Consider the following 57,671-nt stretch of genomic DNA (forward strand, 5'->3'; position numbering starts at 1 on the left):
TTCGTAAACCCCACTTTTACTAACTCCTAACAGCTTAGTCACTTCTTGAACAGATAAAGTCAATTTTTCATCCTGAACTTCTAATGGTTTGCATATCAAACTTAGCTTATTACTTGCTTGCGCTGTCTTAGTTTCCGAGACAAATTTTTTAACAATCATACTGACTAATCATCCTATTGCCTTCTATTCTTTTTCAAAACCTTGACTGGTAAATTTCAGAGTGCGGCTATTCTCGGTAACTGTACGAACAACATTGTCTGGGGCTCCGGAAGGTATATTTGCTTCTATTTCAAGAGTTACTTTTACATCAGCTCCTTCTAAAGAAATGAGATGTGCGACTACTTCCTCGGCGATTTTACCAGCATCTCTTCCTACGCGAACTGGATCCAAACTAACTGTCCCGTAAAAACGCTTTGGAGCCTTTGGTTTTCCTAGTATAGTAGTTCCCGTATCCGGAGAGTAACCAGCGGTCACAGGAGCGGTGCCAGTTCCCTCCGGAGTAAAACCCCCGTTTGTGCCCAATTTCGGAGTTGTTTCAGCTGCAATTTGCTTTCCCGCTATCTCGGAGTTAACAACTACTCCAGAGACATTGCTACCAAGAGCATTCATCTGTTGCCCACAGCATAGACCACGATAACGTTTAGCATTTTCATCATAACTATCAGCATAAGCAAAAGTATCCTGTCTCCATAATAAAGACCTGACTCCTTGTTGAATTGCCAATATAAGTACTGAAGTATCTTTAAGACGTGGAAGATAGCAATACTGAGCAAAATCATCTGCAAGTTGCTTGACTTCAACATGATCCCCACGCCAAAGTGGAATTTTATCCAATTCGAGGCGTAGGTTTGTGCCAGCTAACCTGGTTAGCAATAACTCCTCATTTTTCATTCTCTTACTGGCGCGTATTGCCAAACTATCTTGACCTGTTAAGCGATAAGCCTTCCATTCCATGGATTTCTTATAGTCTGGTTGTACCGGCACTAGAAGCCACTGGTAAGCTTCAGGTATTCTTGCTACCACTACACCATCAGCACTGGTACGCTGAGTTTCCGCTCCTCTCACCTGATTCGCTGTGAGGTCGAGACGTTCACGGTCACCGATGATTGATTCCCATGCCAGGAAAATTCTCACTGCCTCATCCAAATCTTGTAATCTAGTTTTATCTACAGCTAAAAACACTAGAGTATTTCGATAATACCGTTGAGAACTGCCTCGAGTTTCCAGCATAGTTTTTGCTGCCGCTTCTGCCATATTTTCAGCATCTTTTACATATGGATATTCAATTCCTAAAACAACTAGCCTAGCATCCGTATCATCTGGTATATCTTGGCCAGAATGCGGGAAAGGATGAACTCGACTAAATTCTCCAGTGCTCCTTACGTCTACACGCACACGTTTTTCAATCTCAGCGGCGACTGCTTCGGGATTACGTTTCAAATCCTCAGCTCGTTCTGCTGCCATTTGTGTGAGAGTCGGCTGAGTGGAATACCAATACCTCGGGCCATCCTGATATAGATATGTGGCAGAGCTAGCTAGGCGTCGCATTGCATCTCCAAAAATTGCAGCGGATTCGCCAGGCATAACGCAACCTAATTTTATACGGCGATCTTCGATACCACGATGGGCAGCAGTGGCGGTTGGAGCGGACCCTAGATAAATTGTTCTTGTTACTCTGCGGCAGGCTGATAACTTCCCCAGGTTGGGAATCTCATTATCCATCCTCAACGGAAGAGAACTCGGCCCATCTACATCCTTTTCAATAACCGGAGTCCAGTTATCAGAGAGGTAACGAGTAAGTTCAAATTGAACGTATGAATCAGAGATGGGTATACTGCAAGGCATAATTAAAGGATTTTGGTCACCTTTTTCCCAAAGATTATGTATCACAGCAGCCATAAGCCTTAAAACACCACGTGTGCGTTGAAACTTTACTAGAGTTGACCAGTCAGAGTAGAGGCGATCAAAAACCTCAGGATGTATTGGGTAAGCTGCTTTTAAACGTGATTCGTATTCAGCATTGCGGCTTTCATTGGGGAATTCTTGCTGCTGAGTATTATATAAATCGTGAAAAGCACGTGCCACTGTATCTCTAGCGACGAATTGACTTTGTTCCGTTAGCGGTTCAAACAATCTACGACGGACAATTTCAAAACCTTCTTCTGCGCTGGCTGGTTTCCACGAAGATTCTATTCTACCGATAACATTGTGCAAACGTTCCAGCGCTTCTCTACCACGCTGTCCTCCTACCTCAGTATCGTCCGCTTGGGTATGGGGAGAGCCAGTAGTATCTGAGGCTGGTAAACTTATGACCAATAAACAGTTTTTCGCGAGTTTAGCAGACTCAGTTAGTGTTTGGGCAAAAGTAAACTGGGTTTCGAAGTTGCCGGCCGGGAGTTGAATACCATCTTTATCATGCAGTTGGCGGGCATAAGCTACCCATTCGTCTATCAGTATTATGCAAGGACCATATTGGATTAATAACTCCCGTAACCTATCACCTGGATTGGTAGCTTTTTCATCATCGGCACGGATTGTATCGTATGCCTTTTTACCACCTAACTGCCATGCGATCTCTCCCCAAAGAGTGTGTATAATCGTACCATCAGTTTTCTTGACGGGATTGCCTGGCGAAATGCGGTTCCCTACTAAAACTACTCTCTTAACAATTGGCAGTTTTTCAACTTTCGCCTCTTTCATTATGGCTTCCACACCAGGAAGATCAGTGGGTGGGGTACCGGAAAATAAATGATAAAGCGCTAACATCGAGTGGGTTTTACCGCCACCGAAATTGGTTTGAAGTTGTACTACTGGATCGCCGCCTTTACGGCTAACTCGTTGGATAGCTGAAATTAATAATTTTTTCAAACTATCTGTTAAAAAGGTCCGGCGGAAAAACTCTACTGGTTTCCGGTATTCATCGGAGCCTTCTCCAAGATGCACCTGCCATAAATCGGCAGCGAACTCTGCTTGTTGGTAAGTACCACTTGCTACGTCCTGATGGGGACTTACCACACTACGCCAAGGTTTGAGATTCCCCGCTACTTGACTTTCGAATAAACCATCTGATGCTTTACGTTTCTCATTTCGTACCTGTTCGTCAAAATTAAGACGCAGGAGCTCCTTTTTCATTTTATCGATGTCTTCTGCTTGGGGAGATGAAATTGCAGACAATAAACGATTGGCTGTATCCATTGTTCGATATGTATCATCTGATGAGAAAGCTTCCTGATGTGCCCATTTGTTGCGATAACCACGCAGCTCTCCCACAAAACCACGTTCCGCAGGTCCAAGAGTATTCTTAAATACTTCGTTCCAACTATCCCACATCAGGTGTAGCAAGCCAGCTACATCCCATTCTTTTATGGGTTTATTAGCATAAAGCCGGTCTTCCTGCATAATTCTATTGATTGCCATAGTCAGCCCGGTACCAAAGGCAGTTTTTGCTTCCCTCTCCACAAATGGACTCAAACCCTCTTTGAGCAAGTCCATTGCTTTAGTGACTCGTTCGTAATTCGTAATTGCCATACGCTTTCTCCTATTAAATCATCTGCCCTTGTCGTGGCTTTAGTTTGTCTTGTTCTTGAGCAAGACGAAGTATTTCAGGCCAGCTCTTTACGAGACTATTATAAAGCCCAGCTTCCGCTGAACGTTTTTTACGGACGCTGACAGTATATAGGCGGTACGCCAACTCGCGGGCAATTTCGGCTTTACTGCCCAGTTTGGTGACCAATTCTGCCGCCGGACCTTCACCGCCAGCTTCCAAGGCACGGATCAACTGATGTGTCATTTCCCAAACAGTCAATCTCTTGTCTTGTTCTGGTTCCCAGTCGGCCGGTAGCTCCGATGGTTTGAAAAGTCGGACTCTGCCACTACCGGAAGTGAGAATGCCAGCGCTTACCAATCCGCCTACACTAGTGTTTTTAGATTTGGATAACTGCTCCGCGATGCCGTAATCACCTTCGATGAAACCGAATTGGTCAAACCATACCAAAGCCCAACGAGTATCCGAATCAAAATCGCCTTCCTGTTCGGTAAGAACCTCGTAGAGAGTTTGGTTAATAAGGCGCAATGCATCTCGTACAGAGAGGGCATTCCCTTCAGCATCAATCACCTTTTCATAACTCGTATAAATTGCCATGCCAGGACCGATTGCAGCCTGTTCCAAATCCACCGGGGCAATATTCCCGCGTTGCAGATTGATCAAAGCAGGTGGTAATTCTGACTTTAGCCTCGCGACAAATTCCCGGCGGGTAGTTATTTTCGCTTCTGACGACCGAGGCCGGCAGACCATTACTATGCTCGATGCAAGTGCGTTTGTATCAATACTAATTGTTCTCCCTTGTTTTTCTGTTCGCATAGGCCAGGTTCCGGTAAGAACAAAACCTGCGTCAATTACTGCATTCAAAAATGTTTCCCATCCAGTACTTGATATCCCCTCTAAGTTCTCATCTTCGAATTGTTTGAAAGCATAATATATGGTAACAGGAAAGGACTGATGTGCCTGTTCTGCTAAACGCCGCATTGCTCTGGTCATGCCTCCAAGGAAGAATTCTTCAGCTTCTTGCTTGCTTCCATGACGAAAAGGCGAAGCTATTAACTCTTCAGCTTTAGGGGTGGTTAATGTTGAAAATAAGGTGGGAAAAACCGATTTAATCGATCGCCTAAGCCAAATGTAGAAGAAATCTGATAGATCAGCATAGCCTATGTTGTCATAGTACGGGGGATCAGTAGAAACTATCTTCGCCCTCGTTATCGTTTGACTATTCGCATCTGCTTGTGTTGCAAAACCTATCACCTTACTGCCAAGACTTTCAAAACTCTTCACTTGCCTTTCAAAAAGGTTGTTGAAGCTACCTGACGAATCACAAAAGGGGTTGCTTTCTGCAAAATCCCAGACCATAGGAATTGCTTGCCGCGCAAATACACTTCGCATCTGCTCGTTCGGAGAGTTCCATCCACAGAAAGAAGATGAATGGTTTGCCACTTGATTTACCAAGAACGCCAAGTACACTGCTACTGCATCCGCGTAAGCGTCAGCGCCGTTACCCCCAGTATCAATTCTCTTGCCGCCAATGGTTAACCCAGATGCAATAGCGTCTTTTACTATGTTGTTTCGCGCCTCTTCCACTAAACTAGAAAAAGTGGTCAAGGCGGTGAGTTGACGAAGTGTAAAAAGATCTCGCCAATGAGTCATTCCATATGCTTGGATACGGAACCCTAGTGCCTTCCTGGGTAATTCCGCTTCAGGCACTTCATTAGGATCTGCCTCCTTTGCAATAGACTCCATCTCGTCTGTAGGTGGCAAATAGATCCGTCCATGTTCTCCTTCCGCTACGATAGCCATGAGACGTGAACCCATTCTTCCTGCTTTTGCCTCATCTCGTAAGTATTCAAATGACATTGGAGCTTGAGACATCAGGCAAAAAAAACTGCTCCCGCTACTTCCGGTTTTAGTTCCTCGCAGTGTGCTAGTGTCCCTCGGCTTGCCAACTTTCACCGTGAAGCGATAATTGTTTCCTTCAATCATTGGCTGTACATAGGCTTCCTTGCCCGGTTTAGTCGAAACCATGAAGTTAGTCGCGAGCGGCACGTCTACATTCCTAAAAGCCGGATTTGGACTTTTCGCAGTGCGTGCCCACAGCCAGGCAATCACGGTCAGCTTTTGTCCAACTAATGGCCTCAAATCAGGCCTCTCTTTAGCCATTGCAGCAGTGACTTCGACTTTAGGGTATAAGCGGCCAATGCGCTTTTCGGCTTCATCACGCATCCACTTACCATAATAGCGCACATCTTCGGCTAATCCAGAGGCTCCATTCCAGGACCCGGAGTGCCCCATATTTCTTCTAGCTTCTGGATTCACCGGTGGTTTACCGGCAAATCTGGAAGGTATCTCAATCATCGCTTTATTTATAAGTACTGCCACAGGATTGAGGTCGCTAGCGTAGGCTTCTAATCCTAATCGTTGCGCTTCCAATGGTAAGGCACCACCTCCAGCAAAAGGATCATGAAACGCGGGTAATATGTGCCGGTTAAATAGCTCTTTTGCTTCCGGATGGTCAGCATTCTCAGCGCAGGTAGAACGCCAACTTTGCCATATTTCACTTCGCGCTGCTTCAAGAACAGTCTCGTTATTTGTATTCTCCCACTGGACCAAGTTCTCAATAATCTTAAAAAGGCGCTGTCGTTCTTTTTCCTGCTTTTCTGGGGTGGGGAAGATATCGGGGTGTGCTGAAGGATCATCCACCATCTGTGCAAAGATAACAGCACGGGCAGCCGCTAGAGGGCGTCGCGCCCACCAAAGATGTAATGTGGAAGGATGCCCGTGGCGAATAGACTTTTCTCTGGCTGAAGCTTCGTTTATTGCCTCCAACGGCAGGGCAACTTCAATCAATTTCTTGTTAGTTTTTACGCTCATCTTTTATACACCAACCTGTAAGAAGCTGAAGTTAATTCCAGTTCTTTGTTTTCACGCATGCTCATTAATCGGTACCCCGAGATTTCCTCAGGTTCATCTTGCGTATCTACTATGACTATAGAATAGAGCCTCGGAAACTTTTCACACAAACCCCAAATATCTGTGTCAATTTGCATGGGTTCGAGTTCTAAACAATGTTCTTTAACCCAGTAATACTGTGTAATTTCACCGGATTTATCGTGCATTTCCCAATGGAAGCCATTGCCATGCGATCGCTCAAGCCAACTTCCGTCAGAATGGTAATATCTATCATTTCCGTCTGTGGAAAAACCATTAATGAATGCAAATCGGTCTATCAAAGATGGTCGAATGGGCTTAATAGGCTTTGGCGGTTTAGGTTTCTCTTCGCCAGTATCCTTCAGTTCTTCGTTGGCAGGCTCAGGCTCGTGGATTTGTTCAGGAGGCTCTAAAGTAGGACCTACAACGATATCGACATTCTCATTTTTTTCGTTTTCGTCTTCTGCTGTGGATGTCTGGCCCTGTTGCACTACTTTAGGCTGAATCGATTCTATTGGCTCAGTTTCAATTTCACTCAGGGGAGCTAACTTAAAATTCTCCTCAATATATTCAATTACGAACTCAGGGGGGCGATCATAACATAGCATAATTGCGTCGTTGATTTCTTTATTCTGGAACAGTCCTCCGATTTCTTGTGGGACAGCCTTTGCAATCTTTGCCGGTGATTGTCTAGCTACATAAAGATTTGAATCTTTCCATAGAGCTGGAATGCTGCGAGCTGTGCCGGCAGGGGTTCCCGCGATATATGGAATGGTTTCGAGTGCATCGGTAATCTGCCATAACGTCTTTGAAAGCCGTCTGCCAAGCTGACGAATCCGGTTAGTTTCCTCCTCATTCGCAATAATGATACGGCTTAACCCTTTACCAAGTGCTTCTATCCATAATTTTGACTTTGGTGCATCAGAACGAAATATTGTCTCTTGAAAATGTTCTTCAATATTGTTTATCAATCTTGCGATATTAGAAAAGGGAGGTTGCTGACATTGACTTTCACTTAGAGACTGTAAATTCGCGGTCTTGTGTTTAATTACAGAGAACAAATGAGAATAAGGAACCAACGATTGCATCGTTATTACATATTCGAAATCTTCTATCGGTGTCCACTTCCCCTCAAGGTCTATCCAATGTCTGCATTCATTCCAAATACGATCAGGATAACGTGGAAGTAACGCTCTAACTCTCCTGAGATCTTCTGGAGTAAGCGATTGATTTGAAGTCAGACTTAAAAGCCAAGTGATGGCCAGGTCCGCTGTAGGCTTGGTAGCGATACCCAGTTTCTGCCATATCGCTAAATGACGAACCAAAGAATGGACGAGAGGTGCTCCTGGTACTGTTTCTTCATCTGGAGCTAAATAAACGTCTTCCAGACTTGCCCAACCAATCACACCATTCGTTTCGGTCAATACAATTTTCTCTTGTTCAAAAGTATCTTTAATATCCTGCAATTCTTCGGTGTCACATTTATTAGTTATCTGATCCAGACTTTGATACCATTTCAAGACTTCATGAAGTGGAGGCGAAGAAGCTTTCGACAATGCTCGTAAACGCTCCAACAATTTGTCGGGTCCAGTCGGTGTATCCCTTACTCCCAGCATTTGAAGTAATGGACGGTTTGTCTCCGTATCAATTTCAGCGGCAACGAATGACTCTACACCTAATAAAGCTTCTGTTTCTGGTGTTCGTCGCAGTAATTCGGCGGGTTGACGAGGTTCTCCGTGAGTATCCTCTAAGCATGCTAATTCACGAAACTTCATGATCCATTTAGGTACTATTACATCCGACGTAACTGCTGATGTGCTCCCGGTTGTAGCTACATGAAGTGCCCTGGCCGATAATGCTTTGGACCAATATGTGGAAGGTTGTTCGATTATATGATTCAGCAACTGCGACCAAAACTTCTTATCTTCTTTAGCCAATCCCTTCCAGTGTTCCCAAAAGGATTGTTCAAAATCCCAATCTAGAAAAGAAAAATGCTCTGTCTTATACCTGTAATCCAGTCTCCCATTGAATGTACGTTCACTAAGACGATTGTTCAGACTATATTTACTATAAATATTGCTTTTGGTGTTATCCAAGGGTACAAATGTTAATAAACGGCTACGGTCAGATTTTATCCACGCTGCCCAATCTTCGGTAGAGCAGCTTCCAGAAGACTTAGAATAATCCTCGTGAAGGACGTGCTCTTGGTACCATTTTTCTACAACAAACATATCTAAATCAGATGTGATATTAGCTAAAATGCCTTTCGCCGGACGCCGATAATTATCCTGAGTCACAAATTGGAATGTCTCGGAAATCTGAGCCCCTAGCTTGGCAGCAATATGAGCTAGCCTAACGCAATCAGAACGATTACAACTCTGTTGAGTAAAAAACTTTGTGCTGACCTGTTCCATCACGCTCCCCACATCAGAAGCTTGAACCAGATTCAATGCATTTAATACTTTGTACGCTGATTCTACTTGTTCAGCAAGCACTTTATCCTGCCTGTTTACAGAATTAAGGCGCTGCTCGGCCAAAAACCTGGGCCAGTTTTGATTTAATACAAGTAAATAAGCTGACAGGAATTCCCAATCTTCCTGGGATTCAAGTAACTGCTTTTCTCCCAGTCTAACTAGCTCCTGAGTAGAATAGAGGATGTCTTTACTTTGTACCGGGACTATTCGAACGCCGCGGTGGTCATTATAGTAGTACGACACAACCTGATCCGAGATGTAAGCCCATAAAATCATTAACTGACGCCAAGTACCCGGGTTAGGCACGTGTTTTGATTCCAGTACTTGCACTACTTGAGACTTGTCTATCACATCAACATATTGCCAATTGATTAGTTTTTGACAACATTTACTGCCTATACTCCTTGACAATATTGAGCGTTGCTGTTGATCAAATAGTACTGAGATTTGTTCAGGTTCCCAAATATCCAGAAGTACTTGTGGAACCGCAACGCATTCACCTTTTAAAACGATGGTCTCTTTTTCAGATATTAGGCACTTGTTTCCTTCAATATAACTCTCAAACGCGAGTTCAACCGCCGTAGCACAGGTACCTTCAAGGGTGTTTTCGTCTCTATCTACATCCGGCCACAATTCATAAGCTGCACATCGTTCGGTGACAGCCATGTCTTCCCTATTAAGCCAACCTAACATAGCTTCCGCCGCAAGTTTACCTATACGTGCCAGTAACCATCTGTTTGTAGGAGAACTGACCGGATCCTTAATCTTAAGTCTCGCTGGATCAGGCACAAAAGGAGCATTACAAGCAAACGGGAGTGTTGTCTTTACACCTGTAAAGAGTACGACAAATAGACGCCCTTCTCGGCCAAGAACGATATCTACTCGGCATGGGGGGAAAGTAGTCTCTTTATCAAGAACCATCCGTTCCTCTTTGATTTCTTGCAAAGAGTCCAGGGGAAACTCTTCCTCACCAGAAAAGATATAAAGATATTTGTTATCAGGAGCGCTAGACAGCGACATCCATTGGGAGTTTGTTACCGGTCCGTCTCCGTGAGATTGCCAGTGAATTTCCTTATTGTTTATTTTTAATCTTCTAATCGTTCTAAAAAACAACAGCGATGTGGGATTTCCTATCCACTCCTTAAAATTCTTTTCCAGATCTTCTCTGATGCGTTCATCTTTAATGGAAATGCGAATTTCAGTTTTGTTCTGATTTGAGGTTAAATCAGTGATCCAGATAGGCTCAGTAAAACGTCTTTTTCGAAAAGCGATGGCTAGACTGGGTGTGTATAGTCTTACCTCATCCCCAATACTAAAGGTGCTTTTAAATCCAATTCCTCTAAAACCGATTGTGTGGAGTGCTCGCTTGTTTGAGAATCCAAATCGGCATAGTGAGTAAAACTGCTCTTCCGTGAAATCCTCTCCATTATGCGAAAAGACGAACTCGCTATTAGCGATTTCCACTGAAGCTTCTGTCGCTCCAGCATCATCAGCATTTTGAAGTAGTTCAGAAACAACATGGCGGGGGCTCTGGGCTATTTGCTTGAATAGTTGATGCCAGGGCCCCGCGATATCAGGTTGTTTTTCAAGCAGATCCCAATTCTCAGAGGCTCTGGTTTTAATTGAGTGAAAATATCCCGGGGGATTCATCTAACTCGGTTCCTCTGCTCTATTCAATAGTTCTGCAAAATCATAGTTGACGCTGGTAACACCAAAATCGGGTTCTCTACGGAACGGTTGCCTCAGGTAGTGAATTCGATGACTAGTTTCGTTTATAAATTCAACAATAGCTAAAATGAAATCGTCCGGCTTATTCAACGAATACAATATCTCATTACGAGTGACGGTCAGTGTAATTGCGTCAGTAGTCCTGCCTTTAACTTCGAGGAAACGTAGTTTCCCAGTTCCTGGAACTCGACTTTCAATATCATAACCAACCTTTTCGGCTTCACGATCGATCGGATCAAATCCTAGTTGGCGCTCAATATTCATTACTAATTCGCGTGCTTTTACCGCAACCGCTAGCTTATCAACATCGGTTTCTAGGGTTTTCAAAGGCTGCCCTATTATCTTCGCTATCAATCCAATTGGAACTATAAGAAGACCACCAAGAATAACAGGCGGTAAAGCGGAAATTTGCTTTTCAAGAGTTAATTCAGCAAGTCGATTTTGTAACCGCTCTTGTAAGGCGTCTGCCCGCTTTCGGGCTTCTCCGGAATTTAGTTTGGCATTAACTTTACCGGCTTGTTCTTGAAATTTAAGAACTTCTGCACGATGGTCCCAATGATTGATTTCTTTTGAAAGGCGATCCTTTACTGCTCTTTCAGTTTTCGCTATTAAGTCTAACTTTCGGTCACGCACTTCTTTGAGATGATCTGGAACAACATGAGAAATCGCATACCCTTGTACCGTTTTCTCAAGTTCATGAGTGATCCAACCGCACTCAGGTAAACCTAATATGGTTTCACATTTTGGCTCGTTGTCTTTTAAGGGTCGATAGTCTAGATACGGAGCATATTGTGGGTGATACGCATTCCCATTTGAGCCTAATTCCACATAAAGCATCTGCTTGGAAATTACGCATCTATCTCCTGTTCGTGTTGTCGTACCGTCTTGAATCGCATGTTCTAGATAAAAAAGCACCCTTGGATCGGTCCCCAAATCATTATCATCTACCAAAACTGTGCCTCGGCGTAGCAAATCACGATTCCGTTCCAAAATAATGTCTGCAACGACATCAAGCAAGGGATGTCCAGGACATACAAACGTAGCTAATGGCTCGCCAGGTGGTGATATTAGTGTTTTTTCGAAAACAACCCTTTCATAACGTTGTACTATTGGATTACCTAATCCTATGATGCGATCTCGACTACGGATAATTGATGGCACGTTAGTAATTTCATAACGGCGAGGCTCACGCTGTTTGATTACGCCACCTAATTGCTCGAAAGCTTTAAGGAAAAAAGATTCAATATAGTGCGGTTGCAACCTTCGTGCTTCTGCCCTCTCCATATTCTCTCGAATTCGGTTTACGCGGCTGGAATCGATTGCATCATGAACTAGAGCTCTTTCCTCTAATAAAAGCTGAAGTTGCTTAGTATCAAAAGCATTAGCTATCACCTTTGTTAAGCGACCTTTAATCTCGGGTTGCTCTCCATATCTAATCGCCTCAATAAGTAAATCACGAAGAGGTTTGCCTTCGAATTGGACTTTTCCAAGCACGTCAAATACTCTACCGCCGAGTGCATTTCTAGCTTCTTCAAGTTTTCTTAATAGAGTTTGATATACTTCGCCCTCACGGGTCTCATTAGCAACCAAATTCCATAAATGACAAACTTCAGTTTGACCAATACGGTGAATACGCCCAAAACGCTGTTCAATACGATTAGGATTCCATGGCAGGTCGTAATTTACCATTAGATGGGCACGCTGTAAGTTAATGCCTTCCCCTGCTGCATCAGTTGCAAGTAATACTTGAACTTCGGGATCGTTGGTAAAAGACTCCTGGGATTTTTTCCTTTCCTCTCGTCCCATACTACCGTGAATACATACTATTGCCTCTGAGCGCCCTAATAAGGTACCTATCCGGTCTTGGAGGTATCGCAAAGTATCGCGATGTTCAGTAAAAATAATTAGCTTCTGCCGCGGCGAAGGAATTGGTTTTTCAATTTTTTCGTTGTTATAAGGAGCTCTTTCCTCAGCGACACCCTGTGAGATTGCTGCTGATGTAAATATTTCCTCAACTAATAGTTTGGCTAATTCCCGCCATTTTTTATCTTCGCCACTCCGGCGAACTGTATTCCCTAACGATTCTAAATGCTTAAGTGTGTCAATTTCAGCCTTAAGTTCAGCAATAGTTCCTGCGGCTGTTGCTTCATCTAAAACGGCTTCTTCAACCTCAGCGACTTCATTTTCGGGTACTTCATCAAGATCATCGATATCTTCTTCGCTATACTTATCCGCTCCAGATTCCAAAGCGTGAACAATGTCACTTCCCCGTTTTAACAATTCAATTTCACGTAATTTATTTTCAAGGCGTTCACGTCGCCGACGCAAAGACTGGTAGATCGCTTCTGGAGACGATGCTAGCCTCCGTTGGAGAATTGTAAGAGCAAACCCAACCGTACCGGCTCTTTTATCATTTTGAAGTTTTTCTGCCCTATTGAATTGTTCTCGGACATATTCAGTAACTTCTTTATAAAGTTGAGCTTCTCCATCAGATAGTCTATATGGTACGGTATATGCAATTCGTTCATGGAACAGCGGTGTCCCATCAAACTTTACTAGGCTCTCCTTAATCATGCGTCTCATTAGATCAGATGTATCAATTTGGTGAACACCGTCACGGAAGCGCCCTTCGAACCTATCTCCATCAAGTAATGCTAAAAACAGTTGAAAATCTTCCTCTTTACCGTTATGGGGTGTTGCTGTCATCAATAGTAAATGGCGTGTTAGTGTAGAGAGCAATTCTCCTAATCTGTAACGCTTTGTATATTTAACCTCTCCTCCAAAAAAGGTAGCAGACATCTTATGTGCTTCATCACAAACTACTAAGTCCCAACGACAATCTGGCATGCGTAGTTTTGCTTGGACATCTTCATTTCGAGACATTTTGTCGAGGCGAACGATAATAAGATTATGCTCACAAAACCAATTTCCAGTACGAGCTGATTCAAAATTATCGTTGGTCATAATTTCGAACGGCAGGGAGAATCTCTGGTATAATTCATCCTGCCATTGTTCCACCAGGCTACCCGGTGCAACAATCATACATCGCTGCAAATCTCCCCGGGCGATTAGTTCTTTTATTAGAAGTCCTGCCATAATGGTCTTACCAGAACCAGGATCATCTGCTAATAAAAAACGGAGGGGCTGTCGCTGAAGCATAGTTTCGTAGACACCAGTAATCTGATGTGGTAGAGGTTCTACTAGTGAAGTGTGAACAGCTAAAACTGGATCGAATAAATGAGCTAGCCGAATCCGATTGGCTTCAGAAACCAAGCGGAATAAGTTTCCATCACCGTCAAAGCTCCAAGGCCGACCTCGCTCAACGATGTTTAAACGTGACTCATCACTTCGATACAGAATCTCGCTGGCTACTTGTCCTTTAGGTGATTTGTATGTTATTTCAATTGCATCCGTGCCAAACCATTGGATATTAACAACTGTTACGAGTGAATCTGTCAAAATACCCGCGACTGATGCATTTGATTTTATTTCTTCAAGTTTACTCATAGCATTACTCCACGACCCTCTTTGTTGTCAAAGATATTGGTTCTGTATGCAACAGACAATCGACCTATTTAGCACTATTAGATTCTTACTTGGAAACACTTGCAGCGTAATAAATGCGAGCAGGTCCGACTTGACGGAAGGTAACCTCTTTCCTTTCCTCAAGCACTTTCAGAACTCCGGCCATAAATTGCCTATTTGCCTGTAGCTTCTCTGCCAATTCTTTAACACTTAACCCAAGTTCCTTAGACAATATCTTAATAACCTTATGCGTTAATTCTGGCTTATCAGTCCCGTTCGTAATCATTAGTTAATATCCTTGCCCTAACGTTAGTGATTGCATTATATTACTTGCCAGGGTCAAGATAAAGCTCACTAGGCGGCACAAAATGTCTGACGAAGCAGCTTGGATTGCAGAACAAATCAACGACTCACCCCATACTTGAATCTGTTTCGGTATGCATGATTGATTTGCTTAAAAGTCAATTGTCTGAAAGACAATTGACAACAACAGAGATTTCGGCAGCCGCTGGTTTGTTACGTACAAATATGGAATCAGTCGAGGAAGTGAGAGGAGAAGAGAAACCATGAAAATTACGGCGGTTGCTTTATCATAGTTTCGAGGTGCGGCTGATACTGCGTGTCTCTTATCGGAATGCAAATCTATGGTTGTCTGCGCCTAACCGCGTAAAATCGCCGTGGGGATCTTCTGTACAGAAATATTACTATGATAAGATACTCTATTAATCATTTTTAACTATTTATTACATCCCCCTCAAAGTAAGATTTAAAATAATTTTTCTTATCCTCATTCATTTAATTTAAAAATATCCTTAGCATATGATTCACTCTTTCTCATTTTCCAATCTGACATGAAACTGGGCTTACTTCGGGGGTCACGGCACTTTCCCGTTCGGTCCCTAATACCGTTTCTCCCCAATTCCACCAATTGGACCAATGCCTAAACCTAATCTTATTCGCAAAGATCAAAGGACCCCCAATATCCTTTCAATGGCCTCCCATTGTATACTAGCAAAGTATGTGTACATTTCCTTATTACCGTAATAAATTCATCTAAAACATTATCTTTATGAATAAACATATTCTTCAATAGTCCATTTAGTAGTAGAGTTATCTGGGCCGATTATTAATTTCTCACCTGTTAGATCCTCATCTACTTGTGCTAGAAAACTTACTAGATAGGCACAATCCTTATTTGGAGTTCGCCTAAGAGCCCTACCACATCTTTGTATCTGTTGTCTTTGACTTGTAGACCCACTCATAATCACTATTCCTGTTAAATCAGGAATATCTAAACCCTCATCAAGAGTCTGAACAGCACATAAACAATTGAATATACTCTTCTCAAATTCAACAAGTACATTTTGACGTTCTTCAGTCATCATCCCTGAATGATGTAATCTTATTTTTTCCTTACCGAGAGCACCTACGAGTAGGTTTTTAGTATTCATACATTCTTCGATTTCTTGATGGAAGAAAATCCATCTTCCATTGGTAAACTGTCTAATCCAGTATTCCTCCGAGAGGAATGATTTTAATAGCTCCCATTTATCTTGAGCCTTATTGAATAACCTTCGTCTCTTGATATAGATATTTTTTAATATATGGATTTTCTTAATTAAATCCCACACTTGTTTACATATAACAGTATTACGACGCTGTAATTCCACTAGCTCGCGTTCTAACTCCACAAGGTAGGCTATACTTCCACTATTGATTTTATTTTGATCTACCTTTATCACTCTACTATTATTTATTCTTTTCTTAATTTCTTTTATCTGCTCGCAAAAGTTTTGATGGGATTTGTTTTCATTATAATTTAGCGATACCATATAGTTCTTTTGGATCACACTAGTTAAAACTCCATCTTCTACGGCTCTGGACAGAGAATAGGAATAGATTGGACCGTCAGACGTCACACAATCAAAATCCCGGTAGACTTCGTCCATTACTCCGTCACTTCGAAGGGGTGTTGCAGTCAAGCCAAGAGTATAAACACTTTCAGGAATATGACTTACAAATCTAGATAAGGTTTGTTTAGCTCCAAGATGGTGTGCCTCATCAACTACGATTAAGTTATCTCTGCATGATTCACTTAATTGTTTTAATAATTCACAGCCATAACCAAGATCCTCTCTAAGAATCATCGCTTGCTGAGTAGCAATAACAATCTTGGTATTTCTATTCACCATGTCCGCATTACCATTCCCTATGTAGCAGTAATTATCTTCACGAATCTTGGGAAAACACTCATGAAGCCTTTCTTGCCACTGATCGAAAAGAGGTTGCCTGGGTACAATGATACAGACTATTCCATCTGGAAAATCATTATAAAATTTTTTCATACAGGCAAACGCCAATCTAGTTTTGCCAGTACCGGTTGCTGCTTCGACAATCCCTCGCTTGCCTTCACTTGTATACCATTTTTCCAATGCTTCCTCTTGCCATGGGTACAAATCATTCTCAACTCCGAGTAATCTGTTGGGTTCTATTTTAGTTTTTAATGAAAGTCCTTGAATATGGTCGTAAACTTCACTTAAAGTCGATTTGTTTAGGCGATATTTTGAATTTAGTTGCTTATTAATCTCAATCACATGGTTGAGAATATAATTTAGCTTATATCCCGATATCTTGCTTACTCTCCATTTATGTGCATGATTTGAGGGTTGAATTCTATATTCATCATATGGCTCTATCGGCAAAGACCAATAGTCCTTTAAGTCACCAACATTTTTATAAATGAGGTTAATTTTATGCTGAGAAAGGATAAATGTATGTCCATCCATGTTAAATTCGATAAATCCATCTTCTAAACCCATTATGTATCTCCCAAATAAGTTACCTTTTACTTAAGATTGGTATTTCTGCTACTGGTATCGGCAGTAATCATTTATTAAGAAGTTTTCACCAAATTATTTACACTATTTATAAATCAGAGACAATACTGATTACAGACATCTCCTCTATTTCTCAGTATAAAAGCTAATTCATTATCAGCAAGCCAATTTGGATTTTTACTTAATATATTTAGCCCTGAAGTATGAAATGGGGTATTGCATATATCCCAGCCCAATCACTTACCCAACTTTACGATATATTCATAAAGTTTATAAATAGTCTTCTCCATTTTACTAATTTTATCTATACGTGCTTAGCTGTATATATCCAGCATTCCCTGTGCAGTCTCTTTCACCTTTTCTCTCAGCTTTTCGGGTGCCAGCACTTCTACCCGTCCCCCCCAACTGAGCACCCAGGAGACAAAATCCGGCGTATCAGCCAGGCAGAATCTAACCAACACAGACTGGTCCGGCAAGATTTCGCTGCGCTGGGAGGGATGAAAAGTAGTTTCCTGCATTATCCGGCCTACCTCCGGAACGAATTTCAGCTTTATATCTTTGACTTCGCCATCTACCAGTATTCCCCAGTAAGGGGAATGGTATTTATCTATATCAAAAGCCGCAGGTATTTCATACTCTTTATCCAGCATTTTCAATGACCGGATACGTTCAAGCTTGAAGGTGCGGATTTCGTTGCTTTTACTGCAGCGGCCAATTAAGTAAGCTGAATGCCCGGCTGCCGCCGGTTCAATAAAATAAGGGGAAACCTCGCGCTCAGAATAATCCTCCTTACCCAAAGCCCGGTAGATTATGCTGACTTTTCTTTGTTCAGCCCAAGCCCGGCAAAGCAGAGCCATAGTCTGCTGGTTGTCTTCATCAGTTATTCTGTCATGCATTTTATCTAAAGTTTGGCTTATCTGCCTTTGAAAGGGGACGGGCATAATGGAATTAAGTTTGGTAAAAGTGGACTCTATATCCGGATTGTATTTATTGCAGTAATTGTAAAGCAAACGAATAGCCAGAAAGACAGATAAACCCTCGGTAAGTGTAAAGTGGATTGGCGGCAGGAAATGCCCTTCCATAACCTTCCACAAGTTTTTATCAGTTGTCAGGGGGACTTTCAGGACAGTCTCAAGGTCTCTCAAATCCCGGTAAGCAGTTCGTTTGGATACCTGGCATAACCGGGCAATATCTGTTACCGAAATACCTTGAGGGTTCTGACAGAGCAGGTGTTCAACCCTTAAAAGCCGGGCCAGCCGGTTCTGTTTCCCGTCCTTGTTGACCAAACTCATGTCCGCCTCGCATTTTTGTTGATTATATAACGCTGGCACCAGTTTTGGTAGATACATTTATCCCCATTTATTAAAACCTATAGCATTAATTGGATATTTATCCTTCCTCTCCGGCAGCTATCTTCAGGCTAAAAGAATACCTCCGCATACACAACTCGGGGCAACCGGACGCGGCGCACCGGGCAGATTCACTGAAAGAACACGCCAGCAGGATTCCTTTTATCCCTCTGAGTTTTTCGAATGAACCCGAACCGCACCAGCTGGACAAGCCAGCTAGTGTTTGTTCAGGAGGAATATTTACCAGGGTTTTATCCAGCCAACCCATATAAGCCAGCAAACGCCCTATATCTTCGGCAGTGGCTTCGGACGGAACAACTTCCAGCACATAAAGTTCAGTTTCCGGTTCATTAAGGAGTAATAAGTGGGCTTGGCCGATTGCAAGGTTGGCAAACCGAGCATGAAATTTTAAGGGTTGGTCAAAAGCAATTGCCAGCAACTCAGGTTCATTTTCCAGAAGTTCAATTACCTGTCCTGCCGGAAAACTTGTGCCCTCATTATTTTCAGTCATTTTATCCTCCTGACGGGTGGCAAATACACATACTAAAACAAATCTGTGACAACTGTCTGTCGTAAAAAATAATGGGAAATTGTGACAGCAAACCTGTCAATGCCCAAAAGTATAATCATTTTTATTTGAATTAAGGTTAGAGAAAATGAGTGAATCCGGGGTTGAAGTGGAGATGCTGGAAGCTGCTATTGACGGTGAAGACTGGCAGCTAACGTCCAGACAGGTGCACCTGAAGCGCCAGAAAAAGAACCAGACCGAGATTGACCAGTTTATAGACTCGGAAGCCCGGACTTATACCAGTGTAACCGCACCGGATTATTACGGAGACCTGCTGGCCTGGGCGCTGGAAACCTATCTGAAACGAAATAACTGGGAGATCTTGTACCGGTTGGGCTACCGGAATGACCGGCCGGATTATACCGGTATTCAGGTTTCAGCTGAAGAAACACTGGACTTGATGACTAACGGTCAGCTGCTTATCCGCCAGGGAGAAGTACGAATAGCTGCTACCCTGGATGTTACCCGCCGCGGAGCAGCTTTGCAGCTGGAATCTAAGCAAGCTGACCAGTGTCAATTGGACACCTTTAAATCGGAAATTAAACGGCTTATTAGTCAGGAAAACTTTTATAAGGGGCAGAAGATTGAATATACCGGTTTTCTGCATTTTATTAAACCGGCAGCCCAAATCTGGGATAGTGTTATTATTAACCCGGAAGATAAAGAGGAGATTTATCTTAACTCAATTCATTTTCTGAATAATCAGACCAAGTTCGTCCGGTTGGGTATACCCGGTAAGCGGGGGATTTTGCTGGTTGGCGAACCCGGAACGGGCAAAACTATTATCTGCAAAGCCCTCATGTCCAAAGCCAAAGGAATTACCTGCCTGACGACTGATTGTTATTCCCTTAGCCAATCTTTCTATGTTGACGAGTTATATAAAATTGCCAGGGAGTTAAGTCCCTCTATCGTATTCATTGAAGACCTGGATTTAATAGGTAAAAGCCGGGACGAATTCGGAGGTGAAACAGCCACTCCCCTCAGCGCTTTACTGGCTGCCCTGGACGGCCTTGAAGCAAATTACGGGGTAGTTACCATTGCAACGACTAACTTACTTGAGCAGCTGGATGATGCCCTGATTCGCCGTCCTGCCCGTTTTGACAGGGTAATAAAACTCAGCCGGCCAGACTTACCCCAGCGGCAGGAAATAATCAACCGGATTTGCCGCAAAATACGTCTCTCAGATGAGGTGCGTAAATATCTGGCCGCCAAAACTGCATACTACACCCCAGCCCAATTACAGGAGGTTATCTACAGTCTGGTCATCATCACTCAGGCAAAAAAAGAGGGAAGAAATGACCTGGGTCAGCTTACTAAATCAGATATTGATAACACCCTCCGCCGGATATATGGTATAAAAGATACCCAGATAGGATTTAATCTAGCTAGAAAGATATAGGTGACTAAATATGAGCTGGTTTAAAAAGCATCTTCACTGGACACTGGTTATCGGCTTGCTGATTATACCGAATGTTTGGTATGCATCTTTATTTATAACCGATTTTTACGGCTTTACAGGTGACACAGTACCTGATAAATATGGCTTTGTTATAATCCAAATCATAACAGGACTTGTATGCATTATCTGGCCATTTATCCTGTCCGGCTGGGTACTGAAGCAAAAAGGGCGGCATCTGGCCTGGCTTTTGCTGCTGTTTATACCTTCTGGTTGGATAAGCCTGTTTATTCTTGATAACCACCGCACAAATCCTCCTTCCAGACTACCAGATACCAAACCGGAAAACCCAATACTTCAACCCGCAACTGACGCAGACAACACAGCGGAGGGTGTGGCCTATTGCTCCCGGTGCGGAAACAAACTCTCCCCCGGGGATTTATACTGCCGGACTTGCGGCAACCGAGTGGAACAAACTAGATAGCCGGGTATTATAAATTAGATGCTTCACAACCATGCTGAAAGGGTGAGGGTGTTTAAAAGAGGGTCTGGGATTCAAATAAGTAAACGCTGATTTACACTATCTGGTCAGGTTTATTATTTAAACCATAATACCCCAGGAGTAAGATATTGAGCTATAAGAAAGGTCTAAGTAAATCTAAATACCTAATGGGTCTTCAATGCCCCCGCCTGCTTTGGAAGGCAACTAATGATGCTGCCAATATGCCGTCTGTCAGCCCGTCTACCCAGTTTGTCTTTGAGCAGGGGCATCAGGTCGGCGAACTTGCCAAGCAGCTATACCCGGGTGGACTAAACCTTAAAACCGAAAACTTCAGCCAGAACCTGAAAGATACCAAAGAGGCTCTTGGCTGTGTCTTGCCTGTCTTTGAAGCTGGGTTTGCAACTGAACGTCTGTATTCCCGGGTAGATATACTCGCCCCGGCTGAAGGAGACGGCTGGGATATCATAGAGATAAAAAGTACTACCGACATAAAAGAGGAACATTTGTATGACGTAGCCTTTCAGCGTTATTGCTGCCGGCTTGGCGGGCTGAATATCCGTAACTGTTACCTTATGCATATTAATAAAAACTATATAAAAAACGGGGGAATATACCCGGCTGAGTTTTTTACTTTAAAGGATATAACGCAAGAAACAGAAGGATACTCCGGCAATCTGGAAGGGAACATTGAAGCCATGCTGGCTATAATTGATTCAGATACCTGCCCGGAAGCCCGCCCGGGTAAACAATGCACCTCTCCCCATGACTGTCCGCTTAAAGACCAATGCTGGGCAGATTTGCCGGAACACAATATATTCACCCTGTATTACGGCAATAAAATCCTGCCGGAACTTCAGGCTCAGGGTATTTGGGATATCCGCCAGATACCGCCTGAATTTAAACTTAACCCCAAACAGCTAATCCAGAAAAATTGCGCTGTTTCCGGCCAGGTTTATACCAACCCGGCTGAGATAGGCGCGTTTCTGAATAAACTGGAATATCCCCTTCACTACCTGGATTTTGAGACTTTTGCCACGGCCATACCTGTATATGACTATACCCGTCCCTACCAGAATATTCCGTTTCAGTTTTCACTCCACATCCAGCAAAGTCCCAATTCGGAAACCAAACACTATTCGTATCTGGCTGAAGACGGGTATGACCCCCGTCCGGCTTTTCTGTCTGCCCTTAAGTCAAGTATTGCCCCGCAGGGAAGCATACTGGTTTACTCCGAGATATTTGAAAAAGCCAGACTTAAGGAACTGGCAGCCGCTTTCCCTGAATATGCAGGGTGGGTAGAAGGGATACTTGGCAGGATTTTAGACCTGATAGTCCCTTTCAGGGATTTCAGTTATTACCACCCCGGGCAGCACGGAAGTGCATCTTTAAAACATGTTATGCCCGCGCTGGCCGGGCTAGGTTATGATGAACTGGAAATAGGCGAAGGCCAGACTGCCAGCCTCAGGTTCATGGAATCTGTTTTCGGCAACCTGCCACCAGACGAAATCAGAAAAATACGGGCTGATTTAGAAATATACTGCGGCCAGGATACCGGCGGCATGGTGGAGATAGTCAGGAAACTTCGGGAAATTGGCGGCTAGTTTTAGAGCAATATCATAAATTTGATTAGTACTAAAAAGGATAATATTTATGAAAGATATATGGTACGGGGATAAACGTGACCTGGTTAAGTGGGGAGTACTGCTCACACTCTCAAAGGAATTTTCAGCCAAGCGTATATTGCAGGTTGCTTATTATAAAAAAGAGGAATTTGAGCAGCTTGAAATAGACGGCTCTAAATATAGTATCCCGGAAGAGGTAAAAAACCACTTCAGAAATATGCTGAATATACGGAATATGCCCAATACAATCCCGATAGATGTTTTCACCGATGAATTTGATAATCGGGATTCCTATTATGAAAAAGTTATCTATAACATTACGAGTGGCATACATCCCTGTCTGGTTTTTCTGGACCCGGATACCGGAATAGTCCCGGCCAGTGGTCACTATAAGGATAAACATGTGCTGGAAGATGAACTGAAAACCATCTGGGATAAGCTAAAAAATGGCGACATTCTGGCCTGCTACCAGCACCGCACAAATAGAAATAGCAATAAAGACTGGGCCATGGAAAAGAAAGACCAGTTTGAGCGGGCATTAGGTTTAGCTGCTGGTAGTTCCAAATTGGCTCAGGGGTCGAAAACAGCTGGAGATATGGTTATTTTTTACTGCCAGAAAATATGCGACATTAGTGAATAATCGGGTTATTGCTTCCGAGGAAAATCTGTTATAAAGTAGCAAATATATTCATAAAAAGGAGAATAAGGCCATGGATAACCCTTTATTTCCCTTCGGACAACCAATAAAAACCCTTACGCAGGAAGACCGCACCCCCAAGAAAGTCTTTGTCCTGGGTGTATATGCCAGCGCTGTTCATGCCAAATGGCTGGATGCCAATGGCAAAGTACTAATAAACGCACTGGCAGTAGCCAGTGAACCGTATATTTTCTGGCGAGGGGAGAATGCCGAAACCATAATCAGTAAAATACCTGTACCCCAAGGCGCAGGCAGCTTAATTTCTGCCGGTGAGAGATTTAACGGGCCGTCAGGCAGAGCGCTGGATGAATATTTTATTGCACCTCTTAAACTAGAGCGAAAAGATGCCTGGCTATGTGACCTTGTTCCGCACAGCTGTAAGAATACTAAACAGGCTAAAGCTATCAAAAATGCTGAGAAAAATTATAGTTTAACCCCTTCAAATTTCCAGGAAAAACCTAAAGCACTGGCAGATAACCAGCGCAGGCAAAGTATTCTGGATGAAATAAAAGAATCAAAAGCAGAGGTTTTAATAACCCTGGGTGATGAACCGATAAAATGGTTCCTTTCACATTTTGACGCAGAGAAACGGGAAAAACTGGCGGATTTCGGGCAGGATAAGGAAACTTACGGGAAGTTACACCAGATATCCCACCCCGATATAAGTATCAAGGTCTTGCCGCTGGTGCACCCCAGGCAAGCCGCTAAGCTTGGCTTGTATTCCAGGGAGTGGAATGAACTGCATACAGACTGGGTAAATAATCATGCCCACGGCCTATTGGGTTAGGGAAGCAGAAAAGTGTTTTTTACTTGGTATCCAGTCCGTAAGTATCAGACCAATAAACCGGATGAAGGTAATTATCATGGTAAATGGTCCTAACTTGAAATTATGGGCAAAGACTGGAAGAGATGGTGATCTTCACTATCATCCACTGCTCTACCATATGCTTGATGTAGCAGCAGTTGCCACCTATTTATGGGAACTTTTAAGTGAAGACCAGCGCAGGCGAATAGGCCATATAATAGGCAGCGAAGCGCGAACCATAACCTTATTTCTTGCAGGTGGACATGACATTGGCAAGGCCTGTCCGGGATTCCAACAACAAGCACCGCAACTATCCAAATTGATAGAACTACCAATGTCATTAAACAGCTGCCATAGACCTCATGCCTTCGTCAGTGCCTGCATATTAAACCGATTTTTCACAAATTTATTAGGCCAAATTGCCGGGGGTCATCATGGTATTTTCCCACAACCTCTAGATCTGCGTATGGGGTGTGACACTCTTGGAAATATTGAATGGGAAACTGCGCGGGATGGATTATTACAAGAACTAGCAACGGCACTGAAAATAGATATTAATGATGATACCGAATGCAAGCCTCAAATCATAGACCCATTTATTGTTCCAATGCTGGCTGGACTTATTTCGATTGCAGACTGGATAGGTTCCAATCAGGATTTTTTCCCATGCCTGACCGAACCGGGACAACAGTTTGACATAATAGCTGACAAATATTTTGAAAGTGCAAAAGACCGAGCGGGGAAAGCGCTCCGAGAATTAGGTTGGATGCCGGAAGTTACCTTTGCTAAAGAAGCACCTTTTACCAGTGTTTTTTCAAATTTTATACCTAATGATTTACAGAAGTCTACGGAGCATATGGCAATAGAGCAGGACTCTCCCTACCTTATGATCATTGAAGCTCCTACAGGTCAGGGCAAGACGGAGGCGGCTCTATATGCAGCTGACCTGGCTCTTTGCCGCGGGTTTGCCAGAGGTATTTACATCGCCATGCCAACTCAGGCAACCAGCAATGCCATGTTCAAACGGGTTCTGTTTGATTACTTAAAAAAGCGCGGACATAAGGGCAAGCTAAATTTACAGCTTGTTCATGGTAATGCCTTGCTTGCCGGAATAGGAGAAGCCCATAAAGGAGAAATCTCTGATTTTAAAATTACCGATATATGCGCTGATAATACATACGCTGATACCGAAGCTCAGTCATGGTTCACCGCAAAGAAACGGCCTTTGCTTTCCCCGTTTGGGGTGGGCACTATCGACCAAAGCCTGCTGAGCGTACTCCAGACCAGACACTGGTTCGTCAGGCTTTTCGGGCTTGCAGGTAAGGTAGTTATATTTGATGAAATACACGCCTATGATGCATACATGAGTACCATGCTTGAAAGGCTTTTACACTGGCTGGCAGAGGTTGATTGTACAGTGATTCTTTTATCAGCAACACTACCAAAAACGAAAAGAACAGCTCTTATTCATGCCTATTCCGGTCAGAACAGCTTGGAGAAACAGTGCTATCCACGCATTACACTGGCCAAACCTAGACATCATATTACACAAGAAACTGAAACACCCATAATTTGTAAGGAAATACCTGCCGAAGATAGCCACTGCATATTTCTGGATTTTTCTAAGAATGAACCGGAAATTTTAGCTGAAGAATTAAGACGCAAACTGGAACACGGTGGATGTGCGGCTGTGATTTGCAATACAGTCAACAGCTCAATCAAATTATTCCGATATCTGAAGACTAACTTGAATGAAACTGAGTGCCTGTTATTTCATGCCCGCACATTACAAGCATGGCGGCGCAAACGTGAAGATGAGGTCTTGCGTAAATTTGGCAAAGGAAAGAAACAGTCTGATGGAACTTATATAAATCCTGACCGTCCTTTTCGTGCCATACTGGTTGCAACTCAAGTAATAGAACAAAGCCTGGATTTGGACTTTGATTTAATGTTTTCTGAAATTGGGCCTGTCGACTTACTCCTCCAGAGAGCAGGGAGGCTTCATCGCCATTTACGCACCCGTCCGGCAGATTTAGAGAAACCACAATTAACAATTCTTTGCGGGGGAAACCTGTTAGGTCCACCTCCTGATACATTTGGCGATGATATTGAGCACATATATAGCCGCTATATACTTCTCCGAACATGGCTAGTGCTAAGAGGGAAAAACAAGATTGAGATTCCCGCCGAAACGGAAAATTTAATAGAGAAAGTATATGGCACAGATAACGAACTGTGCCAGCCGGACTGGCTTAAAGCCCTAGAAGAAGCAAAAAGAGACTTAACATATACACAACAAGAATCTCAAAAAGCTGCCTCCAGATTACTAATTAATCCACCAAATAATTCAGAGGATGTTATCAGGCAGTTCAATTACCAGTTATTTGATGATGATGATCCTGAAGTGCATAAAACTCTTAGGGCGGCAACACGAGAGGGTGATCAGCCCATTATGCTGGTGATAGTAAAGGCTAACTCTGTCATTATTTCCGAACCTACTCTTGACGAAGTCAGAGACCTGCTGGACCACTCTGTCATGCTAAGTCTTAAAGGGCTTTATCAGGAATTAATATGTAATTACCAAACGCCAAAGGAATGGAGAGATAATACCCACCTTAATCATGCCCGTTTAATACGTCTTGATGAAAACAGCCGAGCAAAGATAGGGGATTATATCTTAACAGTAGATGAAACCCTCGGTATTATGATTGAAAAGGAGAGTAAGGATAATGGCTGAATTTAATTTGGTTGAAGGTCCTTGGATTCCCTGCATAAGTCCTGATGGAAATATCAGCGAATATAGTATCCGAGATGTATTGCTTCAGTCACATAATTTAAGCGAAATATGCGACGATTCACCGCTCGTCACTGTGGCTATCCACCGATTGCTATTAGCTATTTTGTACCGAGCATTGGAGGGACCCAATAATATACAAGAGTGGAGAGACCTATACCAAAAACACAGCTTTGCGCAATCAAGAATAAATGAGTATCTGTACAAATGGGAGCAAAAATTTAATCTTCTCGATCAAAGTTATCCTTTTTACCAGATGAGTCAGCTTGTAACTGCTAAACCAATTTCAACTAATCGCCTGGCAACAGAAATTGCCAGCGGTAACAATGCTACCCTCTTTGACCATGGTGGGGATGATATCATAGTAGAGTGGACAGCCCCTCAAGCTGCCAGATATCTGGTTACCTGCCAATCTTTTGCGCTGGGTTTTGGCAAAAGCGGGAATGCGAAGATAAACGGAATAAATGAGACCCTGCCTTATTCATCAGATGCAATTGCATTGAGGGGTATGAATATCTGGATCCAAGGAGAAAACCTATTCAAAACTTTAATGATAAATTTATCACCTATTAAGGATATATCGCTTCCTCCTTGGGAACTAGAAAACCCGAATAAATATCGGGACAAACAAGAAAATAATAATAGAATAGTTTTCGGTTCTTTTGGGTTGGTCGACCAACTAACTTGGCAGAGCCGGCTCATGAGGCTAATTCCAGACAACCAAACCATTTCAAAGATGTATTTTACACAGGGTCGTTCCGCAGATAAATGTGCTATAGATCCAATGAAAGTTTATCGCTTATCTAAAGATGAAGGAGTCTCAGCATTAGCTTTCAGCAGTAACAAATCTGCCTGGCGAGATTTTCATTCAATCCTGATGATTCCAGAATCCGGAAGTAAAGAACACAGGCCAGAGTGTTTCAATATGGCAGAAGAAGCGATAAGCAACGATGATGTAAACGATTCTAAAATTTTTATTACTCACGTTGCAGGCCTCGCTACGGCACCAAATAAGGCTGGGAAATTCATATTTTGGCGCCACGAACGGATGCCTGTTCCTGCAGCATTGCTGAACAATACTGATTTACTAGAGCGGCTAGGAAAATGCCTTGCATATGCCGAGAGAGCGGCTGGAGTACTGAAATACCGCATACAAAGGGTTATTAAGCTATATTTATCACCTGATTGTGAGTTACCTGGTGGACACCAGCCTGACCCGTCTGATATAGCCAAACTGATTGAATCTTTAGACCCCCGCCCTGCCTACTGGTCTCGCATGGAGGACCACTTTATGACACTGATTGAAAACCTGCCCAACGACTGGGATACTGACACAGGAGATTCGAAACCTGATGAAAAGCAAATGGCAAGATTAACCTGGAGACAAAATATCAAACATCAGGCAAAGAATGCTTTTTTAGAAAGCATTGCAGCACTTGGTACTACCACACGTGCTATACAGGCTATCGCTCATGTCCCCGTTGATTTTTCTGATCTGGACCTGGACCGGCAGCCAATAGAAAAAATAAAAAGAAAGGAAAAGGAGAACTATAATAATGGGCCTTGATGAGAGACAAAAATTATTTATAGGTTACCTGTGTTCACTTGCTAAAAAGGGGCAGGAAGATCGCGGTGCTCTTGCTGACCTCCGTAGCGGCCTTGGTAAAAGACCAGATGAGATGGCTCGTATTCACAGGCATGTGGTGCCTTATCTACCAGATAAAAATTACAATGACCGATGGTATTACTTGATAGCAACACTTTTCGGTTATTATCCAGAACATCGTGGCAATTATTCACTGGGTAAAGCGTTCAAGCCTCTTCGTACAAAAAGCACAAGCATGGAGACCAGATTTATTGCACTGCTCAATGCCCATTACGAAGATCTGGATAAACATTTGCGCTACACTGTAAGCCTGCTAAAGGCGAATGAACAACCGCTGGACTGGTTTCAGTTATTTCAAGACCTTCTCCAGTGGGACAGCCCCGAAGGCCACGTCCAACTTAGATGGGCAAGAGATTTCTTCAGCGTTAATTCCAGTGATGAAAATACCAAAAAACAAACTATAGGAGAAGAAAACAATGAGTGATTCCGGTATAAAGTATGAAATCCACCTTATCCAAAATTTTGCTCCGGCAAATCTCAACCGTGATGACACCGGCCAACCAAAGAGTGCCACATTCGGAGGGTTTCGACGTGCCAGAATTTCAAGCCAGTGCAGCAAACGTAGTATCAGGCTACAAGGGCTTATGGCGAAACTTCTCGAGGATAAAGGAGCTATTCGCACTCGCCAGCTAATTATGGAAATAGCAAAGGGTATTAGCGGCGAAGAACCTGATGCAAAAACTATTGAGACAGTGGCGGGTGTATTTGAAGCAGGCGGGCTCGAACGACCGGCGAAGAGAAGCGGTAAGACAAAAAGTTCAGAGACCGAAACCGCAGGGGAAGACAATGAAACAAATAGTAATGAAGACTCTGAATCTAAAAACACAACCAAAATATTACTCTTTATAGATAAACAGGCTATAGCCAAACTTATTGATGTATTCAAAGATAACTGGGATGATCTGGCCAAAGGAAACAAAGAAACCAAGAAAAAGGCCTGCGATAAAGTAGGGCGCATATTGTTTGAAGCTGTTAAAGCTCCCGATATTGCTTTGTTTGGCCGTATGCTGGAATTAAAAAACAATACTCCATTCGGAAAATACAATATGCAGGTCGAAGCCGCTTGCCAAGTTGCCCATCCGATATCCACCCACAAAATAGATATGGAGATGGATTTTTATACTGCGGTTGATGACTTGAATCCTGAAGGGGAAACTGGTGCAAGTATGATGGGTATTGTGGGATTCAATAGTGCCTGTTACTACCGGTATGCGCTGGTTGACCGTGATCAGCTTGCCAGAAATCTGTCGCGCAAGACTGAGCGTAAGAATGGGGCATGGGTACAAGAGCTGGACATACAGGACTATCAGGAAGCAGATAAAGTTGTAAAGTCATTTCTTGAGGCAATGACCTATTCCATACCCACCGGAAAACAAAACTCGTTCGCAGCCCAAAATCTGCCATCCTTTGGGTTGCTTGTTAGAAGGCAGGGCGGAGTGCCAATATCCCTTGCCAACGCTTTCAGCACACCCGTGCGCCCGGAAAGAGGCGATGATGATTTAATAGGGTTGTCTGTAAATGCTTTGACAAAACACTGGGATTCTACCAAAGAACTATATGGGGAACAGGGGATTAAAACTGTCGCCTGTTTCCATCTTCAGCAAGAAAAACGACTGAACGGACTTGCTAATTCCGCCCAGACAAGTGTTGAGAAGGTTATTAATGAAGTTTTGAAACCGAATGAAGAAGAAAAATGAATGAGAAATATACACTGCTAATAAGACTTGAAGGCCCCCTGCAGTCATGGGGGTATCGCAGCCGGTTTGATTATCGTGATACCGCGCTTGAACCGACCCGAAGCGGTGTAATAGGCCTTATCTGTGCAGCAATGGGTATTGCCCGTAATGAAAATATCTCAAAGTTCGATGAACTTCGGATGGGAGTCAGGGTTGACAGAGGCGGCAAGGTAGAACAGGATTTTCACACGGCACTGGATGTGATAAAAGCAGATGGTAGCGGTAAGGATACAGTAATATCTTTTCGCGATTACCTCACCGATGCCTCCTTTACTATTGGATTGGAATCATCAAATCAAAGCCTGCTTGCAGAAATAACCAAGGCCTTGATATCTCCTAAATGGATATTATTCCTTGGCCGCAAAGCTTTTCCCCTAACCTCACCGCCAATTTTTGAACGTCATAATCCAGTCAAGCCGGGCTCTTTGGAAGAAAATCTGCTATGCGGATTCCCCGCAAAGCGCGTGCTTTTAGAATCACCGGATGGTGAACGGACTCAGCTTGACTGGCCACGGTGCTTTGATAAGCGGTATTTTAAACCTCGCCGGTTTACAGTGAAATATGTCCCGGCTGAATAAACTTTCATGAAAGGAGACGTTATGTATTTATCCCTTCTAACACTAAATTCTAGGTCAAAAAGGGCTTTGACGGAATCTTCACGCCCTTATGAACTCCACAGGTCATTATTAAAAGCCTTTCCTGACGCAGCGGACGGCGGGCCGGGCAGGGTATTATTCCGGCTGGATGTAAATGAACAAACCGGGAGTATTTCGACCCTTATCCAATCTGAAAAAAAGCCACTCTGGACAAGGATTAATGGGTACGCCAGCTTTGTTACGGAATGTAAGTGCAAAGAATTCAAGCCAGCTCTGTCTTTAGACCAGATATTTAGATTCCGTTTGCGGGCTAATCCAACTAAGCGTATGAAATCCACAGGGAAACGTGAAGGGATATTAAACACAACAGAGCAAGTAGAATGGTTGCGTAAGAAGGGGATGAATAATGGTTTTGAAATAATAGATGTCATTGCTCTAGATGAAGGATTCGTAAAAGATAAACTGACTGACACAGATAATACTGGACATAACACAAATATGTTCTCTGTACGTTTCGACGGTCTCCTGAAAGTAACTGACGTAGATGTATTTTATTCTACTCTCCGTAGCGGTATTGGTTCCGCTAAAGGGTTCGGATTCGGCTTGCTTTCAATCGCACCGATTAAAGAGTGATGCGAACACTTTATGAACTTCCTCGCTTCCGAGACCGCTGGAGCTATCTTTATTTAGAAATGGGACGGCTGGATGTTGATGCAGATGGCTTGGGGTTTCATCAGGGGAATTGCGTTGTGCCAGTACCCATAGACCAGCTCGGGGTAGTAATGCTGGGACCGGGTTCAACGGTAACCCATGCTGCAATTAAGTCACTTAGCCAAAACAATTGTTTAGTTGCCTGGACTGGTCAAGATGGAATCAGATTGTATGCTGCCAGCATTGGAGGTACGTATAGCGCCCGTAGACTTATCCGACAGGCGCGGTTAGTAAGTGATGAAGAAAAGCGGCTGGAAGTGGCTTGGAGGATGTACAGGTTCCGCTTTAATGAAACCATACCTCCAGTTGTTAGTTTAGAAAGCATCCGCGGCATGGAGGGTATTCGTGTACGCCGCGCCTATGCCAAGGCATCTCAAGAATATGGGGTGGAGTGGAACGGCAGACATTATGATCAGAAAGATTGGAATAAAGGTGATCCCATAAACCGGGCCCTTTCAGCGGCAAATGCCTGCCTCTACGGTATTTGTCATGCTGCTATCCTGTCAGCAGGTTATTCGTCTGCGCTTGGGTTTGTTCATACCGGTAAAATGCTCAGCTTTGTATATGACATAGCTGATTTATACAAGACGGAATTGACTATCCCTGTGGCATTCAAAATTGCGGCAGCCAATCCAGAAGACCTTGAACGTCAGGTAAGAATGGAATGCCGGGAAGCTTTCTATAAATACAAACTTCTTGAAAGGTTGCTGCCGGATATTGCGGAGGTACTTGGTGTTAGTGATGATATTGGAGAAGGTCCCGACGAGTTTGAGGGGCGCATTGTCACGCTGGCTGTTGGAACCGAAGACGGGAGTTTTTCTTGGGAACCCGAGCGCCAGGGTGAGGGATGAACTCTGGGACAAGGCGATAAAGAAAACAAAAGCAAGCGGTGTTATCCTACAAATTTGGACAGACCAGAACCCTCAGGGGTTTTCTTCCCGCCAATATGGTGAGAGGGAACGAATGTTTATTGATTTTGAGGGGCTATCACTGGTAAAAATAGACAAGAATATTAGCACTACCAAAACGCAAAATTCTGATACTACAAACATCTAATCAACTATGACCCATTTTCTGCTTAGCTTTATTCTTTTAAGGTATTCCCCACGCGTGTGGGGGTGAACCGTGATATATGCTAGGGTAGGTCTGTTAATGCCTGTATTCCCCACGCGTGTGGGGGTGAACCGTTATGTGTACTCAGGAAGAAATTGATGCCATTGTATTCCCCACGCGTGTGGGGGTGAACCGCGTGCGTGTCGGCAGTATAGATTTTGCTGTTAGTATTCCCCACGCGTGTGGGGGTGAACCGATTGTCTAGGGTCAAATCTCTAGCGTGTAATTGTATTCCCCACGCGTGTGGGGGTGAACCGGCATCAAGTTCCTCCTGAATTCTTAAAATACTGTATTCCCCACGCGTGTGGGGGTGAACCGATAACGCTCTCCATGTCGGGAACTACCGCAACGTATTCCCCACGCGTGTGGGGGTGAACCGGTTAGTAGGTGGTTTTTTACCACGAGTAAAGAAGTATTCCCCACGCGTGTGGGGGTGAACCGGCGTTCCCCCTTCGTTACTGACTTGGTACAAGTATTCCCCACGCGTGTGGGGGTGAACCGAGGATAGATAATCTAGATATAACGCCTAGTCAGTATTCCCCACGCGTGTGGGGGTGAACCGGTGTATTGTATAGTGCAGAACAAGACAACTAAGTATTCCCCACGCGTGTGGGGGTGAAACATTCGCTCTCCAATCTTTAATAAAGCTAATGACATAGTTTGGCCTTTCCGGGCAAGCCACGTGAACCGTTAATAGCGAATAGCAGTTAAGAATGATATTGAATATAATCTTATAATTGCCAAGCATATCTACTTTCAGGCCTCTTAGTAGAACTGACAAATCTCAGCCCCTATAAACAACCAACACCAAGTGGCAGACCCTTAGTTGACATACCTTAATCAGGGGGGTATCATTAAGGAAATGAGCATATGCTCATTTCCTTAACTCTGACTTTGCCGGAATTAGATTGAAACTAAGTTTTAAGAGGCTAGTAATAAGTTGCTATCAGTAAATAAAGAACTTTGCAATGGCTGCGGCGTTTGCCAGAAACTCTGCCCTCAAGAAGCCATAAACATTCAAGATGGAATAGCCAATATATATCAGGATATATGCACCCAGTGTAATTTATGCCTGAAGAAATGTCCCAAAGGTGCAATCTCAGAACAAACAAACACTAATAAAAATTTTAAAGAGAAAGGGGATACCCAAATGTTCTACAGGCAACATCGCAATTGTTTATTAAACAACCAACCCCGGATGGGCTTTAGTGAATTAAGTTCTAATTATCCGTATATTGGTCGCGGGAGGGGCGGTCTACCTAGATGCCAACAACCCGGATTACAGAGGATACCCGTAAATCCCGGTGCCATACCACAAGACGAAAACATTGGCCAGTTAAAAGCCGAAGCTGAGAGACTTAGCCGAGAAATCAGCAGGATAAATGAACGTATACAGTCTATAGAAAATCAGTAGCGCTTATTTAAAATTACTTCAGTAAATGGCCAGGGAGAAAAATGAAGATAGCAATCTCAGCAACCGGAGATACTCTGGAAGCCTATATTGACCAGAGATTCGGCCGATGCAAATACTTTATTATAGCCAACCCTCAAACGCTTGAATATGAATCCTTGGATAATTCGGAAATAGCCGGCAATGGCGGAGCAGGTATTAAAGCAGCCCAATTAGTCTGCGAACAGGGCGTTGAAGCAGTAATTACCGGGAGTTGCGGGCCTAATGCCAGTGAAGTTTTAAATGCCGCGGGAATAAAGATTATTACTAACACAGATGGACAAATCAAAACAGTCCTGCAAAATTTCCAAAAAGGAACCGGGGAATGTACACCTACCTCAGAAATATAGAATATTTAAGTTATATGCTTTGGCGTAAGGGTCTTTTTAAATCAGAATGATTATATCAGTTGCGTCCGGTAAAGGAGGAACTGGTAAAACCCTGGTATCTACTAGTTTAGCAATCTCACTGAAGGCACTATACAATACCCAATTGCTTGACTGTGATGTAGAGGAGCCTGATGTACATATTTTCCTAAAGCCAGTTATTCAAAGTAGTTCGATTGTATCTATTCCTGTACCGCAAGTTGACGAAAATAAGTGCACCTATTGTGGCCGTTGTGCCAGATGGTGCCAATTCGGGGCTATATCAGTTATCGGGGGAAAGCATATAAATCTCTTTCCTCAACTCTGCCACGCATGTGGCACCTGTACATATTTATGTCCTCAAAAAGCCCTGACAGAGGTCCCACACAGTTGCGGCAGAGTAGATTCAGGCAACGCAGGAAATTTATCGTTTGTCGCAGGCACACTTGATATCGGCTCTAACCAGACTATCCCTTTAATCCACAAAGTAAAGGCGATGGCAACAGACAACAATGTCGTCATTATAGACTGTCCACCGGGTACTTCCTGCCCCGCTTTCGAATCTATCCATGGCAGTGATTACTGCCTCCTGGTTAGTGAACCCACACCATTCGGATTAAACGACCTGAAATTAGCCGTAGAAACAGTTAGGAAACTGGACATTCCCTTTGGTTTAATACTTAACCGAACGGGCAATGTATTTACCCCGATGGATGAATATTGCCGAGCTGAAAATATATCTATTCTGATGTCTATTCCCTATGACGCCAAAATAGCTTCTCTTTATTCTAAGGGGCTGGTACTGGCGGAAGAAGACCCTAACTGGCTAAAAGAATTCCAAACACTATTTACAAATATAAGAGGGCAACTTGGCAAAAGAAATCGTTATCCTGAGTGGTAAAGGTGGCACAGGTAAAACCAGCTTAGTTAGTTCATTTGCTTCCATTGTTGAAAATGCAGTGCTGGTAGATTGTGATGTTGACGCAGCCGACTTACATCTCCTGGTACATCCTGAAATTCAGGTTGAACAACCATTTATATACGGACAAACAGCTGTAATAGATCCGCAAGTATGCAACCGATGCGGACGTTGTCAAGACCTGTGCAGATTTAACGCTATTGGCAATTTCCGTATAGACACTTCCCGCTGTGAAGGATGTGCACTCTGTTTTATGGTTTGTCCTCTTCAAGCCATTCAAATGGAACCCAAAATATGCGGACGCTGGTTTTTATCTGATACCAGATATGGACCAATGCTTCATGCCAGATTGGATACAGGGGCTGGCAACTCAGGCAAATTGGTTTCCTTATTGCGACAAACAGCCCGTGAGGTGGCACGGAAAGCCGACTGCGAGTTTATTCTAGTAGACGGTCCTCCAGGTATAGGTTGCCCAGTTATATCATCACTAACCGGGGCAGACCTAGTGATTATAATCACTGAGCCCACACTTTCAGGCATTCATGACTTGGGTAGAGTCATTGGCATTTGTAAACACTTTGAGATTCCATCACTCGTCTGCTTAAATAAATGTGATATTAATCCGGGAAATAGCCAACAAATAGAAGATTACTGCCGCAATCAGGGAATAAAAATAATTTCATATCTACCATTCAGTGATGTATTTACTGAAGCTCAGCTAAATGGAGTACCCCCTATTGAATACACTGATGGCAACCTGAGAGAATTAATCAGGAATACATGGGTGAAAATTACTAAACACATTGAGAAAGTTTAAATTGTTTTGGTGATTACTGAACATTAAATCTTATATGTTTATGAACATCTATTGACTTAATGTATATAAACATATAAGATTTATATACATATAAAGTGAGGATGTTCAAAACATGCCCACCATTCAAATAGGTAGATACATCCAACAACTCGGTGGTTTTAAGGCTTTCATACCAAGTCCGTTTCCTCCACCAGAGGGATTTGCCTTCAGACAAGCTACCATAAAGAAAAGTATCCAGGCTACTCATCTTCTGGGAAAACTGGATGGTATAACCCAGCTCCTGCCGGATGTGGATTTCTTTATTTTAATGTATCTACGGAAAGATGCTGCTTCATCAAGTCAAATAGAAGGAACCAAGGCTACTATGGTAGATGCCATTGAAGCCGAGATAAAAATTACTGACAAACTTCCGGTAGATGTAGATGATATTTTACACTATATCCGTGCATTAAATTATGGCATGAAGAGAGTTGCTGAAGATAACTTCCCAGTTTCATTACGCTTGCTTAGAGAAATACATAGAGAACTCATGCTTAACGCGCGTACAACCCAATACGCTGATCCCGGAGAATTCCGCCACAGTCAGAATTGGATTGGTGGAACACGCCCTGATAATGCGACCTTCGTCCCGCCACCAGTGAATGAAATGCATATTGCCCTGGGTGACTTGGAAAAATTTATTAACACAAATGATGATATACCCTCTGTTATCAAGGCTGGCCTTATACATGCTCAGTTTGAAACCATTCATCCTTTTCTAGACGGAAATGGCCGAACTGGCAGAATGCTTATAACTCTTTATCTTTGGAAAGAAGGTTTGTTAGAAAAGCCTATCTTATTTTTATCTTCGTATTTTAAGAGGTATCAAAATATCTATTATTCAAAGCTAACAGGCTACCATCAAGGTGGCTTGGATGAGTGGATTAATTTTTTTCTGGATGGAGTTATAGAAATGGCCGGTGAGTCAATAGAGATAGTGGGTAAGATTACGGCCTTACGCGAAAAAGATATGTCTAAAATTCAAACTCTGGGGAAAAGAGCGGCGGAAAGTGCCTGCAGTGTTCTTCCACGCCTGTATGGACAACCGATTGTGAATTTAGCAACAATTCAGAAATGGACCGGCTTCAATACTCGTGCTGGGGCACAAATTGTCATTAATAGGTTTATTGAACTGGGGATTCTTATCCCTAAAGACAAGAATAAAAAATATGGCCAATCCTATGTATATAGGGATTATCTAGATATTTTTACCGCTAACGATTAGTAATAATACATTCACCATATATTTTCGTCTCCACCAAAGCTAAGAATATGCCCTCGCTTGTTAAGACGAGGGCATTTAAACATAAAATATCGGACGGGGAATTTCAGTTCTGGCAGACACTCATTCTCACCTGATAACTGCCAAAGTCCGGCGGAGTACGTCTTAACTCCAAATATTATCACCCACTCTAAACAAGATTAAGAACGGTATCTGGATTATTAAACCTCGTCTGTTGAATTTCACCGCCAGATTTAACCTTTCGGGGATTTCAGCTTTGGTGGTCTTTAATAGAACAGATTAAATAAAAAACCGGCTTACGCCGGTATCTTGAATGTAAAAATAGTACCCTTACCCACAGTACTGCTTACCCGTATTGTTCCGCCGTGAGCTTCAACCAAACCTTTTACAATACTCAAACCCAAGCCGCTGCCGCCGGTATGGCGTGAGCGTGATTTGTCCACCCGGTAAAAACGGTCAAACACATATTTCAATTCAGTTTCCGGTATTCCTTCACCTGTATCCTCAATACTTATTTCTACAAACCCGGATAAATATTCCGCCTTTACCGTAATAGCATCTCCATTTTCCGAATGGGTTACGGCATTTTCAAGCAGATTGTTGAGTACCTGTCCAATACGGTGGGTATCCATCTCAACAGCCGGCAAAGATTGCCCGAATACTGCTTTTAATTTGATACCCTTAGCACGGGCGTGCCTCTGTATAGCCCTGATTGACAGGTGAATAACCTCTTTTACATCACTGCGGGTTTTCTGCAAGCGCAGCTCACCTATTTCAGCCAGAGATAACTCCTGAAGGTCATTAACCAAACGTGACAGCAGCCGCGTTTCCTCTGTAAGAGTATTTATAGTAACTTGATCAGGCCTCACCACCCCATCCTGTACCGCTTCCAGATAGCCATTAATATTGGATAACGGAGTTCTAAGTTCATGGGCTATATCAGCAATCATATTATGCTGTACCTCGCGGGAATGCTCCAGCTCACCGGCCATACTGTTAAAAGCGGTGGCCATGGCGCCTAATTCACCTTTATCGGCAATCATTACCCTTTGAGAAAGGTCTCCACGGCTAAGCCCTTCGGTAGCTTGAATGATTGACTGAACGGGGGATAAAATACGCCGAGACAGAAACCAGGATATTAGCAAAGCAATGGCCAGAGCCAGTCCACCTCCCAGCAAAAGAAACCTCTCAATAGATGGAGTAAGGCTGACAGGAGTAGGAAACTCGGCACCAGCCGGTGTTGCTGAATCAATATATAAAGTACCTATTAAAGTATCTCCGGCGGAGGGACTGCCTGAGTTCTGGTCATACCCGCCTGTCAGGGTATTGACTGACAATGCCCTTCCCCCGTAAGAGGTATATAGCTGCCCCTGAAGTATGTTTTCAGAATCAGCCACTACCAGATGAGCGTAATCAGTCAGGATAATACGGCGGTCATACAGATTGCCCCACTGCTCGACCAGTGACTGAATGCCCTCCCAGTCTCCGTGTTCAAGGTAGTAGTGTTTCAGCTCAAATTCCACCTTACCGAAACGCGCCTCATCATATTGCATACCAAACTGCTGAAACTCTGACTGGGCATTGTGGCTTACAAAGATAAAGACCATACCCATAGCTATAGCAATAACAGCCACAAAGGATACCAGCAGCTTAAACTGAAGGCGATGAATCATATCTCTGACTCACAGACGAAGCGGTAACCTGCCCCGTATATGGTCTGGATAAAGCAGGTGTTTGTTTTATTAAGTCGCAGTTTTCTGCGCAGGTTACCTATATGCACATCAATAGTACGGTCAAAGCCGTCAAAATCGTAGCCCAGAGCCTGCTCTATCAGCTGGGAACGGCTGAAAACCCGGCCGGGTTCAGCCGCCATAGCTCTCAGAAGTTTCAGCTCCACCGCAGTTAGTTTTACTCCAGCCCCATTCAGGGTTACCTGATGACGGGAAAAATCAAGTGTAAGTTCCCCGCACTTTATAATCTCCGGCGTACGGATACCGGGCAAGCGGCGCAAGATAGCCCTGACTCTGGCCGCCAATTCACGCGGGCTGAATGGCTTGGTAATATAATCATCAGCCCCGGTGTCCAGACCCTGTAGTTTATCATCGTCTTGAGTTTTAGCAGTAAGCATAATAACCGGCACGCCGGATTCCAATCTCAACTGGCGGCAGATTTCAATCCCGTTCATACCCGGCAGCATAATATCCAGAATAATAAGGTCGGGCTTATTCTGCCTGGCTATATCCAGCCCGGTTATACCATCAGAAGCAGCCAAAACCCGGTAACCGTCTCTGGCCAGGTACAACCTGACCAGTTCAACCGTTTTGGCATCATCTTCTACAATCAGTATTCTGGCAACCATAGTTACTACTATAGTAGTAAATTATCAAGATAATGTGAAGCAAAATAAAATAATAAGACCATTAGCGGCACCTAGGTTTAGATTTGTGAACCTCAACCCGTACGTTATCTGTATACCGGAGGGCAAAAATGCTCAGCACTACTCCGATAATTACCAGAATAAACCCTACTATAATTCCCATATGCCTATGATAAAGGGCAAATATGAATATAATATTAAGCCGAAATCTCTTTTTACGCTGACGGCCGAGCGGGGTCAAATATAAGGGCCGCACAAAGCTGTATTTGGAGGAACTTTATGCGGCCCTTATAGTATGCCTCAGATAATCTGGTTTAGTTTTTTTGGTGTCTTGCCCGGCTTACCTCCTATGAATTTAGTTTATATAAAAGCTGCAGCTAGTTCAGGAATATTTCCATCTGGCCAGGCTGGACAAGCTCACGAAGTTCTTTGGTAAAGCGCAGACTGTCAAAGCCGGCTGATGACCTGTACTGATAATGCAAGTTTACCTTCCCCTCCACCGCAGACATATTTTCAAGCTTAAGGTATTTGAGATTGCCCTGCAGAAAATTATTCAGTTTATCTTCTGAATCCTGAAAGGCAGACTGGTCCAGAGTGATAATGATGTGGTTTCCGCCTTGAGATGATAAATGTTTGCCGAGTGCCTGCTGGATAGCCATAGCCATAAAAACTACAGCGAACAGGATACCGGTTAGAACGTAATTTTCGGTAGCCGCCCCGACTGACGAAGCGATAAGTAACAGCAGAAAACCTATTTCAGCCGGGTCTTTCACCGGGGTGCGGAAACGCACAAAGGATAACGCCCCCAGCAGACCCAATGAGAGGGGAATTGAAGACTGGATACCCAGGAAAAGAACGGTGATAGACGGCCCGCCGATAATAAATGTCCGGTGGACCCCGGCCCCGATATGGCGGTTTCCGTAAAAATACTGGTACATCAGGTACGTCACCACGGCGGAAACAAGTGAAAAACCCACGGGCAAAATATTTTCCAATAGCTGGTCCAAAAATAGTCTCCTTATAATTTATTCAGATTGGTCTAACAAACCGGAAGGCAATAAACGTGACTGGCTGCCTGGTTTCTGCTGGTGGGCTTCCAAACAGGCGGCATACTTGGAAAACCGGCTCCAGTCAATATCTAAAATCCGGAGGGGATTTAAACTGGAAGGCAGCTCCATGTCCCTGCCCTTTATTTCCAGTACTCCCCCCTCCATTTCCAGATTGTGTTCCTTATAACCCAGCCCGGCGGCTACTACCGTAGAGCGGATATGGCAATCCAGCGCCAGACTAAGCCCGGTACTTACCTCAATGAAGCGGTAACGCCAGTAGCTGATACTTATAACCGGGTATAACGGTGCATTGATATCCCACCCGAAGTCACCCAACGTATCATAAAGCAGTTTTCGGGAAATAAGCCCTTCAGAATCAGGTAACCGGCCGGGCTGGGGGATATTCAATTTCGCCTCTACCCGTTTCTTGCTGCCCTCAAAGCCCCGGCGCATCTTAAGCTCCAGATAGGCAGGGCAGTCCGCTTCCGGCCAGACAGAATCCCCGTACCACCGCAAACGGATTTTATCTTTCTGGTAATCACCGGAAATGGAACGCTCAAATAAATCCAGCCCGGCAGTATCGTAGTACAGGCTGTTTATCTGTTCCGAGGCATATCCGGGATGGGGCAGGGCGACAGTCCTAAGCAGGCCATATGCCATGCGTACCTTTGCCGGACTAAGATAAAACTTGCGCTCTATCCTGGGCTGAAACTGGGTTATATTTTGACGCTGCCTGGTACTTCGGCTGAGGGCCGAAACCCCGGATTTATCAGTTAAACTCATATTTTAGTTTGCCTTTCTATAAAACAGATAGTATCAGGGCCGTCCCCCGCCGCCAGGGAAGCTGCCGCCACCGGGAAAACTCCCGCTGCCGCCCGAACCTGCCTGAGTGACCACCCCGGAAATAGTCAGCGTAAGCACCTGGCTGCCGCCGGTATAAACCCCGCCGGAGTACAAACCGTCTGTGGCCGTACCGCTTGAATATCCGCCGGTATAAACCAGACAGGTTAAACCGGAACTTAGCAGGGGCGAACAGAGAACTACAGACTGATAAGCTTTGGGTGAGATATAGGTAAGTATATCTTCACCAGTGGAGGTTTCAATATGGATCAGGCTGCCGGCTGCCTGAACTGTACTGAAATTAAGCATCAGGGAATACTGGCTGGACGAACTGTCCGGTGCCTGGGCCATGCCGGAGCTGCCTACTGCCAGCAGATACCCCCCGCTGACTTTAAACGTACCCATGTAATCCAGTGCCCCGTTATCATTGCCGGTAGGACCGCTTACAATCACAATACCGCCAGTCATAGCAGCCGAGCCGTTGGTATCTATGCCATCTCCCGAAGCATTTATCACCAGATAACCGCCGTTGATATACAGCCAGTTATCAGTTGAGGAAGTAAAGCTGTTCTGGCCGGGTCTGCCATTTATGGAAGATTGGTCATTGCCGCCGGCAACATTTATGCCGTCGTCACTGGAAACTACGCTGATACTGCCGCCATTAATGGTTATCTCCGCGCTCTCAATACCCTCGTAGCTTTTCAGGATACTTATTGTCCCGGCGTTTATTTCAATACTGGTATCAGCATGAATACCATCATCTCCGGAAGAAAGAATCAGGCTGCCGCCGCCGATAAGCAGGCTGCTGTTGGAATGCAGGGAGTCATCAGAGGAATCTATCTTCAGATTTCCCCCGCTGATAGTCAGCTGGCCGCCGGCTTTTAATCCTTTGGCACTGCCGGTTACAGCAGAAGCTACGGTATTATCATCCACCCCCCAGAACCCCCAACTGCCCCCCATACCACCCGCCGGATTGCTATTATTTACGCTGCTGCTATTTGCACTGCCGCCCCCGCAGAAGATTGTTATTTCACCGCCGCTTACAGTCAGGTCTGTTTCAGCCTGAACACCATCTTCGCCAGCTGTAATATCCAGATAACCGCTTTCAATTAAGACAAATCCCTTTTCGGCATTTTCATCATTGGTAGACTGAATGCCATCCCCCCCGGCCTCAATAATAACTGAAGCCTGGCGGATAACTACCGAATCACGCCCCTTAATCCCGTCATTAACGGCTTTGACCACCAGCGTCCCGGCAGTTATTTCCAAGTCGTCTTTGCTTTGAATACCGTTATTGTAATTTCCGGTTACAGTCAATGAACCGTTACCGTTTATAGTCAGGTCTGACTTGCTGAAAATAGCCGCATTAGGTTCGTCTACGGCCGAACCTTCCGAAAAATAAGACTCCCCATCTGAAACATAATTTTCAGTGCCCTCCGCCAGAGTAATAAAGGCATTGGCGGCGCTTTTAATATAAATAGCCGAGCTGGCCGAGCAGCTTATATTTACCCCGTTCAGGATAATTATTACATCAGCCTCATCTTTGGTATCTACAATTATCCGGCCGTCCGCCAGCTCACCGCTTAGGGTGTACGTGCCAGCTGAAGTGATAACCAGCTGACTGCCGTCAACAGTTACGCCCTCACCCTCAACACTGATAGTCTCTGCCAGACTGATGCTGGTGAAAATATCAGTTTGCCGGGTAGTGCCCGAATCTGTATCTGACAACTGGGATGAGCAGGAAATCAGGCCGGCAAATAAAACCAGCATACAAACCAATAAAAGTGCTTTGTCCAAAAACGTTTTTTGCATATATCTTAACCTTTCCAAAAGAGGATAACAGTCAAATATATACAAATTATGAAGAATTAAAGAGGTGGTGGAAGTCCTATAATATATCAGGAGAAAAGACTGTCTTTATGAACAGATTTTTAACTAGATATTCAATGTACAGAGCTTGTGAAAACTTTAACAGAGGCAAAATACCTGATAGTCAATCCAGATTTACTGAAATTCTTTAGTAACCGTAACTCCTAAAAATAAAGAGGGGGAAAGGAACCTTCCCCCTCTTTAAATGAGTGTTACTATTTCCTGAACTAGGCTTTCTTTGCCCTTCGAGCAGCTAACTGCCAGGTGACTGCCAGCACGATAATAGATGGCAACCCAGTTACCAACAAGAACATATAAGCCGCTTTTGGTTCTACTTCTGCCAGACTGCCGAAGTAATTCTGGATAGTAAAAAGAAGCAATCCCAAACCCAGAACGCCTATAACCCACTCATACCAGGATAATGAAATTTTCCTAGTGCGTAATCCCATCATAAGCCCCAGAAATGAGACTCCAAGAATAAGACCAATTAAAAACCACATAACTATCATTTCTCCTTTAATTAATAACCACCATGTTTTGAAAAAGAAGTTGTATCCCATCCCATCGATGGTAGGGATAAATCCCACCAGTCTTCTTTCTCTTCCCCGGACTTCGCCCCATAACCAAAGGTCTTATCCGCTTTCCACAGAAATTCGTTAAATAGTGGAGTGGTAGACAGTGTGGCCTTAACCACATCATGTACCATGGCTGCGCCATTTACATTAAAAGTACATGTAGCCATACAGGTGCCACACCCGCCTTCAAAACAGTACATCCAACACTCTATATGGTTTGCGTAGAACATCCGCTTGCCGGCAGGATGGATAATATCCGGTTTCCCATACAATGAGGGCAATTCCCAACTCGGTTCCTTATCATAAGGGATTACCTGAGTCGGACAGGTTTGAGCACATTTATTGCAGGTTTGGCAAAAGCGCCAGATACCGGAATCTATAGGCGTGGTGGGTTCTAACGGCAAGTCAGTTATAAATGTGAAAAACCCTGAAACTGGCCCATAGTCCGGAGAGATACAATACCCGCTATTACGGCTTGATTCCGCCAGACCGGTAAGAATAGCACTCACTGCTGCAGGCATAGGGCCAGCCTGTGGTACAGGATAACCATAGCAATGATACCCTATACCTCTGATAAACTCCTGAAAAGCCGGCTGAAGCATGCTGAAATGGCGATAGCGGGATACATTGGCTGCAAACTGCAATGATGATCTGTCGGAAGTACGATACATTTCCCGGGACATAGGCAAAGACATAGATATTTTGTAAAGCTTCCTATCAGGGAATACATATTTATCAGCATCTTCGTAACCAATATCTACATCTTCAAATATCTGTCTCTTATTAGGGACTTGTTTATGATAAGTGTAGAATACTTTTTCCTTCTCCAGACTGGAAATTTCGCCAAAACCAACCATACCGGCACCAAGAAAGGTAAGAACACTACGTACCATTCGGCTGTTTTCCTCAGGAGTACCCTCCCATTTAGGAACACCGGTTGTTGCCGGGGCAGGAATAAGGCCAGGGCCCATAAAAGATATACCGTGGATCATCATCGGTACAATGGAACTGAATCCCAAAGCCTGGTCTCGCAAAGTTTTCCCAGGGGTATTATTGATGGCAGCTTCAACGTTAGGAGACATTATATTCGATGATAAACGCCGTTTTACCTCTTCACTTCCAAGGTAGTGAATCTGTGTTTCAGTCTGCTGTCCGCTAGCTCTACCATCCGGTGCAGTCAGCATATCCCAATCTACCTCAAGAGTGGGTTGATACAATTCTCTATCTTTTACCCACCATGGTCTTTTGTTTGCTGCAGACGGTGAAGCAATTACCTCATCAAGGTCCTTAAACACCGGCGCGGCAGCAGCGGCAGTACCAATGCCGGCTCCCGCCAAACCCAAAGCCCTAACGAAATCACGACGGCTTACTATTGAATGAAAATTGGACATATTCCATTTCTCCTTTTAGTTTGATTGCGTCCTTTCCCTATGTCACCTTGTTTTCTCTAACTTTCGTACGTCCTCCTCTTAACCATCATTGCTTATTTATACTCAATTCTATAAAAGGCGTGCGGGTTTTTAATCGTACTATATACGTATTCGTTATCATCATTAAGTGCCAAGGGATGTCACATATGTGCTCCCCAACAGTGCCCAAGGCACAGCATAACCTGATAAACCAGTTTACATATTAGTAAACTCCCAATTTTTCAACCGGAAATGCCCAAAAGTCATAAAACCACATGATTATTGCGGCGGTGAATAGCGGCTAGTCTTGCTAAAAACTAAATCTATTTAGCCCTTCTAGCCACCAGTTACCAGACAACCAATAGCAGTACGAGACCAATAACCCCGAATATCAGTGACCCCATCCATGCTGACAAAGACACCGGAGGAAGATGGAATGGGACTGATACTTTAAAATGAACTTGGCTAAATACTAGCCCATAAATAACAAAGGGGGAGAAACCAGTTTCTCCCCCTAAATAATCTGTTAATATTCCTTAAATTAAGACTGTTTGGTTTTCCTGACGGACAACTGCCAGGCTACACCCAGCAGTATAAGGGCGATAATACCAAAAATAAGCGCCCCCATCCAGGCTGACTGGGGTTCATTTTCACGCAGAGAGCTGAAATAATGCTGACCGGTAGCAAATAAGGCTAATACACCCAAGCCGCCCAACAACCATTCATACCACTTTGTGAACACCCCCTTTTGCACCAGCCGATTAGCCACAAGAGCTATAACTGCACCTGCAAGCAATCCAATCCAAAACATTACATTACTCCTTTATTCATTATGCCTTAGTAGGATGTATTTATACCGTAGGTATAATCATCTATATTCCACCAATCACGCGGGTCCTTGCGTCCGTAACCCATGGTTTTCTCCATATTGGCAAAGAAACTGTTGAAAACAGGAGTAACGGAAACGGTATTACGTACCAAATCATGTATAAATGAACCGTCACCATTGGTATTAAAGGGGCAACTGCTTTGACAGACCGGACAATGCGGACAGATGGTGGTATTGGTACGCCACCCGTTGAAACCGGGGCGTGAACCGGGCTGGGTAGCTTCCCAGGACGGGTCACCTTTCTCAATAAGACCGAACGGACAACTATCTGCGCAGATACCGCAGGTCTTGCAGAAGTCATACACGCCGAAGTCTATGGGTTTAGTGGACATAAGGGGCATATCGGTCATTATTACCCACATAGCCCGGTTGGTAGTTCCGTATTTGGGAACCAAGATGGGTGATGACATACGGCAGTGTTCGCCCATACCGGTTAAGGTCGCTATAGCACTGGAGTGGTAACCAGACATATGGGTAGAAACCGCAGTATACCCCAAAGCATGGATAAACTCCTGAATGATAGCCCCGACAAAGGGGAACCTCTGATAAGACCAATATACAGCGGCATCCTCATATTCACCGGCCTGGCGTCTGGTGGACTCGTAAGGCTGGCGGGCAGTCCACTGGAGTATGTATTTGGCTTTGGCAGGAATGACCAGTTTGGTGGGTGTTTCAGCCGCTTCGTCTACGTTTTCTATTACCAGCTGTTTCCCGCCGCTTTTCTCATGGAAAAGCTTGAAAACATCCGAATCCATTTCCTGAGCACCTACATCACAGCCGCCAAGGAAACGGACTACCTGACGCAGAGTAAGCAGGTTCTCTTCGGGTGTGCCTTCCCAGCGCGGTACACCAAAATCCTGCGGGCGGAGTGTTTCACTTGAGCGGAGACCCAGGAATGATGTGAAGGCAGCCGTACCTCCGGCCGCTGAAATAGCCTTAGCAACATTAACCCTTTTACCACCCATATTTATTTCGCCGGGCCACATGCCCATCCGCATAAATTTGGTGGCCATAAAGAGGGCGGTTGTCCGGTTGTCTCCCAGACCGGCATAGCCGGGTTCCCAGCCCGGAAATTCCTTCTTCATGTAATCAAAAAGTACTTGCGCCTGTTCAGGGCTGGCCCAGGTACCAGAACTGCCGCCGGGGATACCCATGGCATATCTCTCCTGAGCCGTCAGTGTAGGCTTGGCCTGCATGGGGAAAACACCCTCCAGTTTGGGCAGATTCTGCCAGTCAATGGGCACTGAAGGATCTTTGAACTCCCTCTCTTTAACCCACCACGGCAGCTTCTGTACTCCGCCGGAAGAAGCAGTCAGCTCATCCACATCATGAAAAACCGGGGCGGCAGCAGACACTGCTCCGACACCGGCACCAGCCAGACCCAAAGCCTTCATAAAATCTCTTCGGGAAAGTGTTGAATGAAAATTGGACATATTCCATTTCTCCTTTTAGTTTGATTACAGTCTTTCCTAGTGTTGCCCAGTCTTCGCTGAGCGCTCAAAAACCATATCCTCCTCATCACCTACTTAAAAAACATACTAATTCTAAAGAGAATAAAGCAGACCGTAATCGTGCAAATTACGTAATCAACATCAGCATTAAGTGCCGCCCGATGTCACTAAAGTGCTTCCTGAAAGTGCACCCTAGGAACAATTGTATTTGCGGGATGAAGTTTATATGCTGGTATAAGACTATTGAGTTAAAAATGACAGATATCCAAAATAGCTACAGTGGTATATGATTATTGTAATGGTAAACATGTACTGATCTTGTTATGCGAGGATAATCTTAAATGGTAAAAGATATTTCCTTGAAAAAGAATAGCTTGCAAAACCTGGTTGACATGGTACTGCTTGATAACGCCCAGGATGATGTTATAGTTCTGGACCCGGATGCAGTGGAAATTGTTTATATAAATAAAAAAGCTGCCCAAGCAAGGGGATACGAACCCGAAGAACTTATCGGAACATCCCTTCATATTCTTCACACTCCGGATTCTGTTATCTCACTCGAGAAGAACTGGAGTAAACGCATACGAATACTCGAGCGAAAAGGTTTTAATATCGGAACAATTGTTCATGTATGCAAAGATGGCTCTATCATAATTTCCGAGTGTTTAAGCCGTTTAATCAAAATTGACGGTAAAAAATATGTTATGGCAACCCATAAGAATATCTCTGATGATAACAATCAAATTGGTACTGCGGAAAGGGCAGCCGCTTATGTCAATGCCCAGGAGCAGGAGCGTGAGTGGATTTCTATGGAACTCCACGATAGAGTAATCCAAAATATGACCTCTATTCTGCATAATCTTGACTCGTTTTACCCAAAGGATACAGATACAAAGAATGCTCTCAAAAATATTTCAGAACAGTTATCTAAAACCATACAGGAAACAAGATTTCTCACCAAAGAGCTTTACCCAAGCGCACTGGAGAGATACGGTTTAATCCCAATGATAAAAGATGAATTGTACAAACTGGAACAGGAAATGCCCTGTGAAGTTGACCTTTCTGCTCCGGGTAAACTTATAATTCCGCAATACTTATCATCAACCCTGTATCGAGTCATACATGAAGCTTTGAATAACATAAAAAAACACTCTAAAGCCACCAAAATCAGGCTCAAGCTTGATACCCAAAATAACCAGATACACCTGAGCATAACTGATAACGGGATAGGCTTGAATACCAACTTGCCTGACACCAAGCGGCCCAGTGGAATAAATATAATGCGCCAGAGAATAAGTATCATCGGAGGAGATTTGGTTATTAAAAGCAGCACCAAGGGGACAACTCTAAAAGTAATAGCCAATATACCGGAAGAATATTGTGATGAACTACCAAAACCCTGAGATACGGATATTTGTTGTTGACGACCACGAGGTTGTCAGGCACGGGTTAAAAACCATGTTGGAGACTGTGCCTGATTTTATCGTTGTGGGAGAATCCGATGGTAGCGAGGCTGTTGTTGAGAAAATATGCCAGTCTAAAGCGGATATTCTGTTGCTGGATATACGTATAGAAGGTTCTGACGGCTTTCAAATAGCATCTCAGGTAAAAGCCCGTTTGCCTGCGTTGAAAATAATCCTTATTTCCGGCTACGATAGCAATCTGTATATTACTGAATCTCTGCGTCATAAAATCCGGGGATTTATACCAAAAGGGTGTCAAAAAGAATACATCTTTACTGCCATAAGAATGGTAGCGCTGGGCGCAACCGTATGGCACGGCGATCAAATATTTCAGGCCATACGAAATCTGAATTCCGACGAAAACCAGATAACCGTTTCCGAAGTTTCCGTCACTAACGCCTTGCTCGATCCACGCGAACTGCAAATACTCACTTTAGTATCTGCAGGAAAAACAAATAAAGCTATCAGTGCTGAATTGGATATTTCTATAGATATGGTGAAAAAAACAGTATCCAGGCTAATGCACAAATTTAATTCTACCAATCGGACACAATTAGCCACTGCCGGTTCTAAATTAAAATTAGTCTAAATTTAATGTACCTAATTACTAAAATAAATATACAATCACTTTTAGCATTCTATACTTAATTAAGAACAAAACAAAATAACAATACTGTTAATCTAACTAAAGAGCAAACTCCAGCCGCCGTTCAGGCCACAGCCAACCCTCCCCCGTCTCCACCAGAAACACGGACGAGCCGCTAGGTTCATGACTTAATGGCTCGTTTAAAATATGAATCTTAGATTCTTTCTTTGAAACTGCCACCTGAAAGATAGGCCTGAAGGGTGGCTTGGCTTTAACTGCTATTACCGAGCGATGCTCTTTCACATCCACATAGACCCCGTCCAGCATGGTAAGTAAAAGCTTTCTCTGCTCTGACAAGTTGGCCTTGGACCAGAGCGATGACAGGTTAAGAATAAGATTCCCGGCTTCTTGAGCCACGTCATAGTCAGGTACAACCAGTGATTCCAGACTGAGTTCCAAGAGTTTCTTCTGCCTTGAGTATTCTTCTTCCGGTATAAGGCCATCCATAAATACCCTAGCCATACGATGGAGTTTGGTTATAGTCAGATCTCTTTCTTTCTTGACCCTATCTACTTCATCCTTGAGACTTATTATAGATAATACTTCCTCAAGCCATCTTGGTCCTAGCTCTATGGCCGAAACCAGTTCCCTTACCTGTTTATCTATAACTTGGCAGGCTATTGTACCGCCATGTCCCGGACATTCTTTGATGCTTCTTGAGGCTTTATGCTCTCTGTAATAGCTCTTGCCACTCTTATAGGTCTGGGCCCACATGGGCATTCCGCAATGTGAACATCTTACCAACCCTTTAAGCAAATATTCCCTGTCAGGTAATGTTTTGAGGGTTTCAGAGCGGCCGGAGTTTTTCCTCAAGGTTAGCTGGACCAAGTCAAAGAGTTCCTGACTGATTAAGGCCTCATGAGCACCGGGCATCAGTTTTCCCCGGTGGTTTATCTGCCCGGTATAGAAAGGGTTATGCAGGATACTTCTGACTGAGGAACTGGTGAAGAGTCTTGGTCCTGAAACCAGATTGCCATTGGCATCGGGCAGGTTCTTGGTATTCCTAGTACGGAAGCCCTGTTCATTTAACCAAGCGGCCAGTTGCGATAGGGTAGTTGTACCGGCGGAATAACGCCTAAATAACCCTTCTGCAGCTTGCCCTTCTTTGGGATGGATATGGGTACCACTTTGGTGTTCCGGCTTACAGCGTTGTTTCTTTTCTCCCTTTTCATTTGTCTCCCAACAGGATTCATAACCAAAGGGGATACAGCCGTTGTGTTTGCCTTCATACGCTCTCTGGTCAAGTCCTTTCCTGACATGGGTACTCAAAGCTTCGCTGAAGTACTGGGCAAAAGCTCCCAGCATCTGAGTGAAAAGTATGCCATCCGGCTTGGAGTAATCCAGATTTTCTACTATAGAAACCAGCCCTATTCCATGTTTACCCAGAAGCTTTAATGATTCAAGGGTAACTGTAAGATTCCTTGACCAGCGGTCAAGGGTATGGACGACCACAACATCAAACTCATCTTTAGCCGCATCTTCTAAAAGCTTTCTGAAAACCGGGCGCTTGTGAATGCTGTCCACATGGGCAGATTTGCCTTCTTCCCGGTATATCCCAACTGACTGCCATCCCCGGTTTTTACAGAGTTCAGTAAAGAGTCTTTCCTGAGCATCTAATGAGTAACCTTCTACCTGAGAAACCGAAGATACCCTAACATAGGCAACTGCTCTCTTGCACTCAGTCATTTTGATAATCCCTTCGGGATGCAACTGATAAGGCCACTTCGGCTAAGGCATTTAGAAATTCTTTTATCATTAACTGGTCCACCTCACTTTTGTCAGAATTGGCGGACAGTGTATAGATACAGGGTATACCCGTCAACGAGTTTTTCGCCTGACCAGGTAGAGGCTCTAACATCTCAAAAATCCCTGAAACCCTGATAATTAGAATCAAGGAGTCTCTTTAAGGTGGCATAACCAATTCCAAGAACCTTGGCAGCCTGCCGTCTTGAGATCTGGCCAGCTCTGAGACGCTCTAAAATGTCTCCATAAGCCTGATTGAAGCCCTGCCTTTGGGTTACCCTTGGCCGCCCTATCTGGCAGCCCATTTTACGGGCATGGGCCAAACCAGACTTAAGCTTTCGATGATGGCGGTCCTTTTCAAGTGCTGCATAGGACAGGGTGAGCCGGTAGAGGGCTTCACCCGAAATAGAGGTTGTATCAAACCATGGTTCAGAATAAGACCGGAGTCCAATTCTTAAGACCTTCAATTTTCCCAGAGTTTTAGCCATATCCATAACCGAAGAGAAGACTTCATCAATTTGTGGAATAAGTACCAAATCAAACTTGCTAAGTGCGGCATCTGCCAAGAGTTCTTGCCAAGCGTTCCGTCGGGAGTTACCAGCAATTGAAACATTATCCTGATACTGGTTGTAAATCTCCCAGCCCTGACCAAGAGCAAAATCCCACAAGTCTTGAAAAGAAGGAATCTGCCCTTGGTCTGACTTTAGCCTCCTCTGGTAGATGGCCACTTTCATTACTCGCCCTGCACCTGCCTGATTTGTGTCCTGAGTTTACGCTCTTCTCCATCTAGTCTGAGGGCTTCGCGAAGCTGGTTTATCAACCCATCAACCCTTCCGGCAATGTCCTGATATTCAGAGAGTGATTCCTCAAGCCTGTCTGAAATCTCGGTGCATTCCTGCTTCCCTACTCTAAGAATCGGTTCAATTTCGGTAGAATCAAGCACATACTTCGTCTTGCCACGAGAGATAGTCGTGGCTATACCCATGGCACTAAAGGCTTGCCCTATATTGGAGGGGCTTATCTTAAGCCCGAATTGACTGGCAGCTCTTTCCGCAACCTCGCTAGCGGTTGCCCGTTTGTTTCCTTCCTGAGACATAAGATATGCAGTCTGGAATAGAGTCATGCAGTTCTTCATTCCAATCAGGGCTACTCCGCTTTCAAAACATTCTTTCATGCTGGTCATGCTTTAGCCTCTCTTTCTGTATGTTTGTACATACATATATTCCGCCACTTGTCTGTTACCCCTCCCTCATACCCTTAGCCTTCTCTTCAAGCACTTTATTGATATAAGTCTGGTCCGAGATGAAAGCCCGGAAGTGCCGTCCGTCTTTCGGACAAATGAGCATGATGAAGGGTTTATTGGAAGTTCTACCTTTGGCCATCCTGATATTTAAATGGCTTGCGCAAATCGGGCAGGCTATCTCATTCATTCTGGCTGCCTCCTCTCTATATAGAATTTACAAAGCAGAAATATAGCAGTGCTTCGGGTATTGGGATTATCTTTAGGTGAGTTTTTAGCCACTGGCATAATTAAACTGACTGCTTCCTGAACTGTCTCAAGTTGGGGTCTGGTAAACTGAAGCTGCAAGTGGCTGAGTTTAGCTGTTTGAGCCTGTTCCCAAGCTTTTAAGTGATCAGCCAAACTCTCCTTGTTTATAGCAGCAAGCGTTTGAAGGCTGTTTGAGGTTTCAGGCAGCAGAGATAAAATTTCACTTTCAGGCATAGCTGAGAGCAACTCTTTAAGGAGTATCCCTTTCAACGCCAGATCGTCCTGCCCTTTGATTCCATTTATGGCTTGAGTGAGAAGCATGGCTTCCATATCACCCAGTTCAACAATCACACAGGGAGCGCTCTCTTTATTCATTTCACTCAAGACTTTAAGGCGCTGGTTGCCGGACAGGACCTCAAATCCATCCTCGCCACTCGGCCTGACTACTAGCGGCTCTACCAATCCATAACGGGAAAGACTGTTTTTTAGCAGATGTTTTACCCCTTCGTCCATCTGGTTTGGATTCCATGGGGCTTCACATAACTTGCTGATGGGTATTTCAATCACTTTCATATTGCCTCTTTCTTAGGGTAGGCTTGAGGGAGTACCTTGAGTTTGCCTTGAAAATCAGTATCCAGAAAGTAGAAATAGCGGTGTTTCCGGCTCTGGGGTACTACCCTTACCTTTACCCCACAGGATTCAAAGTGTTTGACTGAATGGCTACCGTAGGTGTGGCTTAAACTCCGTGAGTGCCTAGGTTTGCCGTCCCCGATATCAAACATGGGCATGGCTTCAGATAATCCGGTATAGACCCAGCCGGTTGCCTGATAGATTGTGCCAATATGACCTTGAGCAGGGTCGGCATAGCTGACTAAAAATCTGATTGGGGTAAAGCGTTTCAAAGCCCGGAGAGCTATCCCTAAGACACGGGATTCTGAATTGGAGGGGAGTTCATCTGAAAGCCAAAGCCTTGAGAGTGTCAGACAGTCTGAGGGGTTTGCCCCCTCTACCATCCGGTAGACGTTGGCTGGTCCTGAACCAAAAGTAATCGCACCATAGAGCCTATCACCTAGAAAGACTCCAAAGGCAAGCTTGGTTCCACCGGGCATGGAGTGAAGATAGTGATATTTCTCAAGTATTGCCTTGGCTGCCCCAAAGGGTATGGGGTTAACCATGATAGATTGGAGCGCCGCCGTGGGAATCGGACCCCGACCTTCACTCTGGATGAGTGGAGTGCTTACCATTACACTAGCGGCGCTCATGACTGAACCTCCCGGTAGGCCGGGTCTTTTAAGACTTCCTGAAGCATCTTTCTTGCATATTCCTCGCGTTTTATATCCCCCTGACTGATACTTTCTTTTAAAACCCGTCTCCAAGCCGGAATAGCTGTCTTTCTCCATGAGTCTAAAACTTCGCAGGAAGTATCCGATTCGGACTCATCATCCAGCTCATTTTTGTCTATTTCTCTGATAAACAGGGTTTTATCCGTAACATCCGTAACATTACGATTGGCATAGCTCTGAGGATTATCCGTAACATTTTGCTCTTTTGGACCATTTGTTACGGATGAATTTGGCTCACATTTTACGATTGGCTCAAAGCTATCTGTTACGGATGTTACGGATAGAAGTCCATTTTTAGAAAGATAGCGGTTAAAAGCATCTTGAAAATCAGCGACTTGGTAGCCTTTGAAAGTTCGGTTGCCCTCTCTTATAGTCTGGCTGTGAATGCCATAGGTTTTAAGTAGAGCAGCCAGTCTTCTGGCATTAAGAGATCTGCCATTCAGGTCTGACCATGGAGATTCATCTACCTTGAGGAGAGCCTCGATTAAGTCAGCAGAAGATATACACTCACTTTTGTCTTTAGTTATTTCCCGTATATCAGTTAGAAGTTGAATCCCAAGTGAATCGTCTTGCCTAACTTCTCCAGTCATTAAAGCAATGGCCGCAATGCGGGCTTTTTCAGGCCATGAATTGCCTGCTGTTTCTGCAATGATTAGGAGATGTTCCCAGCAGTCAGCCGCCCGGTCATCAAGTTCAGAGGGTATGATAAGTTCAATCTCACTTAAACCAATGGAGGTACACTGAACTAATCTCTCTTTCAATCTCTGGATTTCGGTTGTGATTTTTCGGGGATGGAATTTTGCAACTGTCTCATTAACATTCCGGCGTTTAAGCTGGATAGGGATGCTCCGGTCAGCAAGAGTGCCCGGTAGCTTACCAATGCCAGCAATTGCTTTGGGGCAGAAGGTGGATAGGTCTTTATAGGAGATGTCTGCTCCTTTACCCACGCAAACCGAAGATTTGCCACCCCTTCGGTATCCCGTATTTAATATGCCCCTCAGGGTTTCGGAATATTCCTTCTCACCTTTGAAGGCAGCATCGGATTCATCCAGAAGGAGGGTAGGGCATTCGGCATCTACCTTGCGGGCAAGTACGGCTGAGGTTACCCTGCCGGTAAACCATGGACGGGCAACCAGTACTTCCAATACCTCAAGAAGCCTAGTCTTGCCACTTCTTTTCTCGGCAGAGTAAATATTCAAGTAGGGGGTAGTGAGGGCATTTTCTAAAGTATAGGTGTGGATAACCCATAGAGAAATAGCCTGAAGCTGATAGTCAGACAGGGCAACATAAGATCTAATAAAGCTAGCGATGTCATCAAGCAAAGCTGGAAGGTTTATTGCCTCAGATCGGGATAGGGAAGGTTTTACTTCAATCAATTTTAGGAGGTCTTGGCTACTATGTCCTTGATTAAACCAGTCATGAATGTCTTCTTTTTCTTTCAAACCCGTCAGCTGGACTATCTGGACTGTCTTGGCAATCTTGGATAGGGAAGTGAATACCTGCTCGGCGTGACGCTTGCCCGGTTCATCATTATCCGGCAGGATGATCACATCCCGGTTAGTAAAGGCTGAGTTATATTCCTCTCTCCACTTTCCTGCCCCCATAGGAGAGCAGGTGGCAGTTAAACCCTGCTCAACCAGAGAATTAACTCCCTTTTCTCCTTCAGCTATAAAAACAACTTGGCCCTGAGGGGTAGCTGAGAGTTCGGGCAATCGATAGAGAACCGGGGTAATGCCTTTGAGGTTATAAATCCAGTCCCCCTTACCTTCCGGTCTTCTTTGAGTGAAAGACTTGGGCTTATAACGAACTACCTGATAGAGGAGTTTGCCGTCCTTATCTCTGTAATCGTATAGAGCATCTATACGACGTTTAGGATTGATTGGTTGGGATTCAGGTCTAAGCCCAAGTGCCTGACAGATCTGCTGATAGCTATGATTTCGATTCGAAAAGCATGCTAATAGGACTTTATCTCCGACATCTGTAATAGACAGGTGATTTTGAGGAGTAGAATGGCCCTCCACCGGGCATGATGCAACCCAGCGTCTTTCTCCAACTTTCTTGGCATCAGGTAGTCGGCCTAAGAGTTCATTTAAGTTATTCTGTATTGACCCTGTTTTCATCTACGAATAATTCCTTATCTCAACCATTCGACGATGTCAGCCCGAGCGAATTTTTATACAATAATTTAATTAGCACTCTCTGATCGTTTTTCTGACCAAATAGTAAGGCCCAGATTATTCATCTGGGCCTTCGCCTATCTCTTTATTAACTTTCTAATTAAATTATACTGCTTCAGGGTATTGACAAGGGACACCCTTACAAATTATTTTTCATACTTGTTTTTTATTCTCTGGTAGCTCTTTTTGACTGCCTCGGGAGTTTTTCTAATGCCTATTGTTTGCAACATTTCTGATATTTCTGTGTACTCAAATCCACAGAATCTCTTAGCATAATATTCAAGTCGCTTGGGAAGTTCAATTCCAAGGTTTTCCAGTTGTTGTTGACAGCTAATCTGAATTTCAACAATCTTCCAATTACTAAAGGTTTCATATGCCTTAGCAAAATGTTCGCTGATAAACCCGAATAATTGTCTTGAACACAATGTATACCAGTTATCAAGAATAATCTCAGCTCTATCTTTGGCAGGCTTTCCCTCTGTTTCAAATACGAGCTTAAAAGATGGTCCATTCACAGGGTCGGTAAATCCAGCCTTAATTTCTGATTGATTGCCAAATTGGCCTGCAGGAATAGCAGGTGAGATGAGTAAAAATTCAGGCCAGTGGTACTCGGGTATATTTTTATATCTAAGTATGTTGCACCGAATCTGGCCGCATGCAATCTCAAGAGCGTTCTCCAAATCCTCTAGAATATTGTCATATAGAGGTGTGGGGGCTACAAAGGAATAAACACTATCCGAAGTGTAGTGAACACCATCCTCAAACCACGCTTCCAACAGATTTCTCAGCCCGGCCAGGATATAAGACCTATTAGGTACATCAATTTTAAAAAATTGTTCGCACCCAACTAGCCATTTATTTTCGTAATCCATTATTCTTTGGATTTCTGGATCTAGCATAATCAATTCTAACGCATTTTTACCG

General features: G+C 44.0%; 46 protein-coding genes, 1 tRNA gene and 1 CRISPR repeat array (2 of these 48 cut by a window edge). Of the genes, 20 read left to right on the forward strand and 27 right to left on the reverse strand.

All coding sequences use genetic code 11. From position 1 onward, the window contains the following. The 9 genes from ASJ33_RS07845 to ASJ33_RS07885 form a co-directional block, all read right to left on the reverse strand. Positions 1–159: the 5' portion of a helix-turn-helix domain-containing protein gene (locus ASJ33_RS07845; protein WP_081372242.1), read on the reverse strand. It extends 108 nt beyond the left edge of the window; the window shows 159 of its 267 coding nt (coding positions 1–159); it begins with the start codon at positions 157–159; the stop codon falls past the left edge of the window. A gap of 24 nt (positions 160–183) precedes the next feature. Next, positions 184–3,528 (reverse strand): Swt1 family HEPN domain-containing protein, encoded by a 3,345-nt coding sequence (locus ASJ33_RS07850; RefSeq protein ID WP_072555801.1) that lies wholly within the window; start codon positions 3,526–3,528, stop codon positions 184–186. A 13-nt stretch (positions 3,529–3,541) separates the two neighbouring features. Next, positions 3,542–6,418: a DUF1156 domain-containing protein gene (locus ASJ33_RS07855; RefSeq protein ID WP_046961400.1), complete on the reverse strand. Its 2,877-nt coding sequence runs from the start codon at positions 6,416–6,418 to the stop codon at positions 3,542–3,544. Next, positions 6,415–10,599, reverse strand: coding sequence for a sacsin N-terminal ATP-binding-like domain-containing protein (locus ASJ33_RS07860; RefSeq protein WP_046961401.1), 4,185 nt, complete (start codon positions 10,597–10,599; stop codon positions 6,415–6,417). The genes ASJ33_RS07855 and ASJ33_RS07860 overlap by 4 nt, the downstream gene beginning before the upstream one ends. Continuing rightward, entirely contained in the window at positions 10,600–14,184 is a 3,585-nt protein-coding gene (locus ASJ33_RS07865; RefSeq protein ID WP_046961402.1) for a helicase-related protein, read from the reverse strand. An 85-nt stretch (positions 14,185–14,269) separates the two neighbouring features. Beyond that, the gene (locus tag ASJ33_RS07870) at positions 14,270–14,488 is read right to left on the reverse strand and encodes a MarR family transcriptional regulator (protein WP_046961403.1); all 219 of its coding nucleotides are present in this window, start codon (positions 14,486–14,488) and stop codon (positions 14,270–14,272) included. A 781-nt stretch (positions 14,489–15,269) separates the two neighbouring features. After that, positions 15,270–17,021, reverse strand: a complete 1,752-nt coding sequence (locus tag ASJ33_RS07875) for a DEAD/DEAH box helicase (RefSeq protein ID WP_046961404.1) — start codon at positions 17,019–17,021, stop codon at positions 15,270–15,272. A gap of 332 nt (positions 17,022–17,353) precedes the next feature. Then, complete coding sequence (locus ASJ33_RS07880) at positions 17,354–18,331, reverse strand: helix-turn-helix transcriptional regulator (protein ID WP_081372243.1); 978 nt, start codon at positions 18,329–18,331, stop codon at positions 17,354–17,356. Between the two features lie 97 nt (positions 18,332–18,428). Then, positions 18,429–18,899, reverse strand: coding sequence for a hypothetical protein (locus ASJ33_RS07885; protein ID WP_046961406.1), 471 nt, complete (start codon positions 18,897–18,899; stop codon positions 18,429–18,431). A 145-nt stretch (positions 18,900–19,044) separates the two neighbouring features. On the opposite strand from ASJ33_RS07885, the gene ASJ33_RS07890 reads away from it, so the two are divergent. From ASJ33_RS07890 to ASJ33_RS07975, 18 genes are all read left to right on the forward strand, one after another. Next, positions 19,045–20,355 carry an AAA family ATPase gene (locus ASJ33_RS07890; protein ID WP_231854693.1) on the forward strand — a complete coding sequence of 437 codons (1,311 nt, stop codon included), beginning with the start codon at positions 19,045–19,047 and terminating at the stop codon, positions 20,353–20,355. 10 nt (positions 20,356–20,365) lie between these two features. Continuing rightward, complete coding sequence (locus ASJ33_RS07895) at positions 20,366–20,836, forward strand: zinc ribbon domain-containing protein (protein ID WP_046961407.1); 471 nt, start codon at positions 20,366–20,368, stop codon at positions 20,834–20,836. A gap of 146 nt (positions 20,837–20,982) precedes the next feature. Further along, positions 20,983–22,455: a DUF2779 domain-containing protein gene (locus tag ASJ33_RS07900; RefSeq protein WP_231854694.1), complete on the forward strand. Its 1,473-nt coding sequence runs from the start codon at positions 20,983–20,985 to the stop codon at positions 22,453–22,455. 49 nt (positions 22,456–22,504) lie between these two features. Continuing rightward, a complete protein-coding gene (locus tag ASJ33_RS07905; RefSeq protein ID WP_046961408.1) occupies positions 22,505–23,116 on the forward strand; it encodes a hypothetical protein in 612 nt (203 codons plus the stop codon). A 70-nt stretch (positions 23,117–23,186) separates the two neighbouring features. Beyond that, positions 23,187–23,960 carry a uracil-DNA glycosylase family protein gene (locus ASJ33_RS08590; RefSeq protein WP_081372244.1) on the forward strand — a complete coding sequence of 258 codons (774 nt, stop codon included), beginning with the start codon at positions 23,187–23,189 and terminating at the stop codon, positions 23,958–23,960. A gap of 76 nt (positions 23,961–24,036) precedes the next feature. Beyond that, on the forward strand, positions 24,037–26,715 hold the full coding sequence (locus ASJ33_RS07915) for a CRISPR-associated helicase/endonuclease Cas3 (protein ID WP_046961576.1): 2,679 nt from the start codon (positions 24,037–24,039) through the stop codon (positions 26,713–26,715). Beyond that, positions 26,708–28,339, forward strand: a complete 1,632-nt coding sequence (casA, locus tag ASJ33_RS07920) for a type I-E CRISPR-associated protein Cse1/CasA (RefSeq protein ID WP_046961409.1) — start codon at positions 26,708–26,710, stop codon at positions 28,337–28,339. Before ASJ33_RS07915 ends, casA begins: the two co-directional genes overlap by 8 nt. Next, positions 28,329–28,862 (forward strand): type I-E CRISPR-associated protein Cse2/CasB, encoded by a 534-nt coding sequence (casB, locus tag ASJ33_RS07925; RefSeq protein ID WP_046961410.1) that lies wholly within the window; start codon positions 28,329–28,331, stop codon positions 28,860–28,862. The genes casA and casB overlap by 11 nt, the downstream gene beginning before the upstream one ends. Then, positions 28,855–30,135, forward strand: coding sequence for a type I-E CRISPR-associated protein Cas7/Cse4/CasC (gene cas7e, locus ASJ33_RS07930; protein WP_046961411.1), 1,281 nt, complete (start codon positions 28,855–28,857; stop codon positions 30,133–30,135). The genes casB and cas7e overlap by 8 nt, the downstream gene beginning before the upstream one ends. Beyond that, positions 30,132–30,752 carry a type I-E CRISPR-associated protein Cas5/CasD gene (cas5e, locus tag ASJ33_RS07935; protein WP_046961412.1) on the forward strand — a complete coding sequence of 207 codons (621 nt, stop codon included), beginning with the start codon at positions 30,132–30,134 and terminating at the stop codon, positions 30,750–30,752. The genes cas7e and cas5e overlap by 4 nt, the downstream gene beginning before the upstream one ends. A 21-nt stretch (positions 30,753–30,773) precedes the next feature. Further along, a complete protein-coding gene (gene cas6e, locus ASJ33_RS07940) occupies positions 30,774–31,403 on the forward strand; it encodes a type I-E CRISPR-associated protein Cas6/Cse3/CasE (protein WP_046961413.1) in 630 nt (209 codons plus the stop codon). Beyond that, positions 31,403–32,332 carry a type I-E CRISPR-associated endonuclease Cas1e gene (cas1e, locus tag ASJ33_RS07945; RefSeq protein WP_072555803.1) on the forward strand — a complete coding sequence of 310 codons (930 nt, stop codon included), beginning with the start codon at positions 31,403–31,405 and terminating at the stop codon, positions 32,330–32,332. The genes cas6e and cas1e overlap by 1 nt, the downstream gene beginning before the upstream one ends. After that, a complete protein-coding gene (cas2e, locus tag ASJ33_RS07950; protein WP_072555805.1) occupies positions 32,223–32,537 on the forward strand; it encodes a type I-E CRISPR-associated endoribonuclease Cas2e in 315 nt (104 codons plus the stop codon). The genes cas1e and cas2e overlap by 110 nt, the downstream gene beginning before the upstream one ends. Before the next feature lie 41 nt (positions 32,538–32,578). Next, positions 32,579–33,217: a CRISPR direct-repeat array (repeat unit 29 nt; unit sequence GTATTCCCCACGCGTGTGGGGGTGAACCG). 317 nt (positions 33,218–33,534) lie between these two features. After that, positions 33,535–34,008 (forward strand): DUF362 domain-containing protein, encoded by a 474-nt coding sequence (locus ASJ33_RS08685; RefSeq protein WP_052753405.1) that lies wholly within the window; start codon positions 33,535–33,537, stop codon positions 34,006–34,008. Positions 34,009–34,049: 41 nt separating this feature from the next. Further along, positions 34,050–34,394 carry a NifB/NifX family molybdenum-iron cluster-binding protein gene (locus ASJ33_RS07960; protein WP_046961415.1) on the forward strand — a complete coding sequence of 115 codons (345 nt, stop codon included), beginning with the start codon at positions 34,050–34,052 and terminating at the stop codon, positions 34,392–34,394. 46 nt (positions 34,395–34,440) lie between these two features. Beyond that, positions 34,441–35,310 (forward strand): ATP-binding protein, encoded by an 870-nt coding sequence (locus ASJ33_RS07965; RefSeq protein WP_046961416.1) that lies wholly within the window; start codon positions 34,441–34,443, stop codon positions 35,308–35,310. After that, a complete protein-coding gene (locus tag ASJ33_RS07970; protein WP_046961417.1) occupies positions 35,279–36,145 on the forward strand; it encodes an ATP-binding protein in 867 nt (288 codons plus the stop codon). The genes ASJ33_RS07965 and ASJ33_RS07970 overlap by 32 nt, the downstream gene beginning before the upstream one ends. Before the next feature lie 112 nt (positions 36,146–36,257). Next, positions 36,258–37,409 (forward strand): Fic family protein, encoded by a 1,152-nt coding sequence (locus tag ASJ33_RS07975; RefSeq protein WP_072555807.1) that lies wholly within the window; start codon positions 36,258–36,260, stop codon positions 37,407–37,409. A gap of 314 nt (positions 37,410–37,723) precedes the next feature. On the opposite strand, the gene ASJ33_RS07980 is transcribed toward ASJ33_RS07975, so the two are convergent. From ASJ33_RS07980 to ASJ33_RS08025, 9 genes are all read right to left on the reverse strand, one after another. Next, complete coding sequence (locus ASJ33_RS07980; protein WP_072555809.1) at positions 37,724–39,100, reverse strand: ATP-binding protein; 1,377 nt, start codon at positions 39,098–39,100, stop codon at positions 37,724–37,726. Beyond that, positions 39,097–39,786 carry a response regulator transcription factor gene (locus ASJ33_RS07985; RefSeq protein ID WP_072555811.1) on the reverse strand — a complete coding sequence of 230 codons (690 nt, stop codon included), beginning with the start codon at positions 39,784–39,786 and terminating at the stop codon, positions 39,097–39,099. Before ASJ33_RS07985 ends, ASJ33_RS07980 begins: the two co-directional genes overlap by 4 nt. A 395-nt stretch (positions 39,787–40,181) precedes the next feature. Beyond that, positions 40,182–40,811: a DUF4956 domain-containing protein gene (locus ASJ33_RS07995; RefSeq protein WP_072555815.1), complete on the reverse strand. Its 630-nt coding sequence runs from the start codon at positions 40,809–40,811 to the stop codon at positions 40,182–40,184. Positions 40,812–40,829: 18 nt separating this feature from the next. Further along, positions 40,830–41,636, reverse strand: coding sequence for a VTC domain-containing protein (locus tag ASJ33_RS08000; protein ID WP_072555817.1), 807 nt, complete (start codon positions 41,634–41,636; stop codon positions 40,830–40,832). 33 nt (positions 41,637–41,669) lie between these two features. After that, positions 41,670–43,505, reverse strand: a complete 1,836-nt coding sequence (locus ASJ33_RS08005; protein ID WP_072555819.1) for a carbohydrate-binding domain-containing protein — start codon at positions 43,503–43,505, stop codon at positions 41,670–41,672. 284 nt (positions 43,506–43,789) lie between these two features. Further along, the gene (locus ASJ33_RS08010) at positions 43,790–44,062 is read right to left on the reverse strand and encodes a dehalogenase (RefSeq protein WP_072555821.1); all 273 of its coding nucleotides are present in this window, start codon (positions 44,060–44,062) and stop codon (positions 43,790–43,792) included. Positions 44,063–44,082: 20 nt separating this feature from the next. After that, positions 44,083–45,528 carry a reductive dehalogenase gene (locus tag ASJ33_RS08015; RefSeq protein WP_072555823.1) on the reverse strand — a complete coding sequence of 482 codons (1,446 nt, stop codon included), beginning with the start codon at positions 45,526–45,528 and terminating at the stop codon, positions 44,083–44,085. Positions 45,529–46,087: 559 nt separating this feature from the next. Beyond that, entirely contained in the window at positions 46,088–46,357 is a 270-nt protein-coding gene (locus tag ASJ33_RS08020; RefSeq protein ID WP_041331516.1) for a hypothetical protein, read from the reverse strand. Positions 46,358–46,383: 26 nt separating this feature from the next. Next, on the reverse strand, positions 46,384–47,868 hold the full coding sequence (locus ASJ33_RS08025; protein WP_041331518.1) for a reductive dehalogenase: 1,485 nt from the start codon (positions 47,866–47,868) through the stop codon (positions 46,384–46,386). A 359-nt stretch (positions 47,869–48,227) separates the two neighbouring features. On the opposite strand from ASJ33_RS08025, the gene ASJ33_RS08030 reads away from it, so the two are divergent. Both ASJ33_RS08030 and ASJ33_RS08035 read left to right on the forward strand, forming a co-directional pair. Further along, positions 48,228–49,289 carry a PAS domain S-box protein gene (locus ASJ33_RS08030; protein WP_052465212.1) on the forward strand — a complete coding sequence of 354 codons (1,062 nt, stop codon included), beginning with the start codon at positions 48,228–48,230 and terminating at the stop codon, positions 49,287–49,289. Continuing rightward, positions 49,270–49,938 carry a response regulator gene (locus ASJ33_RS08035; protein ID WP_041331519.1) on the forward strand — a complete coding sequence of 223 codons (669 nt, stop codon included), beginning with the start codon at positions 49,270–49,272 and terminating at the stop codon, positions 49,936–49,938. The genes ASJ33_RS08030 and ASJ33_RS08035 overlap by 20 nt, the downstream gene beginning before the upstream one ends. A 96-nt stretch (positions 49,939–50,034) precedes the next feature. On the opposite strand, the gene ASJ33_RS08040 is transcribed toward ASJ33_RS08035, so the two are convergent. The 9 genes from ASJ33_RS08040 to ASJ33_RS08080 all read right to left on the reverse strand — a co-directional run. Next, complete coding sequence (locus ASJ33_RS08040; RefSeq protein WP_072555825.1) at positions 50,035–51,681, reverse strand: recombinase family protein; 1,647 nt, start codon at positions 51,679–51,681, stop codon at positions 50,035–50,037. A 173-nt stretch (positions 51,682–51,854) separates the two neighbouring features. Beyond that, positions 51,855–52,472 (reverse strand): recombinase family protein, encoded by a 618-nt coding sequence (locus ASJ33_RS08050; RefSeq protein WP_041331474.1) that lies wholly within the window; start codon positions 52,470–52,472, stop codon positions 51,855–51,857. Then, positions 52,472–52,921, reverse strand: coding sequence for a hypothetical protein (locus ASJ33_RS08055; RefSeq protein ID WP_034376099.1), 450 nt, complete (start codon positions 52,919–52,921; stop codon positions 52,472–52,474). Before ASJ33_RS08055 ends, ASJ33_RS08050 begins: the two co-directional genes overlap by 1 nt. A gap of 55 nt (positions 52,922–52,976) precedes the next feature. Beyond that, positions 52,977–53,168, reverse strand: coding sequence for a hypothetical protein (locus tag ASJ33_RS08060; protein WP_012984518.1), 192 nt, complete (start codon positions 53,166–53,168; stop codon positions 52,977–52,979). Then, the gene (locus tag ASJ33_RS08065) at positions 53,165–53,800 is read right to left on the reverse strand and encodes a ParB/RepB/Spo0J family partition protein (RefSeq protein ID WP_011309849.1); all 636 of its coding nucleotides are present in this window, start codon (positions 53,798–53,800) and stop codon (positions 53,165–53,167) included. The genes ASJ33_RS08060 and ASJ33_RS08065 overlap by 4 nt, the downstream gene beginning before the upstream one ends. Next, complete coding sequence (locus ASJ33_RS08070; protein ID WP_233417635.1) at positions 53,797–54,402, reverse strand: DUF4338 domain-containing protein; 606 nt, start codon at positions 54,400–54,402, stop codon at positions 53,797–53,799. The genes ASJ33_RS08065 and ASJ33_RS08070 overlap by 4 nt, the downstream gene beginning before the upstream one ends. A gap of 7 nt (positions 54,403–54,409) precedes the next feature. Beyond that, positions 54,410–54,485: transfer RNA gene (locus ASJ33_RS08450), tRNA-Gly, on the reverse strand. Then, the gene (locus ASJ33_RS08075) at positions 54,486–56,690 is read right to left on the reverse strand and encodes a DUF3631 domain-containing protein (protein WP_041331488.1); all 2,205 of its coding nucleotides are present in this window, start codon (positions 56,688–56,690) and stop codon (positions 54,486–54,488) included. It lies immediately after the preceding tRNA gene. 203 nt (positions 56,691–56,893) lie between these two features. Next, positions 56,894–57,671, reverse strand: partial view of a hypothetical protein gene (locus tag ASJ33_RS08080; protein ID WP_041331493.1) — the 3' portion only. 53 nt of this gene lie beyond the right edge of the window; only the last 778 of its 831 coding nucleotides appear in the window; its start codon lies beyond the right edge, outside the window; its stop codon occupies positions 56,894–56,896.

Source organism: Dehalococcoides mccartyi (assembly GCF_001889305.1).
GTDB classification, from domain to species: Bacteria; Chloroflexota; Dehalococcoidia; order Dehalococcoidales; family Dehalococcoidaceae; genus Dehalococcoides; species Dehalococcoides mccartyi_A.

What these genes read in the sequence shown, in the direction of transcription:
- ASJ33_RS07980 (WP_072555809.1), bottom strand. Translation starts at nt 39,100, where the DNA reads ATGATTCATCGCCTTCAGTTTAAGCTGCTGGTATCCTTTGTGGCTGTT.
- ASJ33_RS07885 (WP_046961406.1), bottom strand. Translation starts at nt 18,899, where the DNA reads ATGACTGAAAATAATGAGGGCACAAGTTTTCCGGCAGGACAGGTAATT.
- cas5e (WP_046961412.1), top strand. Translation starts at nt 30,132, where the DNA reads ATGAATGAGAAATATACACTGCTAATAAGACTTGAAGGCCCCCTGCAG.
- ASJ33_RS07985 (WP_072555811.1), bottom strand. Translation starts at nt 39,786, where the DNA reads ATGGTTGCCAGAATACTGATTGTAGAAGATGATGCCAAAACGGTTGAA.
- ASJ33_RS07975 (WP_072555807.1), top strand. Translation starts at nt 36,258, where the DNA reads ATGCCCACCATTCAAATAGGTAGATACATCCAACAACTCGGTGGTTTT.
- ASJ33_RS07855 (WP_046961400.1), bottom strand. Translation starts at nt 6,418, where the DNA reads ATGAGCGTAAAAACTAACAAGAAATTGATTGAAGTTGCCCTGCCGTTG.
- ASJ33_RS07875 (WP_046961404.1), bottom strand. Translation starts at nt 17,021, where the DNA reads ATGGGTTTAGAAGATGGATTTATCGAATTTAACATGGATGGACATACA.
- ASJ33_RS07890 (WP_231854693.1), top strand. Translation starts at nt 19,045, where the DNA reads ATGAGTGAATCCGGGGTTGAAGTGGAGATGCTGGAAGCTGCTATTGAC.
- ASJ33_RS08065 (WP_011309849.1), bottom strand. Translation starts at nt 53,800, where the DNA reads ATGAAAGTGATTGAAATACCCATCAGCAAGTTATGTGAAGCCCCATGG.
- casB (WP_046961410.1), top strand. Translation starts at nt 28,329, where the DNA reads ATGGGCCTTGATGAGAGACAAAAATTATTTATAGGTTACCTGTGTTCA.
- ASJ33_RS08030 (WP_052465212.1), top strand. Translation starts at nt 48,228, where the DNA reads ATGGTAAAAGATATTTCCTTGAAAAAGAATAGCTTGCAAAACCTGGTT.
- ASJ33_RS07895 (WP_046961407.1), top strand. Translation starts at nt 20,366, where the DNA reads ATGAGCTGGTTTAAAAAGCATCTTCACTGGACACTGGTTATCGGCTTG.
- ASJ33_RS07880 (WP_081372243.1), bottom strand. Translation starts at nt 18,331, where the DNA reads ATGAGTTTGGTCAACAAGGACGGGAAACAGAACCGGCTGGCCCGGCTT.
- cas2e (WP_072555805.1), top strand. Translation starts at nt 32,223, where the DNA reads ATGATATTGGAGAAGGTCCCGACGAGTTTGAGGGGCGCATTGTCACGC.
- ASJ33_RS08050 (WP_041331474.1), bottom strand. Translation starts at nt 52,472, where the DNA reads ATGAAAGTGGCCATCTACCAGAGGAGGCTAAAGTCAGACCAAGGGCAG.
- ASJ33_RS08005 (WP_072555819.1), bottom strand. Translation starts at nt 43,505, where the DNA reads ATGCAAAAAACGTTTTTGGACAAAGCACTTTTATTGGTTTGTATGCTG.
- ASJ33_RS07865 (WP_046961402.1), bottom strand. Translation starts at nt 14,184, where the DNA reads ATGAGTAAACTTGAAGAAATAAAATCAAATGCATCAGTCGCGGGTATT.
- ASJ33_RS08070 (WP_233417635.1), bottom strand. Translation starts at nt 54,402, where the DNA reads ATGGTTAACCCCATACCCTTTGGGGCAGCCAAGGCAATACTTGAGAAA.
- cas1e (WP_072555803.1), top strand. Translation starts at nt 31,403, where the DNA reads ATGCGAACACTTTATGAACTTCCTCGCTTCCGAGACCGCTGGAGCTAT.
- ASJ33_RS07870 (WP_046961403.1), bottom strand. Translation starts at nt 14,488, where the DNA reads ATGATTACGAACGGGACTGATAAGCCAGAATTAACGCATAAGGTTATT.
- ASJ33_RS08000 (WP_072555817.1), bottom strand. Translation starts at nt 41,636, where the DNA reads ATGAGTTTAACTGATAAATCCGGGGTTTCGGCCCTCAGCCGAAGTACC.
- ASJ33_RS07860 (WP_046961401.1), bottom strand. Translation starts at nt 10,599, where the DNA reads ATGAATCCCCCGGGATATTTTCACTCAATTAAAACCAGAGCCTCTGAG.
- cas7e (WP_046961411.1), top strand. Translation starts at nt 28,855, where the DNA reads ATGAGTGATTCCGGTATAAAGTATGAAATCCACCTTATCCAAAATTTT.
- ASJ33_RS07960 (WP_046961415.1), top strand. Translation starts at nt 34,050, where the DNA reads ATGAAGATAGCAATCTCAGCAACCGGAGATACTCTGGAAGCCTATATT.
- ASJ33_RS08020 (WP_041331516.1), bottom strand. Translation starts at nt 46,357, where the DNA reads ATGTTTTGGATTGGATTGCTTGCAGGTGCAGTTATAGCTCTTGTGGCT.
- ASJ33_RS08060 (WP_012984518.1), bottom strand. Translation starts at nt 53,168, where the DNA reads ATGAATGAGATAGCCTGCCCGATTTGCGCAAGCCATTTAAATATCAGG.
- ASJ33_RS08055 (WP_034376099.1), bottom strand. Translation starts at nt 52,921, where the DNA reads ATGACCAGCATGAAAGAATGTTTTGAAAGCGGAGTAGCCCTGATTGGA.
- ASJ33_RS08040 (WP_072555825.1), bottom strand. Translation starts at nt 51,681, where the DNA reads ATGACTGAGTGCAAGAGAGCAGTTGCCTATGTTAGGGTATCTTCGGTT.
- ASJ33_RS08590 (WP_081372244.1), top strand. Translation starts at nt 23,187, where the DNA reads ATGGATAACCCTTTATTTCCCTTCGGACAACCAATAAAAACCCTTACG.
- ASJ33_RS08025 (WP_041331518.1), bottom strand. Translation starts at nt 47,868, where the DNA reads ATGTCCAATTTTCATTCAACACTTTCCCGAAGAGATTTTATGAAGGCT.
- casA (WP_046961409.1), top strand. Translation starts at nt 26,708, where the DNA reads ATGGCTGAATTTAATTTGGTTGAAGGTCCTTGGATTCCCTGCATAAGT.
- ASJ33_RS07965 (WP_046961416.1), top strand. Translation starts at nt 34,441, where the DNA reads ATGATTATATCAGTTGCGTCCGGTAAAGGAGGAACTGGTAAAACCCTG.
- ASJ33_RS08035 (WP_041331519.1), top strand. Translation starts at nt 49,270, where the DNA reads ATGAACTACCAAAACCCTGAGATACGGATATTTGTTGTTGACGACCAC.
- ASJ33_RS07905 (WP_046961408.1), top strand. Translation starts at nt 22,505, where the DNA reads ATGAAAGATATATGGTACGGGGATAAACGTGACCTGGTTAAGTGGGGA.
- ASJ33_RS07850 (WP_072555801.1), bottom strand. Translation starts at nt 3,528, where the DNA reads ATGGCAATTACGAATTACGAACGAGTCACTAAAGCAATGGACTTGCTC.
- ASJ33_RS08010 (WP_072555821.1), bottom strand. Translation starts at nt 44,062, where the DNA reads ATGTGGTTTTTAATTGGTCTTATTCTTGGAGTCTCATTTCTGGGGCTT.
- cas6e (WP_046961413.1), top strand. Translation starts at nt 30,774, where the DNA reads ATGTATTTATCCCTTCTAACACTAAATTCTAGGTCAAAAAGGGCTTTG.
- ASJ33_RS08015 (WP_072555823.1), bottom strand. Translation starts at nt 45,528, where the DNA reads ATGTCCAATTTTCATTCAATAGTAAGCCGTCGTGATTTCGTTAGGGCT.
- ASJ33_RS07915 (WP_046961576.1), top strand. Translation starts at nt 24,037, where the DNA reads ATGGTAAATGGTCCTAACTTGAAATTATGGGCAAAGACTGGAAGAGAT.
- ASJ33_RS08075 (WP_041331488.1), bottom strand. Translation starts at nt 56,690, where the DNA reads ATGAAAACAGGGTCAATACAGAATAACTTAAATGAACTCTTAGGCCGA.